43 protein-coding genes and 1 tRNA gene are annotated in these 43,570 nt (G+C 57.9%); 2 read left to right on the top strand and 42 right to left on the bottom strand.

Annotated elements, in window-relative coordinates:
* From flgK to LBR61_13560, 41 genes are all read right to left on the bottom strand, one after another.
* The coding region (gene flgK, locus LBR61_13760; protein ID MDR1733147.1) for a flagellar hook-associated protein FlgK at positions 1-1,196 on the bottom strand (1,196 nt) is incomplete at its 3' end.
* A gap of 95 nt (positions 1,197-1,291) precedes the next feature.
* The gene (locus LBR61_13755) at positions 1,292-1,744 is read right to left on the bottom strand and encodes a flagellar protein FlgN (protein MDR1733146.1); all 453 of its coding nucleotides are present in this window, start codon (positions 1,742-1,744) and stop codon (positions 1,292-1,294) included.
* A 6-nt stretch (positions 1,745-1,750) separates the two neighbouring features.
* Entirely contained in the window at positions 1,751-2,038 is a 288-nt protein-coding gene (locus LBR61_13750; GenBank protein ID MDR1733145.1) for a flagellar biosynthesis anti-sigma factor FlgM, read from the bottom strand.
* A gap of 100 nt (positions 2,039-2,138) precedes the next feature.
* Positions 2,139-2,807, bottom strand: a complete 669-nt coding sequence (locus LBR61_13745; protein MDR1733144.1) for a ComF family protein — start codon at positions 2,805-2,807, stop codon at positions 2,139-2,141.
* 216 nt (positions 2,808-3,023) lie between these two features.
* On the bottom strand, positions 3,024-4,916 hold the full coding sequence (locus LBR61_13740) for an SH3 domain-containing protein (protein ID MDR1733143.1): 1,893 nt from the start codon (positions 4,914-4,916) through the stop codon (positions 3,024-3,026).
* Positions 4,917-5,065: 149 nt separating this feature from the next.
* A complete protein-coding gene (locus LBR61_13735) occupies positions 5,066-6,034 on the bottom strand; it encodes a threonylcarbamoyl-AMP synthase (GenBank protein ID MDR1733142.1) in 969 nt (322 codons plus the stop codon).
* A gap of 43 nt (positions 6,035-6,077) precedes the next feature.
* Positions 6,078-7,277 (bottom strand): tRNA guanosine(34) transglycosylase Tgt, encoded by a 1,200-nt coding sequence (gene tgt, locus LBR61_13730; GenBank protein ID MDR1733141.1) that lies wholly within the window; start codon positions 7,275-7,277, stop codon positions 6,078-6,080.
* On the bottom strand, positions 7,270-8,058 hold the full coding sequence (locus LBR61_13725) for a TatD family hydrolase (protein ID MDR1733140.1): 789 nt from the start codon (positions 8,056-8,058) through the stop codon (positions 7,270-7,272). The genes tgt and LBR61_13725 overlap by 8 nt, the downstream gene beginning before the upstream one ends.
* Before the next feature lie 90 nt (positions 8,059-8,148).
* Positions 8,149-9,099 (bottom strand): riboflavin biosynthesis protein RibF, encoded by a 951-nt coding sequence (gene ribF / locus LBR61_13720; GenBank protein MDR1733139.1) that lies wholly within the window; start codon positions 9,097-9,099, stop codon positions 8,149-8,151.
* Positions 9,096-10,010: a tRNA pseudouridine(55) synthase TruB gene (gene truB / locus LBR61_13715; protein MDR1733138.1), complete on the bottom strand. Its 915-nt coding sequence runs from the start codon at positions 10,008-10,010 to the stop codon at positions 9,096-9,098. Before truB ends, ribF begins: the two co-directional genes overlap by 4 nt.
* A complete protein-coding gene (locus LBR61_13710) occupies positions 9,985-10,992 on the bottom strand; it encodes a bifunctional oligoribonuclease/PAP phosphatase NrnA (GenBank protein ID MDR1733137.1) in 1,008 nt (335 codons plus the stop codon). Before LBR61_13710 ends, truB begins: the two co-directional genes overlap by 26 nt.
* Positions 10,989-11,417, bottom strand: a complete 429-nt coding sequence (gene rbfA / locus LBR61_13705; protein ID MDR1733136.1) for a 30S ribosome-binding factor RbfA — start codon at positions 11,415-11,417, stop codon at positions 10,989-10,991. Before rbfA ends, LBR61_13710 begins: the two co-directional genes overlap by 4 nt.
* 139 nt (positions 11,418-11,556) lie before the next feature.
* Entirely contained in the window at positions 11,557-13,572 is a 2,016-nt protein-coding gene (gene infB, locus LBR61_13700) for a translation initiation factor IF-2 (protein ID MDR1733135.1), read from the bottom strand.
* Positions 13,550-14,176, bottom strand: a complete 627-nt coding sequence (locus LBR61_13695; GenBank protein ID MDR1733134.1) for a DUF448 domain-containing protein — start codon at positions 14,174-14,176, stop codon at positions 13,550-13,552. The genes infB and LBR61_13695 overlap by 23 nt, the downstream gene beginning before the upstream one ends.
* A 5-nt stretch (positions 14,177-14,181) precedes the next feature.
* Entirely contained in the window at positions 14,182-15,282 is a 1,101-nt protein-coding gene (gene nusA, locus LBR61_13690) for a transcription termination factor NusA (protein MDR1733133.1), read from the bottom strand.
* 13 nt (positions 15,283-15,295) lie between these two features.
* Positions 15,296-15,835: a ribosome maturation factor RimP gene (locus LBR61_13685; protein MDR1733132.1), complete on the bottom strand. Its 540-nt coding sequence runs from the start codon at positions 15,833-15,835 to the stop codon at positions 15,296-15,298.
* 268 nt (positions 15,836-16,103) lie between these two features.
* The gene (locus LBR61_13680) at positions 16,104-16,286 is read right to left on the bottom strand and encodes a hypothetical protein (GenBank protein ID MDR1733131.1); all 183 of its coding nucleotides are present in this window, start codon (positions 16,284-16,286) and stop codon (positions 16,104-16,106) included.
* 86 nt (positions 16,287-16,372) lie between these two features.
* Entirely contained in the window at positions 16,373-17,791 is a 1,419-nt protein-coding gene (gltX, locus tag LBR61_13675) for a glutamate--tRNA ligase (protein ID MDR1733130.1), read from the bottom strand.
* A complete protein-coding gene (gene ispF / locus LBR61_13670; protein MDR1733129.1) occupies positions 17,788-18,981 on the bottom strand; it encodes a 2-C-methyl-D-erythritol 2,4-cyclodiphosphate synthase in 1,194 nt (397 codons plus the stop codon). Before ispF ends, gltX begins: the two co-directional genes overlap by 4 nt.
* A gap of 15 nt (positions 18,982-18,996) precedes the next feature.
* Entirely contained in the window at positions 18,997-19,611 is a 615-nt protein-coding gene (gene recR / locus LBR61_13665) for a recombination mediator RecR (GenBank protein MDR1733128.1), read from the bottom strand.
* Complete coding sequence (locus LBR61_13660; protein ID MDR1733127.1) at positions 19,612-19,923, bottom strand: YbaB/EbfC family nucleoid-associated protein; 312 nt, start codon at positions 19,921-19,923, stop codon at positions 19,612-19,614.
* Between the two features lie 142 nt (positions 19,924-20,065).
* Entirely contained in the window at positions 20,066-20,689 is a 624-nt protein-coding gene (locus LBR61_13655; protein MDR1733126.1) for a V-type ATP synthase subunit D, read from the bottom strand.
* A gap of 6 nt (positions 20,690-20,695) precedes the next feature.
* Positions 20,696-22,105 carry a V-type ATP synthase subunit B gene (locus LBR61_13650; GenBank protein MDR1733125.1) on the bottom strand — a complete coding sequence of 470 codons (1,410 nt, stop codon included), beginning with the start codon at positions 22,103-22,105 and terminating at the stop codon, positions 20,696-20,698.
* Positions 22,106-22,115: 10 nt separating this feature from the next.
* Positions 22,116-23,972 (bottom strand): V-type ATP synthase subunit A, encoded by a 1,857-nt coding sequence (locus LBR61_13645; protein ID MDR1733124.1) that lies wholly within the window; start codon positions 23,970-23,972, stop codon positions 22,116-22,118.
* The gene (locus tag LBR61_13640; protein MDR1733123.1) at positions 23,973-24,245 is read right to left on the bottom strand and encodes a hypothetical protein; all 273 of its coding nucleotides are present in this window, start codon (positions 24,243-24,245) and stop codon (positions 23,973-23,975) included.
* On the bottom strand, positions 24,242-25,390 hold the full coding sequence (locus tag LBR61_13635; protein MDR1733122.1) for a V-type ATPase subunit: 1,149 nt from the start codon (positions 25,388-25,390) through the stop codon (positions 24,242-24,244). Before LBR61_13635 ends, LBR61_13640 begins: the two co-directional genes overlap by 4 nt.
* Positions 25,353-25,994: a hypothetical protein gene (locus LBR61_13630; protein ID MDR1733121.1), complete on the bottom strand. Its 642-nt coding sequence runs from the start codon at positions 25,992-25,994 to the stop codon at positions 25,353-25,355. The genes LBR61_13635 and LBR61_13630 overlap by 38 nt, the downstream gene beginning before the upstream one ends.
* Position 25,995: 1 nt before the next feature.
* Positions 25,996-26,217 (bottom strand): ATPase, encoded by a 222-nt coding sequence (locus LBR61_13625; protein ID MDR1733120.1) that lies wholly within the window; start codon positions 26,215-26,217, stop codon positions 25,996-25,998.
* Positions 26,217-28,112, bottom strand: coding sequence for a hypothetical protein (locus tag LBR61_13620; GenBank protein MDR1733119.1), 1,896 nt, complete (start codon positions 28,110-28,112; stop codon positions 26,217-26,219). The genes LBR61_13625 and LBR61_13620 overlap by 1 nt, the downstream gene beginning before the upstream one ends.
* 17 nt (positions 28,113-28,129) lie before the next feature.
* On the bottom strand, positions 28,130-28,507 hold the full coding sequence (locus LBR61_13615; GenBank protein ID MDR1733118.1) for a hypothetical protein: 378 nt from the start codon (positions 28,505-28,507) through the stop codon (positions 28,130-28,132).
* On the bottom strand, positions 28,497-28,964 hold the full coding sequence (locus LBR61_13610) for a CBS domain-containing protein (protein MDR1733117.1): 468 nt from the start codon (positions 28,962-28,964) through the stop codon (positions 28,497-28,499). The genes LBR61_13615 and LBR61_13610 overlap by 11 nt, the downstream gene beginning before the upstream one ends.
* A complete protein-coding gene (locus LBR61_13605) occupies positions 28,961-30,715 on the bottom strand; it encodes a WecB/TagA/CpsF family glycosyltransferase (GenBank protein MDR1733116.1) in 1,755 nt (584 codons plus the stop codon). The genes LBR61_13610 and LBR61_13605 overlap by 4 nt, the downstream gene beginning before the upstream one ends.
* A 64-nt stretch (positions 30,716-30,779) precedes the next feature.
* Positions 30,780-32,051, bottom strand: a complete 1,272-nt coding sequence (gene serS, locus LBR61_13600) for a serine--tRNA ligase (GenBank protein ID MDR1733115.1) — start codon at positions 32,049-32,051, stop codon at positions 30,780-30,782.
* Positions 32,044-32,547 carry a 6,7-dimethyl-8-ribityllumazine synthase gene (ribE, locus tag LBR61_13595; protein MDR1733114.1) on the bottom strand — a complete coding sequence of 168 codons (504 nt, stop codon included), beginning with the start codon at positions 32,545-32,547 and terminating at the stop codon, positions 32,044-32,046. The genes serS and ribE overlap by 8 nt, the downstream gene beginning before the upstream one ends.
* Positions 32,548-32,607: 60 nt before the next feature.
* Positions 32,608-33,900, bottom strand: coding sequence for a bifunctional 3,4-dihydroxy-2-butanone-4-phosphate synthase/GTP cyclohydrolase II (locus LBR61_13590; protein MDR1733113.1), 1,293 nt, complete (start codon positions 33,898-33,900; stop codon positions 32,608-32,610).
* On the bottom strand, positions 33,890-34,534 hold the full coding sequence (locus LBR61_13585) for a riboflavin synthase (protein ID MDR1733112.1): 645 nt from the start codon (positions 34,532-34,534) through the stop codon (positions 33,890-33,892). Before LBR61_13585 ends, LBR61_13590 begins: the two co-directional genes overlap by 11 nt.
* Positions 34,516-35,622, bottom strand: a complete 1,107-nt coding sequence (gene ribD / locus LBR61_13580; protein MDR1733111.1) for a bifunctional diaminohydroxyphosphoribosylaminopyrimidine deaminase/5-amino-6-(5-phosphoribosylamino)uracil reductase RibD — start codon at positions 35,620-35,622, stop codon at positions 34,516-34,518. Before ribD ends, LBR61_13585 begins: the two co-directional genes overlap by 19 nt.
* A gap of 64 nt (positions 35,623-35,686) precedes the next feature.
* On the bottom strand, positions 35,687-37,189 hold the full coding sequence (locus tag LBR61_13575; GenBank protein ID MDR1733110.1) for an excinuclease ABC subunit UvrC: 1,503 nt from the start codon (positions 37,187-37,189) through the stop codon (positions 35,687-35,689).
* A gap of 89 nt (positions 37,190-37,278) precedes the next feature.
* Positions 37,279-38,484, bottom strand: coding sequence for a beta-aspartyl-peptidase (iadA, locus tag LBR61_13570; protein MDR1733109.1), 1,206 nt, complete (start codon positions 38,482-38,484; stop codon positions 37,279-37,281).
* Positions 38,485-38,589: 105 nt separating this feature from the next.
* A complete protein-coding gene (locus LBR61_13565; GenBank protein MDR1733108.1) occupies positions 38,590-40,167 on the bottom strand; it encodes a DEAD/DEAH box helicase in 1,578 nt (525 codons plus the stop codon).
* 199 nt (positions 40,168-40,366) lie between these two features.
* Positions 40,367-41,164, bottom strand: coding sequence for a fumarylacetoacetate hydrolase family protein (locus LBR61_13560; protein MDR1733107.1), 798 nt, complete (start codon positions 41,162-41,164; stop codon positions 40,367-40,369).
* Between the two features lie 341 nt (positions 41,165-41,505).
* Between LBR61_13560 and LBR61_13555 the strand changes: the two genes are divergently transcribed.
* Positions 41,506-41,593: transfer RNA gene (locus tag LBR61_13555), tRNA-Ser, on the top strand.
* 340 nt (positions 41,594-41,933) lie between these two features.
* A complete protein-coding gene (locus LBR61_13550; GenBank protein ID MDR1733106.1) occupies positions 41,934-43,121 on the top strand; it encodes a tyrosine-type recombinase/integrase in 1,188 nt (395 codons plus the stop codon).
* 38 nt (positions 43,122-43,159) lie between these two features.
* On the opposite strand, the gene LBR61_13545 is transcribed toward LBR61_13550, so the two are convergent.
* Positions 43,160-43,570, bottom strand: a 411-nt coding sequence (locus LBR61_13545) for a hypothetical protein (protein ID MDR1733105.1), incomplete at its 5' end; no start/stop codon positions are given.

Here is a 43,570-nt window from a genome sequence, read left to right as displayed (position 1 = left end):
AGAACGAGCTCACCGCTTCCATTGTTGTCAATGGGAGAGCCCGTGTAAGTGCCCACCACCGTCCCGCCCGGTCCGGTTATCGTCGCCGTCACCGTCCAGTCGGTTCCGCTTCCCGTTACCGTAAAGGACGCCGTGTAGTCTCCCGATGTGATGTCAAAGTTATACGTGCCTGTATCTCCGGAGGGCGCGACGATCCCGTTCGCAAAAGTCTGCGAAGTCAATATGTTTTTAAGAGAACCGTTGGGGTTGAGGCATCGGGCGTCGCTTCCCCCCACGCTCCAGGTCCCGCCGTTGGAGATGCGGTCCACCACCAGCTGATGCACGCCTTCGGGTCCCGTGGCCAGAGCCAGAGCCACCCGGGGATCCTCCACGATGTCGAACTCGTTGTTCAGAACCTGCACGTCGTAATAGACTTTTCCGCCCCACTCGAAGGCATGGGCCACCAGCTCGCGGACCTTGTCGCCCTGCACGAGGGTACGACCGTTCAGCGTGACGAAAAACTCGCCCGTCAGGTCCCCGTTCTGGAAGGGCTCCTGAATGTCGATATCGATCATCTTCGACAGTTTGTCCAGCAGAAGATCGCGCTTGTCCAGCAAATCGTTGGGGTTCTGCTCGCTTGCCTGAACGAAGGCGATTTGTTTATTCAGAGACGCGATTTCGTACAATATGGTGTTCGCCTCGTCCACGGCGGAGCGAATCTCCTTATTGACGGAAGACGCGTAATTATCCATATTATTGATGAGATTATCCAGCATGTTCCCCAGGGTCTTCGCGTTCTGAACGACCGTCTCGCGTATCGCGATGCTTTCAGGGTTCACCTGAAGGTCGTTCAGCGACGACCAGAAAGAGTTGAGGGCGCTGCTCACTCCCTCTCCTCCCGGCTCCGCGAAGTAGACCTGAAGGGTGTTGTAAAACTCGTTGATCTTCTCCCAGTATCCCGCGGTCTGAGACTCAAGCCGGTATTGATAATCCAGAAACTCGTCCCGAATGCGAATGATGTCGGTGGCCTTTACGCCCGTCCCGACCTGACCGGCGGTAGGATAGTCGTAGGGAAACGTCGTCGCGAGGTTCACCCGCTGACGGGAATACCCCTCGGTGTTGACGTTGGATATGTTGTGCCCCGCCGTCTGTATCCCCAGCCTGAAGGCATTGAGGGCGCGCTGCCCCATTTCCAGCCCCGCAAAGGTGTTCAGCATGGACGCCCGCCCCTCTCTATCATCATCGGACGTCCCGCGGTGACGTGGTGGACGCCCGTTCCGTCTTTCGATTTTTTGTTCGTCATCACAGCCTGTTACCCCCTGAAATCCAGCCCTTCCGACTGCATAAAGCCGTCGCCGCTGAGACGGCGCCACTCCGAAAGCAGCAGAGCGCTGAATCGCTCATTATGTTCTATCAGTCCGCTCAGGATCGTCATTTCTGCCTTCAGGGCAAAAATGGAATGTCCAAAACGATCTCCGGCGCTCCGAAGCTCTGTTCCTTCCGCTTCAGGGAGCGCCTTCACCAGGTTCGCAAGCCGTCCCGGGCACCTGAGCTCTCCGGCCAGAGCCTGAACGAGGCGTTCCCGTCGCGCTTCCAGGGCCTGAACATCGAAAAAAATTTCCTGAACATATTTCATCTGATCCTGGAGCAGGGCATGGTCTTTTTCCCTGACGGTTTCTCTTTGTTCCACGATGGCGTCGACCAACTCGTCAATGACGTCGGCTTCGTCCAAAAGAACGTCCACAAGCGCCTTCGCGGACAACAAAAATCGTTACTTCCCTTCGTCCAGAATTCCGGCCAAAAAGAGATTGTGAGCGATTTTCTCCAGAGGCGGCTTATACTCGCCCGCTTCGATTTTCTGTTTCAGATCATCGACCAGATCCTGACGTACTTCGGGAATATTTTTCAGCTCTCCCGAGATACGCGCCAGTTCCACGGCAAACAGGCTGAAATCCGCCGCATCCGACCCGTTTTTGACCTCTCCCGCTCCGTATCCTTTTTTCGCTTTGGCCTGAGTCAAAGCGTCGATACTGTACTGGCCCGCAATTTTTTCTATCAAGGGTAACACTCTCCTTTTCTGTTCCTGCTGCGCGCTTTTGCTTCATTCCTGATATAGACTCAATACACCTCGTCCACACTCAATATCGGACGACTATTCGCTATTCTTTAGCCGTGGCGGTTTGAGCCGGAACAAACGCCCCCACCACCCTGGCCCCCTTCAGACGGCAGGCCTCCGCCATGCGGGCCAGGGTCGAGCCCGTGGTGCAGACGTCGTCCACCAGGGCCAGTCGAAGGCCTTTCACGCTCTCGTCGATCTCGAAGGCGTCGCTGGACAGAGCGCGTCTTGCGGCCGCTCCCTTGCTCTCCTGAGTTTTTGATCGACTTCTCCAGCGGGCCGCTCTCCACACGGGAACACCCCAGACGTCTCCCAGTCCCAGCGCGATTTCTTCCGTCTGGTTATAACGGCGGGGACTGTCCAGATGCAGAGGAACCGGAACGAGGGCATCCAGGCCGGGATTCTCGAAACACTCGCCCAGCCCTCTGCCCAGGAGGACGCCGCAGGCTTTGAGGCCCCCGTACTTGAGCCGAAGAATCACATCCCGCATGACGCCTTCATAAATGGCCCCCGCATAGACGGCCGCTCCCTCTCCGTGAACCCGACAGGGCATAGGACCTCCACAGTGAAGGCACCGGGGAATTTGTGGCTTTTCCAGCAGATATTCCAGACAGTCGGGACAGAGCAGACTGGCCGCCGCTCCGCAGACGGGGCAGGAAACCGGCCAAAGCATGTGAGAACACAGAGACAGAAATTTTGAAAGAAAACTCAAAGACAAACTCCTTTCAGGATTCAATAAAAAATCAGAGGTCAGGTATAGATCTTAATCAAAAGTCATAAATTTTTGAACGCTATTTTCAGTACGTGATCACGCATTTCACTATAAGGCGGAGACACAAAAAAAGAGGAGCCGAAGCTCCCCTCCAATCTTTAATCATCAACCTTCAACCTGCAATCCGCAAATCCGCCGGAACGGAAAATATGGGCTCTAAATATTGCCCACCGTGATACTTTGAACCCTGCCGCTTCTCATGCGAATCCCCACGCCCCGCCCTTCGCTTTCGAGATAACGGAGCTGTCCGCCCTTCCACTCCGACGGATAACCCATATTTTTGTAAAGGGCCTCGTCGGTGATGCCGATGGCCAGACCGTTCTGTAAAACGTGCTGGGCCGAGGTGACCTGCAGGCGGGCAATGTCGCTTTCTCCCCGGAAGTTCATGGTCAGCCCCGACCATGTGAAAGCCGAGGCGGTCTCCCGTGAGGGCCGGCCCAGATGCTTCACGGCGTCTTCTTTATTCGCTCCGAAGGTTTTGAGCAGCACGTCCGTATAACCTTCGGGCAGGGAAGCCGGTCGCGCGTCCAGGGGCTGGAAGTACTGTCCATAGATCCAGCCTTCTTTTCCTCCGGTTCGTACCTGATACCAGGGACCGGTCAGGGTGCCCGTGGTTCCCTCCCACCGGTTCAGAAGGTCGAGACGCACGTCCGCGCTCAGACGCGCCACCACCGATCCACCCGTGGAATGGTCCGCACGAACGTTGACGTTGCTCCCCGTGACCACGCCCCGGCTCGGAGCAAGAATCTGCAGCTCGGTCAGAGGATCTCGCTTCACGGGAACGATCGGCTCGTCGGGAACGGCCGGCTTCTGCTGATCCGCCGGGGTGGAAGGCGTCGGGGGAAGGGTGGGAGGCAGAGGGCTGGGACCCCTCTGAAAACCGCCCATCAGAAACCAGGCCGCTCCTCCCACGGCCAGCAGCAAAACCACAGGCCCCAGGATCCGGCGGAACAGAGAGCGGTTTTTGCGCTTACGCCGGCGGGTGTAGTGGGAAAACTCCTTATAAGAGTTGTCCGGCGCAATGTGCAGAGGACGCCTGGGAATGGCCCCCTCTTCTTTCGTCGGCTTTACGAAAACTCTGTGAGGCGAGGAAATTTCCGAGTCCTCCGTGAAAGGCGTCTCTAAATTCTCCGGGGTCGTCTCTCCTTCTCCATGAGATTCTTCCTCGCCGTATCTTTCCTCCGCTTCCCCGGGCTCGCTTTCCGCCCGCCAGGATTCGGCTTTCTGAGAGGAGGAAAACGAACGAATCGGAACTTCCCGGAAATTCGTCCCCTCATGCTCCTCGGAGGTCGGGCCATCCGTTTCTTCCGGGGAGAAATCCTCTCTTCGGGCCGTTTCGGCGTCGGCATCCTCCGCCCTGGTGTGCAGAGCCTTTCCGCACACGAAGCAGAATCGATGCCCCACTCCCACGCTGGCTCCACATGCCGGGCAGACCTTGGAGGCCCGTCTTCTCACCGGAATGGCGGTATAAATTTCATCTTCTTCGTCGATCATACGTTCCGTTTTATCTTCTTTGAACATTCTGGACGCGAAAACGCGTTCTCTCCTTCTCATTCCATTACTTCCCGGGGAAGAACTCCGCCCTCTTCCGGCGTTCCGCTCCAGGAAATCCTCATCGCCTTCGACGCCTCTGTCTTCGGGGTCCTCGTCTTCATAATCGTCGTCTCTGTCGTCGTCTTCACTCTCATCGTCCTCATAGTCTCTGTAGTTGTAAGAAGGGTTTTTCAGCAGAAAAGCGAGCAGTCCGGCCGCCAGGTAAAAAGCTCCGAATATCCGGGCTCCTCGGGCCAGAAAACACGCTCCCGCCGCGAGAATCAGGAAAAAACCTCCCGCGCGGCGTCTGTGAAAGCCCATGATCCCCCCGGGCAGAGACAGGACGACAGAAATGAACAGCACAATGGCCGTCAGCCACGAAAAATCATTGCCTGCAATTCCCGCCGCCTGAGACGCCGCATCGGGGGTATACAGCATCCACAGCACTCCGATTACCCCGATGATTATCGATACGATCGCCGTACCCAGTGATAACGCCAGCACTATCCAACGCATACGCATACCCCCATCACTGCAAGAAGAGTGAATCATCCAGAATTATATATTATTTAGAAACCCCTGGCTCCTAATCATCTTCCATCATAATACTCACAGATTCGACGTTTGGCAAACGCGGGATTTTTCCGCCGCTCTTTTCCGCTCCCTCAGGAGGCCGACGCGGCGCGGCGCAGGCGGTCCCTCAGAGCCAGACCGACGCCCCGGGCCTCCGGCCACTGGACGACGATGAGGGAAACTTTCTCCGCCTCCAGACGGCGGAAAGACGCGAAAACCCCCCGCGCGAAATTTTCCACGGAGTCGAAAACGATCACCTTCGCGAAAGGAAAATCCGGAACGTTCATCCCGATAAAACCCGCGGAGGAATGAAGTCCCTCCGGCAGTTCCCCTCCCTCCCAGATGCGCAGGGGGACGAAGGGCGCGTAATGTCTGTAACGCATTCCCGGCGATCGTCGGGCCGAATGGCTGTCCGCCCCTCCGGGTTTTTCTCCGAGAAAGTCCGCGATTTCCTCCAGGGACAGCCCGCCCGGCCGCAAAAGAACAGCCTTTTCTTCCGTCAGGTCCAAAACCGTGGACTCCACTCCCACATCCACGGCTCCCGCGTCCAGAACGAGATCCACGCATCCCGCGAGATCGGCCATCACCGCATCCGCGTCCGTGGGGCTGGGGCGCCCGCTTCGATTGGCGCTGGGAGCCGCCAGAGGAAACCCCGCCGCCTCAATGAGAGCCAGCGCCACCGGATGGTCGGGCATACGCAGCGCCACCGTGTCCAGGCCCGCCGTCACCTCCCGCGGAACCACCGGCAGCGAAGGAAGCACCAGAGTCAGAGGCCCCGGCCAGAAGGCCCGCATCATGGACCGGGCGCGGTCGTCCACCCGGGCCAGAGTCCGCGCCTCCTCCGGATCTCGCAGGTGAAGAATCAGAGGATTGTCCGAAGGGCGCCCCTTGGCGAGAAAAATTTTTTTCACCGCTTCGGGGTCCAAACCGTTCGCTCCCAGCCCGTAGACCGTTTCCGTGGGAAAGGCCACCAGACGCCCCTCCCGCAGCATACCGGCTCCCCGACGGATGACGGGCGCTTCGGGGTTCCAGCGGTTCACGGCAAGGCGTTCCGTTTTCATTTCCTTTTCATCCTTTTTTACTTGTATTTTTCATTTTTTACTTTCATTTTTCATTCTCGCGCTCATTGCCCTCACGCTCATTGCCATCTCTGAAGGTCTCCAGAAAACGCTCCCGAAAACGGGGGAATTCTCCCGCGAGAATCGCCTCCCGGGCCTTCCGGGCCAGGCGGATCGTGAAGCGCAGGTTATGCCAGGTGCAGAGCCGGGCGGAGAGAATTTCCCCGCAGCGGTGGAGATGCCGGAGATAGGCCCGGGTGAAATTGCGGCAGAGGTAGCAGTCGCACTCGGGGTCGAGAGGAGAAAAATCCCTCTCGTACTTCCGCGCCTTGATGTTGACCCGCCCGAAGGAGGTGAAGAGCGTTCCGTTCCGGCCGTTGCGGGTGGGCAAAACGCAGTCGAACATGTCGATTCCCCTGGCGATTCCCTCCACGATATTGGGAGGATACCCCACTCCCATCAGGTAACGGGGTTTCTGACGCGGCAGAACGGGGTTCAGGAGGTCCAAAATTCGATACATGTCTCCGTGGGGCTCTCCCACCGACAAGCCTCCGATGGCGTAACCGTCAAAGTCGAGCTCCATCAGTTCCCTCGCCGACCGGAGCCGCAGGTCATCGAAGGTCGAGCCCTGAACGACGCCGAAGAGGGCCTGAGAGGGTCTGTCATGGGCCTTCCGGCATCGCCCGGCCCACAGAGTGGTGCGCTCCAGTGCCTTCGCGGCCTCCTCCCGGCTGACGGGCCAGGCGGTGCACTGGTCGAAACACATGGCCACGTCGCTGCCCAGTTTTTGCTGAACCGACATCGCCCACTCCGGCGACATCCTGTGCAGAGAACCGTCCACATGGGAACGGCACTGGACTCCTTCATCGGTAATTTTGTTGAGCACCGCCAGAGAAAAAACCTGAAAACCGCCGCTGTCCGTCAGAATGGGACGATCCCAGCCCATAAAGCGATGCAGTCCCCCCGCCTCGGCGATCAGGTCCGCCCCGGGGCGCATGTGGAGGTGATAGGTGTTGCCCAGAAGGATGCGCGTTTCGATTTCCTCCAGCTCGCGAACCGTCATGGCCTTGACCGTGGCCTGAGTCCCCACCGGCATGAAAACCGGAGTCTCCACAATCCCGTGGGGCGTTATCAGCTCCCCCGCCCTGGCTCCCGTTTCCGGACAGGTCGCCAGAACCCGAAAGCCAAAGGCAGCGTCCTTCTCAGGCGGAAAGAGCCCCTCAGCCATAAAATAATCCTCAGGCATAAAGAGACCCCCAGCCAAAAAGGCGCTCCGCGTTGGCGTCCGTGATCCGGCACAGATCTTCCACGGAAATCCCCCGAACCTCCGCGACAGTTTCATAGACAAAGCGAACGAAAGCCGGCTCGTTGGTCTTCCCCCGGTAAGGTCTGGGCGTCAGCCACGGAGCGTCCGTCTCGCAGAGCAAACGATCCTCCGGCGCTTGAGCGGCGGTTTCCCGCAGGGCGTCATTTTTGGCCCAGGTCACGGGCCCCGCCAGAGAGATGTACGCGTCCAGCGCCTTCACCTCGTTCATATACTCCAGCCCTCCCGCGTAACAGTGGAAAAGCAGCCGCAGTTCCCGTGCGGCATCGAAGGGGAGCGATTTCAGCAGGGCCAGAGCGTCCTCCATGGCCTCTCTCACGTGAATGACGAGAGGTTTGTTCGTCCGCCGGGCCCATTCGGCATGCAGGCGAAACACCCTTCGCTGAACATCCCGGGGAGAATGGTCGTAGTGGTAATCCAGCCCCGTCTCGCCGATGGCCGCCACACGAGGGTCCTCCGCCAGTTTCAGCAGTTCCTCCGGAAGTTCGTCCTCCACCAGTTTCGAGTCGTGAGGATGAATGCCCACCGCGGCAAACACCCCTTCCGCGGCGTAAAGACGAGCCAGCCTCACCGCCTCGGCACTGTCCGAGGGCGTGCTCCCCACCACGAGAATGCGCTTCACGCCGGCCTCTCCGGCCCGCCGAAGAACCTCCGAAGCCTGGGAACAAAGAGGGTCGGTATTGATATGACAATGCGTATCCATAAAAAACAAAATGATGCCTCCACTATATAGCCCGGCAGGGAAAAATCAAAAAATAATCTAAAATTTAATAAAGGAAACGGGATCTCTGCTTTATTTATAGCCCAGTTTTTTCAGAATTTCGGTATAGCCCATCAAAAATCCTCCGTAACAGTCCGGTTTCGCCGCCAGGGACCTGTCGAAGATCGTCCGGCTGCGGTCCACGTCCGCCTGAATTTGCAGAGAAAGAGCGCCCGGATCGCTGAACCGCTCCTGTCTTCGAAGCCGTGAGAGAAAAAAAACGGGCAGACTCGCCTCGTAAAGGCTGCCCTCGTAGCTGAGGATGAAGACCTCCACCCGCACGTCGTCCAGGTCGTCGAAGGTCGGATTTTTGCCGATGGAGAGAGCTCCGGCCTTCCACTGTCCGCCCACCGGAACGGCCACGGCGTAAACTCCTTCCGCCGGCAGCAGTTTCGCACCGGGAACGTTCAGATTGGCCGTGGGGAAACCCAGTTCTCTCCCCCGCCCGAACCCGTGGACGACATCTCCCCAGAGAAACCAGGGATAGCCCAGATACCGCGCCGCCGACTCGCAGTCTCCGGCGTCGATCTGAGACCGGATCAGAGAGCTGGATATGCGAACGCCACGGGAAGTCAGGGCCGCCACGGGAAGAAAGGGAATCCCCTTTTCCCGGCAGTACTCCTCCAGCAGAGGAACGTCTCCGGTACGCCGGTAGCCGAAGCGGTAGTCCTCCCCAACCACGATGCCGTCCACCTCCACCACGTCATTCAGAAAATTCCAAAACTGTCGGGGGGAGAAATGCACCAGCTCATCGTCGAACTTCAGGTTGACGATATGAGGAACCCCCAAAAAGCGGCGAATCAGCTCCCGCTCCCTCAGGGTGAAAAGCGTCGCGGACAGTTCATGTCTGAAAAGCCCCGGATGGGGATCGAAGGTGATGACACCCCAATCCCTGTTTCGGGAAGACGCCAGTTCTCCGGCGTGTTTGAAAAGAAGCGCGTGTCCTCTGTGAAATCCGTCGAAGGATCCCAAAACGACAATCATCGAAGTTCCTCCGGACCGGCGATAATGTTGGTTTTCGGCCTCAGGCAGAGCTCGCCCTTCGCCCCCGTCTCGATGTCGGCAAACCCGATCATCCTCTTTCCCTCCACGTACACCCCTCCTGAAAGAGACACGGAACCGGGAACATAACGCCCCGCCTCTCCCAGAGGAACGCAGAGTCCGTCCATCAGCCTCCGTTCGGCGTCCGGCGAAAGGGAAACGCGGTGAAAATGAGCGCCCACCTCCGCGGGGGAGCGCAAGCGAAGTTCCATTTCCTCAGTCGCATCCGGCAGCAGGGCATCCCTCACATGAAAAGGTCCGGTGGAAAGCCGGCGCAGCTCCGTCACGCAGGCCCCGCACTGAAGGATCTCTCCGATGTCCCGAACGATGCTGCGGATGTAGGTTCCCTTTCCGCAGGTCACGGAAATCCGCACCCGACCCTCCCGAAGGGGTGAACACCGTTTCACGGAAGTCACGTAAACGGGCCGCGCCTTCGGCCGCTCCGCCCCTCCGGAACGGACGATGCGATGGGAGGGTTTTCCCCCCACCTTCAGAGCCGATATGCCGGGCGGAAGCTGCATGCGCTCTCCCCAAAAAGAACGAAGGACACTGTCAAAGGCCGCTTCATCCACCTTCGCCGCGTCCCCGCGAAACACCACCTGCCCCGAACTGTCGCAGGTATCCGTGGACACTCCGAGACAAACTTCGGCCTCGTAAACCTTGGAGAGCTTCATCACATAATCCGACAGACGCGTGGCCAGCCCCAGCAGGACGATGAGAAGGCCGGAAGCCGTGGAGTCCAGAGTTCCCGCGTGGCCCACCCGGGCGCCGGCAAAATGTTTTTTTACCCTCGCCACGCACTCCGCGCTGCGGAGCCCCACAGGTTTGTCAATCAGCAGCAAACCATTCGGCATAGGCATTCTCCACGGTGGTCCGAACGATTTGAATGGCGTCTTCCAAAGGAAGGGGCAGCGTGGTTCCCGCGGCTCTGGGGTGTCCTCCGCCCCCCAGGGAACGGGCGACAGAGGCGGCGGTAACCGCCCCGGCTCTGGAACGAAAACTGACCCGCGCATCCTTTTCGCCCTCGGTGACCATGGCGGCGAAACGAACGCCCTGGATCAGCAGCAGCTGATTGACGAGAGATTCCGTATCCGCCACTATGGCGCCCGTGGTTTCAAAATCTTTTCGGGACAGCCAGGTCATGGCGATCTGAGACTGGACCCCAAAGCGGCATATCCGGCTCAGGGCCAGCCCCCACAGGTGCATCCCCTCCAGAGATCGATTCTGGCGAAGGGCGGCGTCGATTTTCGCCGGATCCACCTCCCGGCACAGGAGGTCCGCCGCCACCCGATGGGTTTCGGGGGAGGTGTTGCTGTACATGAAACCCCCCGTGTCGCTGATGATACCCGTATAAAGGCCCTCGGCCACCCGGGGCGTGATGTTCCACCCTCCCGCCTGCATGATGTGCCACAGGAGCTCGGCCACAGAGGACACTCCCGGCTCCACGCAGTTCATCGTGCCGAAAAGGCTGTTGTCCTCGTGGTGATCGATATTCAGAATGAACGCGTGGGGAAGCCGGGCGTCCCGCAGTCCCTTTACGCCCCTGTCCTCGTCAGCCGAGTCCAAAAAGATGTGAAGGATCTCCCGACTGTCAAAGACGTAGCTTTCCTGAATACGGTAGTTCTCCACATTAGGAAGGTAGTCGTAGGAGGGAGGCACCGGGTCGGGCCCCGTCCAGCGGACGTTCTTCCCCTGCAGCAGCCCCGCCTCAAACAGCGCCGAGCCGGAGCCCAGAGCGTCTCCGTCCAGTTTCATATGGGAAAAAATGTACCATGAAGCGGCTTCGGAAAGCGTGCGGGCGACCTGCGAAAGGACTTCCGGATTCAGGGTTTTCATGATTGCCCCCCTTCCTCCGTTTCCTCGTCCCCGTCTTCATCTTCGTCCCCGGCGTCGTCGTCTCCTTCGGCCTCTTTTCCGTGAGAATCCAGCCCCAGCCGACGCAGAACATCATCAATATGCCGCCCGTATTCCTGAGACTGATCGACCAGGAACTCCAGGGCCGGCACATGCCGCAGTTTCAATCCGTGTCCCAGCATCGTACGCAGTGCGCCTTTCACGTTCTGCAGTTCAACCAGCACTTCCGGGCGAATCGCGGGGTCCAGCGTCGTAAAATACACCCGCGCGGTCTCCAGATCTCGAGCGCAGTCCACTCCTGTGATGATGGCGTTTTTCGCTCCGTCGTTCTTGATTCGCTGTTCCAGAAGCAGCGATATTTCCCGTTGAAGCTGCTTATTGATCCTCGCCATGCGAAACGTTGCCAAATCTGTTCACCTCCTGCCGAAAGTCCACGATTCCGAACCTCCGGCGTTCTTCCCTCGCGGCCATAACGGTATGCCCCATTCTCAGCCCTTAACTCTCATTTCTCGTTTCTTACAATTTCTTACGATTTCTTACAATCTTTTACAGCGTGCGTTTTTCCTCAACGACCTCGTAAGCCTCCAAAATATCGCCTTCTTCGAAGTCCTGGAATCCCGCCAGGGTGATGCCGCAGTCGAACCCCGCCTTGACCTCCCGCGCCTCGTCCTTAAAATGATGCAGCGTGGAAATATTGCCGTTCCAGAGAACGATGCCCGCCCTCACGACGCGCACTTTGGCGTTGCGGCGCACAAGACCCTCCGTCACATGACAGCCGGCGACCCTTCCCGCCTTCGGAATTTTGAAAATCGAGCGAATTTGCGCCTCACCCAGAATCTGCTCCCGGAGGCTGGGCTTCAGAAGCCCTTCCATAGCCGCCCGAACGTCGTCGATCACGTCGTAGATAATGTTGTAAATGCGAATTTCCACTCCGTCCGACTCCGCGATTTTTTTCGCGTTGGCGTCGGGGCGGACGTTGAAGCCCACAATGACCGCATTGGAGGCCGAGGCCAGCATGACGTCCGACTCCGCGATTCGTCCGACTCCGCGATGAACGATATTGACGCCCACCTCGCTGGTGGCCATTTTTTCCAGAGAAGCGCAAAGAGCCTCCACGGACCCCTGCACGTCGCACTTGATCAGCAGGTTCAACTGAGGAATCTGCCCTTCCTGCATCTGAGAGTAAAGGTCCTCCAGGGAAACCCGATGAACGGGCGCTCCCGAGGCGTCGCGCTGCAGAGAACGGCTTTCGGCCAGAGCCGAACGGGCTTCCCGCTCCGAGGACACCACCCTGAAAAACTCTCCCGGCTGAGGAACCTCGTCCAGTCCGAGAATCTCCACTGGGGTACTCAGTCCGGCGGAGTTCACATTTTTTCCGGTGGTGTCGATCAGCGCACGGATTTTGCCCCAGGCGGACCCGAACAGCACGATATCCCCGCGCTTCAAAGTTCCCTTTTGCACGATGACCGTGGCCACGGGCCCCTTGCCCTTGTCGAGCTGGGCCTCAATGACGACGCCCTCCGGAGAGGCGGCAGGGTCGCCTTTCAGCTCCTGCATCTCCGCCACAAGAAGGACCATTTCCAGCAATTGGGGAATACCGTCGCCTTCTTTGGCCGAAACGTCCACCATGATCACGTCGCCGCCCCACTCCTCGGGAACCAGCCCCGCGTCGGAAAGCTGCTGACGGACTCGGTCCGGTTTCGCCGTGGGCTTGTCCACTTTGTTCACCGCCACCACAATGGGCACTCCCGCCGCTTTGACGTGGTCGATGGCCTCCCTGGTCTGGGGCATCACCCCGTCGTCCGCCGCCACCACGAGAATAACGATGTCCGTCACGCTGGCCCCCCGGGCGCGCATGGCGGTAAAGGCCTCATGACCGGGCGTGTCCAGGAACACGATGGGCTTCTTTTCGTGCATGACGATGTAAGCGCCGATGTGCTGGGTGATGCCCCCCGCCTCTCTGGCCGTGACGTTGGTGTGACGGATGGTGTCCAGCAGCGTCGTCTTGCCGTGGTCCACATGTCCCATCACCGTAACGATGGGGGGGCGCGGAACCCGTTTACCGTCTTCTTCGCCGCTTTTCTGTTTCTGCCCGTGGGGGCCGGGCGTCGCTTCAGCCGGTTTCTTTTCGGGCTCTTTATCCCTTTTTTTCTTCGTTTCGACGGGCGTCGGCGCTTCCTCGAAAACAAAAGAAACGTCGAAGGCTTTTTCCAAAACTTTCGTTATTTTGTCGTCCACCGGACTGGTAGCGGGAACCATGATCCCCGCCGACATGAGCGCCTTTACCGCATCCGCGCTGGAAATTCCAATTTTTTCCGCCACTGACTTAATCGTACTCTTCTCTCCCCACTCTATTTTTTTCTTTTCCACCGGATTCGCATCCGACGTCTGCGTTTTCGGAACGCTCTCCGACAGCGCATCTTCAACCAGCTGGGCCACGTCGTTTTCAATGGAACTCATGTGCGTTTTGACTTCGATGCCCAGATCTTCCAGAATTTTCATTAAATCTTTGTTACTTTTACCCAAAATCTTGGCCAGTTCATACACTCTCATTTTGCTCAAGGGCGATTCCCCCTTCTCTAAGCAACATTTTTATCTTATCCGCCAGACCGTTGCGCTCCGGCAGAGCTATTGCCTGTACGTTCGACGCTCCCAGAGCCGCGGAAAGCTCCGCGCTGGAAAGAGGCATACGAAGATGAACGTGCCCGCCGCCTTCGATTCCCCCGACGATCGCCCCGACGGAATCGGAGGCGTCGGCGGCGGTCAGGATCAACAGGGGTTCCTTCTTACACTGCGATTTTACACTATCGGTTCCGATATATATCAAAGAGGCCCGGCGCGACAGCCCCAGAATGGAATGCAGTTCCTTCCGGATCTCCGCCCTGTCCCGACCGCCGCCGCCGGTTTCGATGTACTCCAGCAGTTTCTCGAAAATTTCGGGAGAGACCTCCGTTTTCAGCGCCCGGGACAGGGCTCCGGTTTTCCGCGCTTTCTCGACGCATTCCCTTCGCGCGCAGAGGTAGGCCCCCCGCCCCGGAAGTTTGCCCCGGGTATCCAGGGCGACGGTTCCCTCCGGCGAGCGGACGACTCGCACCAGCGCCCTCCGAAAGGATTCCTCTCTGCAGGCGACGCAGGTACGGGGCCGTTGTCTCGGGATGCCGGCCATAACCGTCACTCCGCTTTTTCCTCCACAAAATCGTGGAAGATATCCGACAGGGTGGGCATACGATCGACCTCAATGGCGCTGATGTCGATCTTCCAGCCGGTCAGCCGGGCGGAAAGACGCACGTTCTGCCCTGCCTTGCCGATGGCCAGAGAAAGCTGATCGGGATACACGTACACCTGCACGGATCGCTCCTGATCCAGCACTGGCTCCACCTTCGCCACCCTGGCGGGAGAAAGCGAGTTGCGGATGTAGACCAGAGGCTCGCTGCTCCAGATGACGATGTCCACCTTCTCTCCGGCAAGCTCCCGGCTCACCGCCTTGATCCGCGCCCCTCCGTTTCCCACGCAGGCCCCCACAGGGTCCACGTTGGCGTCCAGGGTCATCAGAGCCACCTTCGCCCGGGTGCCCCCCTCACGCACGATGTTCTTGATCTCAATTACGCCGTCCGCGATTTCGGGGACTTCCAGCTCCAGCAGTTTGCGCAAAAGCCCCGGATGAGTCCGGGAGACGACAATACGGGGTCCTCGCGTCGTCTGCCGCACATCCAGCACGAAGAACTTCATGCGATCGCCAGGATTGTACTTTTCTCCGGCGATCCGCTCTTCTCTGGGGAGAATGCCCTCTGTCCGCTCGTTCAGTCGGATGAGCACCTGATTGTTTTCGGATTTGAACACGACCCCCGTCATCATCTCGCCGACCTTGTCGGAAAACTCCTCGTAGATCACCTGCCGTTCGGCGTCCTTCAGGCGCTGAATGATCACCTGACGCGCCGTCTGCGCCGCGATTCTTCCAAAATCCTCCGGGTTCTTCTCGATGCGCAGGACATCTCCCGCCGCGACGTTTTTGTAGCCCAGCTTCTTCGCGTCGGCCAGCGTGATTTCCGTGTCCTCCGACTCCACGGTCTTCACGACTGTGCGCAGTTCGGAAACCGAGACGTTGCCGCTTTCGAAATCGACGTGAACCTCGACCTCCTGGTTGCCCCCCTGGTATTTTCTGTAAGCGGAAATAAGCGCAGCCTCAAGGCTGGAGGCAATCAATTCCACAGAAAGGCCACGTTCCTTCGTTATCTGATTCAATGCACGTAAAAAATCGCGCCCCAACTGCATTCAATGTTCCTCCTCATGTTCTGTTCGCCGGTATTGCTTCGTTTTTTCGTTTTTTGCCGCCCGGCTTCTTCTTTGGCTCCTGGGGTTCCAGTCCTCTGAAAACCAGCGTCGCCCGGGCCACAAGGCCGAAGGGGATCACCCTCTGCCCCTCCTCGGTGACCAGAGTGACCGACGCCTCGTCGGATTCTTTGATAATCCCCGTGTGAACCTTCCGACCATCAATCAGCTCCAGCGTTTTGATCCTCGCTTCCCTGCCGTTGAAACGCAGGTAATCGGCGGGGGTGAAAAGAGGTCTTTCCAAGCCGGGTGAACTGACCTCCAGGTAATATCTGCCAGTCAGCTCCGGAGAGTCGGCTTCGTCCAGATAACGATTCAGCGCTTTTGAAACCACCTCGCAGTCTCTGATGCCGATTCCCCCCAGAGAATCGATGAACACCCGCACCACCGGTCTTCCGGATTCCGTCGTCAGAGCGGCGTGTACACACTCGTAGCCCAGTTCTTCCACTGTTCTGCCAATTTCGCGGATCATTGCTTCCTTACTGCTGTCACTCAACAGCCAAACCTCCTCTCCCATCTCCGGTAACGGGCAGGAATTCGGGTATTCACTCGGATATTCTTCCAGATATTCATTCATTCCAGATATTCACCAGATATTCAAACAAAGAGAGTGGGCGAACACCCACTCTCCAAGTCAAAATCTACCGTGAATTGACCCTATTATACACTCACTTCTCCCAAAAAACAATCACCGCGGCAAAATATTTTTTGGGGACGCTCGGCCTTCGATTTGATTTGACTTCAAATCGGCGTCAAACCCGGCGTCAAACGTAAAAGTCCTTTATAAAGTCCGCCCAGCAATTTTCGATTGCCGCCTCGTAACGATCCTCCACGGACATTTCCAAAGCCCGATCCGCGCAAACTTCATCTTCCAGGACAGGCAGCTCCTCCTCGGCAAGCCCCTGAAAATCTCCACACAGTTCGTTACGAATGTAGACGCCGCTCATTGGACTTTCCTTCCTTCTTTTTATACAGCCTTTTATACAGCTTTCATACAGCTTTTATTCGGCAGATGTTCGCTTCAGTTTCACGCTCAGATTTTCTTTTCGTCGCCCAGTCGGGACAGGGTTTCCTCCCGTCCCATCACTCCCATCAGGAGCGGCAGGGGGGAACCGCTTTCCCGCCCGGTCAGGATCAGCCTCAAAGGGTGGAAAAAGGCCTTCCCCTTCAGCCCCTGTTCCTTCATATAACCCCTCAGCTTTCCGTTCAGCATCTCCTCATTCCATGGATCGGCTGAACGCAGCGTTTCCTTCAGTCCGGACAGCCAGGGCAGATCTTCGTTCCGCAGGGGCGGCCTCTCAAAGAGAACCTCCAGGGCCTTCCGCAGCAGAGGCAGCGTGGGATTTTCCCCAAGCAGGTCCTCAATCAGGAGCTTCATTTCCTTCGAATCGAACTTTTCAAACCGGGGATCCCGCTCTTTCAGTTTCTCCAGCAGAACTCCGCTTCCCAATCGCTCCACAGCCGCCTTCTGCCAGGCGAGCAAATGGGCCTCGTCATGGACAGGGGAGGAAACCGAAAGGCGATCGAGAGAAAAATCCGCCGCCATCCCCTTCAGAGAAAAAAGCGAAACGGACTCGGAAGGGGTCCAGCTCAGGGTGGCCAGACAGGCGCAGATCGCCTCGGGAAGAAATCCCCTTTCCCGATAAGCGCTTATGGGAGTGGAGCCCGTCCGCTTGCTGAGTTTTCGATGGTCCTCCGAGGAGAGAATCATCGGGACGTGGGCGCAGTCGGGGAAGGGCCAGCCCAACGCGTCGAAGATCGCCTTCTGACGCACCGTATTGGGAATGTGCTCGTCGCCCCGAATGATGTGGGTGATCTCCATCAGGCGATCGTCCACCGCGGAGGCGAAAAGATACGTGGCCTGTCCGTCGCTTCGGGTCACCACAAAATCCCCCATGTTGGGAGCAAAGGACAGCTCCCCCCTGGCCTGGTCGTGAAACGAGAGGGTTCTGTCGGGAAGGGCGAAACGCCAGCAGTACCGCTCTCCCTTCTCGATCCGGCGAAGGGCTTCCTCACGGGGAATGGCCCGACAGGCCCCATCGTAACGGGGCGGCAGGGCTTTCGCCATCTGTCGTTCCCGCAGATCTTCCAGCCGTTTCTCGCTGCAGAAACAGGGATAAACAGCGTCTTTTTCCCTCAGGGCGGAGAGAGCCTCTTCGTAAAAACGGGCACGCTCGCTTTGTCTCCAGGGGCCTTTCCCCGAAAAATCCGGACGTCCCGGCCCCTGGTCCCATTCCAGACCCAGCCAGCGCAGATCTTCCATTATTCGCGCCTCGTATTCGACGCTGGAGCGCTCTCGGTCCGTGTCGTCGATGCGCAGGATGAAGCAGCCCTTCTCTCCCGCGCCTCGGGCAAAAAGAAAATTGAAGAGGGCCGTTCTGGCTCCACCGATGTGGAGATCCCCCGTGGGCGACGGGGCAAAACGCGTGCGAATCGCTTTCGTCTCCGTCATTTCACCCGCGACCTCCGCAGGGTCGCCACAGCCCGGCAGACCATCGATCGTCCCAGCCCGGGGTCGCCGGTCTTCTCAGCGGATTTGGCCTTCAGGTTCACGCAGTTCTCCCCCTGGGGGTTCAAAAAGGCTGAAAGTTTTTCCCGCATAAGGGGCAGATGGGCGTTCAGGCGCGGAATCTGCGCTTCGATAACGGCGTCCACCCAGACGATGCTCCACCCCTCCCCCTTCACCTTCTCCACGACCTCCCCCAGCAGTTTCATGCTGTCCGCGCCTCTGTATTTTTCGTCGTCGGCGGGGAAAAGGTTTCCGATGTCGGGCAGTCCCGCCGCCCCCAAAATCGCGTCGGAGACCGTGTGAGCCAGCAGGTCCGCATCGGAATGCCCCAAAAGCCCCAGGGGCGACTCGATCCGCACGCCCCCCAGAATGAGGGGACGTTCGGGGGTCAGCCTATGAACGTCATATCCGATTCCCGTTCTTATTTCATTTGCAAATCCCGTCTCATTTTCCATCTCGCGCTCATTTCTCGCGTTCCGCACCATGTCCGCCGCCAAAAGAGACGCCAGGCGAAGATCCTCCGGCCAGGTCACCTTGAAGTTCAGCCGCTCTCCCTCGACGCACTGCAGCTCCAGCCCCGCCGCAAGCCAGGCCTCCGCCTCGTCCCGAACTCCGGCTCCGTGTTCCTCCAGAACCCGCTCAAGGGCGCTGCGAAAAAAGGACTGGGGGGTCTGCGTTCCATAAAGATTCTCTCGGGGGACAACGGTTATTTTACCGTTTTCGATGCGCTTGACCGCCTCGGTCAGGGGAAGTACGGGAACGGCCCCCGTGGTTTCGCCGGTACGCTCCATCAAATCCGCCAGGAGTCCCGGTGAGGCGAAAGGGCGCGCCGCGTCGTGGACCATGACGTAATCGCAGGAGCAGAGGGAGAGCCCGTTTCGCACGGACTCCGAACGGGTGGCCCCCCCGGAGGCCACGCGAAAGGGCAGGGAAAACGAGGGAAAATTCTCAATATGACGGCCTTCGGGCAGAACCAGGACGATCTCGCTCACGCCCTCATTCTTCAGGGATTCTGCCAGTCTGACGCTCCAAAGCCACAAAGGACCGTCCCCCAGAGAGCGAAACTGCTTTTCCAGCCCGCCGATGCGACTGCCGCTTCCCCCCGCAACCACAAGAAAAGAAAATTCCTTCATCAGTTTTCTCAAACCTCATTTCGCGTGAATCCGGGATTCGAGAGCGGTGTGGAGCGTCATACGGTCCGCGAATTCTATGGAGCCTCCCACGGGCAGCCCGAAAGCCAGCCGGGAAATTTTGAGGCCGCTTTCCGCCCTGTCCTTCAGAATTTCCAGAAGGGTAAAGTAGGTCAGATCTCCCTCCATCCGGGGATTGGTGGCGATGATGACCTCCGACGCCTGAAGGGCATCGATATGACCCAGAAGGAACGCGATGTTTCCGGAACTCAGCTCCTGATCCTCCAAAGGCGACACCCGGCCTCCCAGCACGTGATAGAGGCCGTTGTAAATCCCCGCCTGCTCGAAGGACACGAGATCATCGATACTTTCCACCACGCACAGCGTTTTCCGGTCTCTCAGCATGTCCCCGCAAATCGGACAGGGGTCGGAATCGGAAATGTTGCCGCACTCTCCGCAGGTGAAGAGCCCTTCCTTCAGTTCCGTTATGGCGCCCCCCATTTCGCGAAGAAAGGCTTCATCCTGCCGAAGCAGAAAGAACACCATTCTTCTGGCGCTTTTGCTGCCAACGCCGGGGAAATTTTTGAAGCAGTCGATCAGGCGTCCAATGGGATCGCGAGTCGATCGAGACACTTAAAACCCCAGCCCGAGGGACCCCAGCGCGCCGGTGAGAACACCCATTTTAGAGTTCGCGAGTTCTCTGCTTTTCTGGAGGCCGTCGTTGACCGCGACCATGATCAGATCTTCCAGCATCTCCACCTCTTCGGCTTTGATCACCTCGGGATCGAGATGCATTTCAACCAGGTCACCCTGCCCCGTAAACAGGGCGCGGACCATTCCGCCCCCCGCGTTGCCCTCGACCCGCTCTTCCGCCAGCTTCTCCTGAATCTGCATCATCTGAGCCTGCATTTTCTGGGCCTGTTTCATCATGTTATTGATTTTCATCGACAATGCCTCCGCAAAATATATTCTTTATAATTCTAATAATAATTTTAACTGTCGAAGTCCACGGCTCCCTTTCGTCAGGAGTTCGTCAGGAACAGGAAGCTCATCGCGAAACTCCTGTGATTGTATGACAGGAGTTTTTTTACGGCAAGGCATTTTTATTTTTTCCGCGGGTCAGTTTTTTCAGAGCGAATCGTTCCTGCCGCTCACGTTCCGAAAGCGTGTTGCGGATGCGGACCTCGTCCTCCCGAAACTCCGGCAGCAGTGTGTGCTCCAAAACGTTGATTCTCGCCAGCGTCCTCGAAAGCTCCCTTTCCAGCGCCTGAACTTTGGCCTTTGCGTTAAGGTAAGTCCACAGCAGGTCGTCGATTTGCCCCAGTTTTTCCACAAGGGCATCGGCATCCAGGGCGGTCAGGGCCGGATCGTAGGAAGGCGGGCCGAAGGGCGTTTCCGGATGGGGCGTAAAAACCGGAAAACGGCATCCCATCACCATCTCCAGTCGGGTCAGGACCCTCCGGGGAAGAACGGGGCGCAGCAGAGCGGAGACCGTCGCCCCCTCCAAGAGATACAGACGCCCGTAAATCTGCCACAGGGCCGCGATATGCTCCTTCAGAGCGGCTTCCCGTTCTCTGAAACACCGCCGCTCTTCCTCCAGCGCCCGCAGCAGACTGTCGCGTTTTTTTTCGAGCAGTCCTTTGCCGTAAAGAACGAGTTGCGTTTGACGCCGCACGTCCAGAAGCTGCTCGCGAGTCGCCGGCCGTGACATGCGCGCCTATCCCTTCAGTCTGCGTTCCAGCAGGGCGCGGGGCAGGCGATAAAGTTCCGAGGCGGGCAGCAGGCTCAGAACGTCCCAGGCCGCGTTTTCGGACTCCGCGAAGGTGCGTCTTCCTGAATTTCCCGTTTTTTCCCGGTCGCCTTTCTGCCCGAGAAAAACCTGCTCGAAACGCTCGCCGAAGCGCAAATATCGTTTTTCCACGTCGTTCAGGCCGTCGTCCCCCACAATGAGCCTCAGGCGATCCAGATCTCTGGCCTTCGCGTAAGCGGCGTAAAGCTGATCGGCCAGCGCCCGGTGGGACTCGAACGTCCGTCCCCGCCCGATGCCCTTATTCATCAGACGCGACAGGGAAGACAGCACGTCCACGGGAGGGAAAATCCCCATTTCATGCAGCCGGCGGTCCAGAACAACCTGCCCCTCCGTAATGTATCCGGACAGGTCCACAACCGGATGCGTCATGTCGTCGTCCGGCATCCCGATAACGGGAATCTGCGTCACGCTGCCCGGCCCTCCGGCGATGCAGCCGGCCCGCTCGTATATTTCGGCGAGGTCGGAGTACATGTAACCGGGATAGCCCCGCCGCCCTGGGACCTCCTCCCGGGCCGCCCCGATTTCTCGCAGGGCCTCGCAGTAATAGAGCATGTCCATCATGACCACCAGAACGTCATATCCTTTGACAAAGGCGAAATACTCGGCGATCGTCAGGGCGATGCGCGGCGTCAGCAGACGTTCCGCGGCGGAGTCTCCGGCGGTGTTCAGGAGGAAAATTCCATTCTCTTCGGCGTCCTCTCCATCCCGCAGGGCGCTCATGCAATAATCCGCCTCACGATTGGTAACGCCCATGGCCGCGAACACCAGAAGAAAGCGGGAGTCTTCCTCCTGGACGCTGAAAGCCCTCGTATCCCGGGCAATCCGAACGGCCACCTCGGCGGCGGGCAGCCCCGGCCCCGCAAAGACGGGCAGTTTCTGTCCGCGCACCAGGGTATTCATCAAATCCAGGGCGGAGATCCCCGTCTCCAGGGGGGCGCTGGGACTCCTGCGGCAGGCCGGGTTGATGGGCAGCCCGCTGACGGGAAGAAAGGCCTCGAAGTCGGACGGACGACCTCCCTCCAGAGGCTGGCCTCGTCCGTTCAGCACCTGGCCCCGCAGATGGTCCCCGATGCCGATTTTCATCACATCCCGTTCCAGCCAGACCAGGGTCCCCCCCGTCTCCAGTCCCATGGTCCCGTCAAAGACCTGGATGATGCAAAAATCCTCGCCGGCCTGTAAAATCTGCCCCATGCGGGTACCCGAACTCGTTTCCACGGACACCAGCTCGCCGTAGCCGGCTCCTTTCACGTTTTCCACAAAAAGGAGCGGCCCGGATATTCCTCTGATTCCACGCGTTCCCTCTCTGAAAAGATTCATCGGCATGACCTCATCGCTCCACAGGGCTCTCGTTTCTCGTCCCCATTTTTTCTTTTGCGGCCGAAAATTTCGTCTCCATGGCGGAAAGCCACTCTCCGGCCTTTTCGGACAGGGCGTTCTCCGGCAGAGCGCGGAGAGACATCAAATCCGAACGGATGGGAAAGGCGACGACCTCGTCGTAATACAGCCCGTCGGCAATGGCCTTTCTCGCCTTCTCGTCCAGGGTTCTCAGCAGGCTCAGCAGGGCGGCGGATCGCGTCAGAGAGAAACAGGCGTCCTCCGGGCTGTAAGCGTTCTGCTGCAAATAGAGAATTTTCAAATTTTCAGCGTGATAAAGAGCCCATTTATCTTCCTCCGACAGCCCGTCTCTGCCCAGAAGGCGCACCAAATCCGAAAGCTCTCTCTCATGAAGCAGAACGCCCTTCAGATACTCCCGGAGAGCCGTCCAGTTCTCCCCCGCCATTTCCTCCATTCCGTCGGAGAGGAGGTTTTCGTAGAGGGAATAGCTGACTCGCCAGTTGATGGCCGGAAAATGACGGGCCTGCGCCAGATTTTTGTCAAGTCCCCAAAAGGCTCCCGACAGTCTCAGGCTCGCCTGGGTCACCGGTTCGGAAAAATCGCCCCCCGCAGGAGAAACCGCGTTGATGGCCGTCACGGAACCCTGCCGCCTGGGCCGTCCCAAAACTTCCACGCGCCCCGTTCGTTCGTAATAGCGGGAAAGCCGCGACCCCAAATAGGCGGGGTAGCCCTCCTCTCCCGGCATTTCTTCGAGACGTCCTCCGATTTCCCTGAGAGCCTCCGCCCAGCGGGAAGTGGAGTCGGCCATGACGGCCACGTCGTACCCCATGTCGCGATAATATTCCGCCAGGGTCATTCCAAGGTATATGCTGGCCTCCCGCGCCGCCACAGGCATGTTCGAGGTGTTGGCGACGAGGACCATGCGCTCCATGAGGGGCGTACCGTATCGAGGGTCCGTCAGGGTCGGAAATTCCTCCAGAACCTCGGTCATTTCGTTGCCCCGTTCGCCGCAGCCGACGTAAACGATCACGTCGGCGTTACACCATCGAGCCAGAGACTGCTGCGTCACCGTCTTCCCCGTTCCGAAGCCGCCGGGAAGGACGGCGGTTCCTCCCAGAGCCAGAGGGAACAGCGTATCCAGCACCCTCTGCCCCGTGAGCAGGGGCCGGTCCGAGGGCAGACGGCTCCCCGCCGGCCGGGGAACACGAAGCTCCCATCGCTGACTGAGGGTGATTTCCGCGCCGTTATCGAGACGGCAGATGCACTCCCGAACCCTCCGGTCCCCTTCGGGAGCGATCCAGGACACCCGTCCTCCGGGGAGATTCGCCGGGAACAGCACCCGATGCAGAAATCGACTGCCCTCGACGACCGTTCCCAGAACGTCTCCCGGCCCCGCTTCCTCCCCCGTCTCCGTCGCGGGGGTAAAACGCCACAGTTTGTCGTCAGAAAGGGCGGAAGCCTGAGCGCCCCGCTCCAAATAAATTCCCTTTTCCCCCAGTTTGCGCAGGGGCCGGCCCGTTCCGTCCAAAACCGTGCCCAACAGCCCGGGGCCCAGTTCAATTCCGAGAAGTTCGCCGGTAAAGAGAATCTCCTCTCCCACTCGAAGCCCTGTGGTGTCTTCGCAGGTCTGGATGTCCGCCTCTCCGTCCCGAATCCGGATGACCTCCCCCAAAAGCCCCAAAACGCCCACCCGAACCACTTCGAACATGCGGACGGAAAAATCCGTTTTCGCGGTAACGACGGGGCCGGAGACGATTTTGACGGCACCTCTGTTTGGAGATTTTGAAATCGATTCTCCCCTCGGCTCTTTCATCGGGCTCCCCAGGAGCCGATAATTTTTTTCAGACATTTATTTTTCCTCTGTTTCGTCAGCCGCATCCGGCAGGGTCAGCCAAACCGGCGAACGGGAATCTTTCAGGCGACGCTTCAGAGAATCGTGCAGCCCGTCGAACCATCTTTTTTCCGCGACCACCAGCGCGGGATCCAGCGCCTCCAGTTTTCCCGAAACCGCGGGAAACTCCGCCGGAGTCTCGCAGACCAGCGATGCGAAACCCAAAAGAGACCAGAGATCGACAAAAATCTGTCGTCCCACCACAGCCGGGACCTGTCCTTCCTCAGTCATACGTCATTTCCTCTCCGCATTTTCCCCAGGGGAATGAGTCTGCAGTAAATCCGTTCCGGGAACATGGAAAAAGCCAGCCCCGAAGCCACCACGTTGAGGTTGTGCCATTCGATGAGCTCCATTCCCGTGTAACCCATCAGCGTCTCTATCCCCAGAGGATTCGTTCTGTAAAGACTCCGGAGCCACTCCAGCACTCCAAAACGCAGCCGGTAATGCCATTCTCCCCTTGAAGGAACGATTCCGTCCCTGGTCAAATCTCTTTTCAGATCGTTCCAGAGGGACAGAAAGGCTGCCGAGAAATTCAGCGCCTTCAGGCTCGTCCTTCCGGTCCTTCCAGGATCCGCCGGAGTTTCCGGCTCCGGCGCCGTCAGGGCCTCCACGTCCCTCAGGAGGTCACCATCTCCTCCGCCGCTGTGCCGAAACCACACCCCCATGTTCCAGACGTCCCGCCGCAAAAGCAGATACTGCCTCAGAGCTCTGCCGTTGCCTGAGGAAACGTCGCGAACCACGGCGCAGCCGTACTCCAGAAAAGAACACAGCAGCGCCCGCTCCATTTGCCGCACGTCGCCGCCGGTCATCTTTACGGCCTCCGCGGCCTCCGCGCCTTCGAGAAAACCCGCCAGAGTCGAGGCGATCATCCCTGCGACAGGGTGAGGATTCTCCTGACAGAGCTCGCAAACCTCCTGGAGCGAGGAACAGGATGACCAGAGGCGATCGTAGAACAGCGGGGACAAAATTCCATAACCCCGCCACAGAGGGGGATTTTCTCTGTCGGACCTCCGAAGCAGACCCCGCAGGATGAAACGCAGATTATCCAGATCGGCCCCGGAAAATAAAACCGTCAGCAGGTCCCGGGTCTCGCCTTCCGCCATGCGCAGCACGCTCCCCAGCCCACAGGAAAGGGCCGACATGAGGGCCGCCCGAACACGGCGAAGAAGGAGCGTCTCTCCGGAGATCATCTGAGCCCTGAAAAACTCCGAGGCCCGTCCCTGCAGCAAAAAACGCTCCATGTCGCCGAGAGAGCCCCGAACAAGGCGCAAATAGGCGTCGGCATCCAGAAAAGAGCGGGTTCTTGCCCTCACTCGGGCGTTGACGCAGTCGTAATTTTCACCTTTCGGCGAAAGACAGTTTTTCAGGCAACTCAAAGCACTCCCGGAACTCTTCAAGAAAGGCGGGATAAAGGCGTCTCCATCGCGTCCGAAAAGTGTTGTCGACAAGCCTGCTCTCTCCCTTCCCCGCCTCGACGAGAACAAGTCCTCCCCAGACGTCCTCCAGCTCCTCGCGAACTTCGCAAATATCGCAAATTTCCTTCCGCCCCTTCAAAAAACCGGCGTCTCCCTTTTCTACCAGCGCCACGAGAGGAGACTCAAGGCCTTCCGATGCCTCCTCCGCCAGAGCCCGCAGAACTTCTTCGTACTCCCGGGGCGAAGTCCGTCTGAAATCTCTCAGACCTTCGGAGATTCGAGCCTCCAGCCGCCCCATCAAATCGCTTCTCAGCCCGACCTCGCCGGCTTTTGCCCGTCGCTCTCCATAGCGCCGGTTGGCCCTCAGGCCGTCACTCAGCCGTTGAGCGGCGGCGCGGCGCAGGCGGTAGACGATACCCTCCACCTCCATGCGACGCGCCGTAATGATGTCCGCCATTTCCTCGTCCACAGCGCGCTTCAGGGTCTGGATGCGCTCCTCGAACTGAAAGGAAAGCGCCGACCTGAAGTCCGACAGGTCCTGTATTTGTTCCAAAGAATCCTGCAAGCTAAACGATCCTCATGATAATCATAATAGCGACGACAAAACCCAGGATCACCATCGTTTCCGGAATGGCCTCCAAAATGATGATCGTCCCCGACGTTTCCGGTTTTTCCGCAACGGTTCCGGCCCCGGCGCTTCCAATGCGCGCCTGAGCGTAAGCCGTGGCCAGAGCGGGCACGGCAACGGCCAAAGCCGCGGCCAGAGCCATAACAGCCTTCTCACCCATTATCCGACTCTCCTCCTTTTTGCGAACGGTTTATACGCAAGCGTGCCGTCCTCATAAAATTTCCCCATGAACTCCACGTAATGGAGCCGCGCCGCGTGCAAAGCGGATCCCCCAAGGGCCAGAACAAAATTCAGCAGGTGAATGGCAAACGCCATAAAAAGCCCTACGATGGGGATCTGAACGGTATCCACAAATTTACTCGCCACCATGGCCAAAATGGCCGACGAGAGACCGATGGCGGCGATACGCACGTAACTGACGATGTTCCCCACGGCCCCCAGAGATTCCACGATTCCTCCCACACCGCCGCCGCCCAGAAGAAAAATGAGGGAAAATACGAGCAGAACGACGGGGATCGAAAAAAACGAAGAAGGCAGCTGCATACGCAGTAGAACCAGAACAGCAATCAGTCCCACGATAAAAAGCAGCGTGCCCGCGCGCTCCATCCAGAGATGCCGATGCCGGTTCCGTATGCCCTGGATCATCCCGATCAAAAGCCCCAAAAGGACATGAACGCATCCCAGGGTAACCGTGAAGATCATGACGGGCAAAACGGCGTGGGCCCGGTCCACCCATATCCAGGACAGGCCCAGGAGGCGGTGCCCCACATCTCCAAAAAACTCCCCGAACAGGATTCCCCATACTCCGCTCCAGAAGGCGACGAAAATAAGGATAATCCCTATGTCGTGTGATATTTTCGACGACTTTTGCTTCAGATACCACCCCAGCCACAGAATGAGAACACCGTACCCCAGATCCCCAATCATGCAACCGGAAAAAAAAGGAAAAAATATTCCGATCAGAGGGGTGGGGTCGAAGGCATGATAGTCGGGGATACGCAGCAGCTTCAGAAAAAGCTCGAAGGGCTGAAAGATGGACCGGTTCCGCAAAGCCGTGGGAATCGTCCCGTCCAGATCGCCTCTCGCCTCTCTGGCGCGCATCAGAACGGCGTCGCCGAAATCCTCCTTCAGGACCGTGCGGGTTCTTTCCACGGCATTTTCGGGAATCCAGCCCTCCAGGGTGAAAAATTCCTCGTTATCCTCGGCGGAAACTTCCAGCAAAAACTGCTCCAGACGCTCGTCCAGCAAAACATAAACAGCGGCCAGATTCACTCCCCACTGGGAGGAAAGCACCCTCAGCTCCGTTTTATTCTGCCTCAGCCGAGCCGGCAAACCGCGCAAAAGCTGACGAATCTGCGCGACAACATCCGCCAGGGAAAGGCCTTCGAAGTGAGCCGGCAGATTCCACCGGATTCCCTGGACGTTGTGAACCGCCGCGGCCAGCCCGGGCTGAACCTCCGGAGAGGCGCTGGTAACCATGTAAGAGGACCCGTCCTTCAGATCGAAGGAATGGTAGCGAAACCAGGGTTTTTCGTGCCCGCTGGGCAAAAGGTCCAAATCCCCGTTAATCTTCGTGATGACGGCGTGCTGTCCCTGCCGGGAAAGCTTCCAGATCACCACCTCTCCCAAAGCGGACCGCTCCTGCTCCAGAAAGGCATTGGCGTGAGACAGAATGGAATTGATCCTGCGAAGTTCCACGAAATCCCTCTGGGCCTTTTCCCCGTCCTCCCGGATCCGGTTCAGGCGCAGCTGAATCCGGTCGAGGCTCCTGTCGATTTCGTCCATCATAAATTCCAGATCTCCGGAGAGATTGTAACGAACGTTTTCGATACAAACATCCGTGAGCTGCTTCCATCCATCCCAGGACAGGGCTTCGATCATGCCCAAAACCTGTCCTCTTTGCGTCCTGAGCCGTTCCAGCAGAGGATGCTTTTTTTCGCCGTCCTCTTCTTTTTCTTCGGCGGAAACGGAACGAAAGACGGGATGCAACACGCCAAGCTCGTAGAGCCGACCGACAATAACCGATTTTTTACTGCGTACCCCCCATATGGACACGCGGGCCATGCGTTCTATCAGAAGTCTCTACCTCCCCTGTCCGATATTTTTCCTGTTCCGGGCGGCATGAGACGGTGAAGGGCTTCTCCGGCAATGCGATCCAGGGCATCGCTTTCCTCCAGGGCCAGGGACGAACGCCGCAGCCATCCATCGATACGCGCGTCGATGGCTTTTCTGTCTTCGGCGATGCGGGACTCCACGCTCTGCTCCTCCAGCCGGGCGGCCTCAATCGTGCGGCCGCACATTTCGTCCACCCGACGCAGGGTCTCCCCTCTGAAACGCATGAAGGCCCTTTTCTTCTCCTCCGCGTCCTTCTCCAGTTCCGCGCGAAAAGCCTCCAGTTCCCTGCCCACCGCAAGCAGCGGGTCGGAAACATTCACAGGGTCACTTTTCATCGCGATAATATTCTTCCAGCATAAAATCCCACAGCGTCCGGCGGTCGATGATCCCCACCAAAACACCCTCCTCCGCCACGGGAAGGCGATGAAAATGCTTCCGTATCATCAGATCCGCGGCGGACACGAGGCTCACCCAGGGCTCCACGAAGGCCGGAGATTTCGTCATATAGTCCCGCACGGAAAGGTGTCCCAGGTTTTTGAGCTGACGAACGAACTCGTCCTCTTCTCCGCTCATGAAGGCGCTGTGAGTGAGCACCTCCAGATAGGAGGGCGTGGCGGCCTTCAGAATGTCCGTCTCCGAAAGATAGCCCACCAGCTTCCAGTCCGCGCTGACGACCGGCAGCCCCGAAACGTGATGGTGGTAAAAAATATCGATGGCCTCTCCAATGGTGCTGGATTCCATCACCATCGTCAAATCCCGGGCCATCAGGTCTCCCACTGTCGTGACCTTCATCTCTTTTCCCCCTTCCGCGTCGTCTGCTTCCAGGTGTAGAGCCCCAGTCGCGTCGCCAGGACGCGCAGAACGAAAACCGCCAGTCTCAGGTCTCTCCTCCAGCGGGAGGGTTCCTGGCAAAGTCGATAAAGCCATTCAAGCCCCATTTTCTGCATCGCTCGCGGAGCTCGCCTCAACTGTCCGGACAGAACGTCAAAAGCGCCGCCCACCCCCACCGCAAGCACGTCGCCCAAGGCGTTTCCGTGGCGGGAAAGCCATTTTTCCTGGCGGGGAATTCCCATGGCGGCAAAAAGAATTTTTGCTCCCGAACGGGCGATTTCAGAAGCCACCGAGGGATCGTCCATGCTGAAGTACCCGTTGCGGGCTCCGGCCACCACGAGACCGGGATAACGCTCCGCAAGAACGTCGGCGCAGCGTCGGGCCGTATTGCCCCGTGCCCCCAGAAAATACACCGGCCAGCCCTCCACTGAGGCCATCCGGCAGAGCTGCTCCGCGAAGTCGATTCCCGTGACGCGCTCCTGAATGGGCATTCCGAGAAAGCGCAGTCCCCACAGAAGGCCGACTCCATCCGACAAAACCAGAGCCGAGTATCTCAAAACGGCGTGATATTCCGGATCCTGAACCGCCATTTCCATCCCCAGGGCATTGACGGTGGACACGAGTTTCATTCCCTTCTGAGACAAAACCATCCCTCTGGCCCTGGAAAGGGCGTAATTCATCGATACGTTGTCGATATGGATACCCCAAAGACGCGGCTTCGTGTGGATCATGGGGGACGTGTTCCGGTACTTCAGAAACAGCGGAACCAGAACGACCAGAGAGACCATGACCATAATCCCCCCCCACACCAGCGTGGCGTAACCGGGAGAGGGATATTGCCACAGAGCGGACAGCACCCCCAGGAACGCGCACAGCCAGGAGATGAGCCGCACCACGTCGGGATGGTCCCATCCCCGCCGGATCAGCCCCCGGTAGATCCGCTCCGTGCCCGGCGAGTTTTCGGCCAGCACCAGGCTCGCCAGATGCAGGGAACACTCCACCATGGGAATGGCGAACAGCCCCAGCGAAAGATAAAACATGGAGCCGAAAACGATCCCCTTGCTCACGCCCAGAATCGCCGTTCCCGCCACCAGCGTCCCCCAAAAGGCCGACAGGGCCTTTCCCGCCTGACGATAGAGATTGCTGAAACGGCTCCAGAACGCGCCGAGAAGCAGCAGGCCGGAAAAGGACATGAAGAAGGCGTCCGGCATTTCCTGAGAGGTGAGGGCCACGGAGATCAGCATCAGGGAAAACGTCACCGCCAGAATATGCCCCGCCAGTCCCGGAATGGCGTCCAGCTGCCGGACGATGAGGGGAAAAATCGCAAACCACAGGGTAGTGACCACGACGGACACCAGAGGCGTCAGATAGATGTATTCTCCGTCGAGCAAAGTGATGAAACTGATCACAGGCCCCAGCGTCGCGCACAAAAAGCCGATCAGAACATATCCCCACCACCAGGAACGCTCAGGCCACAAATGCTCCGCCAGACCGAACACTCCCGCGAAGACGGACGCCCCCAGAACAAAGCGGGACATCGGCGACCCGAAACAAAGTGCCAGGTGCAGCCATGTTCCAACCAGAAGAAGATCGCGCAGATAAGCATACTGACGCTCTTCAAGAAATCTTTTCGTCAAAAACTGAACCCCGACGCAAAGGGCAGCCGCCCCGATGCACCCCCAGATTATTCCCGGACTGTAGGAAACGATCAACAGAAAGCGACACCTCCAAATTTAATCTGAATTTCTATCTAAAATTTTTTTCTAAAATTAATTTCTATCTGATTTCAGTAAGGCCGTTCATATAAGGAATCAGCGCGGAGGGAATTCCGATACTTCCGTCCTCCCGCTGATAGTTTTCCATGACAGCGATGAGCGTGCGGCCAATCGCGATCCCCGAACCGTTCAGCGTATGAACAAAACGGGGTTTTCCGCCGTCCGCGGGACGATAACGCGTGTTCATGCGCCGGGCCTGAAAATCCTCACAGTTACTGCAGGAACTGATCTCTCGATATTTTCCCTGAGAGGGCAGCCAAACCTCCAAATCGTAGGTCTTCGCGGACCCGAAGCCGATGTCCCCCGTACAGAGCGACACGACCCGATAGGGCAGCTCCAGAATCTGCAGAACCCGCTCGGCGTTGGCCGTCAGCTTTTCCAGCTCCTCGTAGCTCGTCTCCGGCGTACAAAGTTTCACCAGTTCCACCTTGTCAAACTGATGCTGACGCAGCATACCCCGCACATCGCGGCCGTAGGCTCCGGCCTCTCTGCGGAAACAGGGCGTGTAGGCCGTGTAGTACTTTGGAAGGGCCTTTTCCTCCAGGATTTCCCCGTGATGCATGTTGGTCAGGGGAACCTCCGCCGTTGGGATCAGCCACAGGTCCTCCCCTTCAATTTTATAAAGGTCCTCCGCGAACTTGGGAAGCTGTCCCGTGCCTCGCAAAATCTTCGATCCCACCATAAAGGGCGGCTCCATTTCCGTATACCCGTGCTGCGTCGTGTGCAGGTCCAGCATGAAGGAGATCAGCGCCCGTTCCATTCGCGAGCCCATACCCCTCAGCACGGTGAAACGGCTCTGGGCCAGCAGAGCTCCCTTTTCGAAGTCCATGATCCCCAGAGCTTCCCCCAGGTCCCAGTGGGCTTTGGGTTCGAAGGGAAATTTCCCCGGCTCTCCCCAGACGCGCACCGTGGGATTGGCGTTTTCATCCTCCCCCACGGGAACCGTCTCATGAACCCTGTTGGGCATCGTCAGAAGGATCTCCTCGATTTTGGTTTCCACATCGGAGAGCTTTCCGTCGATCTCCTTCGCCCGCTCACCGATGACTCGAATCTCCTCCATCAGAGCCTCCGCGTTGGCTCCCGTCCGTCGGGCCTCTCCCACTTTTTTGGAGCCTTCGTTGCGCCGGGCTTTCAGTTCCTCGGTTTCGACGATGAGCGCCCGGCGTTCTTCGTCCAGGGCGACCAGCGCCTGCAGATCGAAGTCATGTTTCCTGTTCGCGAGAAAAGTTTTTACTTCTTCCTGATTTGCCAGGACCCATTTGAGATCAAGCATCCCCGTTTTCCTTCTCCCTGTTTTTTTCTCCCAGTCGAATATTTTTCAAAAGGTTGGCCATTTCAATGGCGCCGGTGGCGCAGTCCGCGCCCTTGTTCCCCGCCTTGCTCCCCGCCCGAAGCAAAGCCTGTTCCAGAGTGTCGCAGGTCAGCACGCCAAAAAGAACGGGAACCCGCTGTTCCAGGCCCGTCTGAGCCAATCCCTTGGACATCTCCCCGGCCACCATGTCAAAATGGGGCGTATCTCCCCGAATAACCGCTCCAAGGGCGATAATCGCGTCGTATTTCCCGGAAAGGGCGACTTCCTTGGACGCCAGCGGCAGTTCCCAGGCCCCCGGAACCCAGTATATATCAATATCTCTGTGAGAAACGTCGTGACGTATGAGAACGTCCTTCGCCCCCTCCAGCAGTTTATTGGAGATCAGCTCATTGAACCGCGACACCACAATCGCCACGGAGAGCCCTGTTCCTATCAGTTTGCCCTCGATCACCCGCATTCAGGTCCTCCTCCTCATTTTTACCTTCACCCTGCTCTTCTTAAAGAGAACGCCAGAGACTTACAGAGAATGCAACAAATGTCCCATCCGGCTTTCCTTGGCGTCCATGTAACCTTTGTTGAACTCGTTCGGCGGAATGACGAGGGGAACCCGATCGACGATCTGGAGCCCGTAGCCCTCAAGTCCGACGATCTTTTGGGGGTTGTTCGTCAGAAGCCGAATCTTTCGAAGCCCCAAATCCATCAGAATCTGCGCTCCAATTCCGTAATCCCGCAGGTCCGGAGCGTACCCCAGAGCGAGGTTGGCATCCACGGTGTCCAGTCCCTCCTCCTGCAGTTTATATGCTTTCAGTTTATTGAGAATTCCTATGCCTCGTCCCTCCTGGCGCATGTACAAAAGAACCCCCGCACCCTCCCTTTCTATCATGGAAAGAGCCGCGTGAAGCTGGGGGCCGCAGTCACAGCGCAGAGAGCCGAACACGTCCCCCGTCAGGCATTCGCTGTGCACACGGACCAAAACTTCATCCGATGCCGCGATACTCCCCTTCACCAGGGCGATGTGGGTGTGAGAATCGTCGTTTTCGAGAGTGCTGCGATAGGCATGGGCTCTGAAGCTGCCGAACTCCGTCGGCAGACTGACCTCCACCACCTTTTCGATCAGCCTTTCCCTGGCGCTGCGCCAGGCGATGAGGGACTGAACCGAAATCAGCCTCAGTCCGTACTGTTTCGCGAAAGAGGCCAGGTCCGGCAGACGGGCCATGGCGCCGTCGTCCTTCATCACCTCACAGATCACCCCCGCCGGGGGCAGCCCCGCCAGGCGCGCCAGATCCACGGCCGCCTCGGTATGCCCGGCACGCTTCAGGACGCCGCCTCTTCTCGCGGCCAGAGGAAACAGATGCCCCGGCCTGTAAAAATCGTCCGGTCGCGCGGCGTCAGAGGCCAAAAGCCGCGCCGTGAGCGCTCGTTCTTCCGCAGAAATTCCCGTCGTCGTCCCCTCTCTGGCGTCCACCGTCATCAGAAAGGCCGTTCCATGCCTGTCGTTTCCCGTTCGCGTGAGAGGGTCCAGACGCAGCCTTTCGGCGATTTCAGGGGATACGGGAGCGCAGATGAGCCCCCGGGCGTAACGGGCCATGAAATTGATCCGTTCCTTCGTCGCGTGAACGGCGGCTATAACGACGTCACCCTCGTTTTCGCGGTTTTCATCATCGACCACCAGCACCATGCGCCCCTGACGAATATCCTCTATCGCATCCTCAATGAGGTCAAATTTAATGTCTCCGGACTCCGGGAAGTCGTCCGGGCTGCACTGATTTCCGGTAATAAGCGCAGTCGTCTCCGTTTTTTCAGTATCCAAGATTGCCCAGCTCCTCCAAAGTCAGGCCGCCGCTTCCTTTCAAAGGTCGAAGCGCCAGCAGCTTCTCTACATACTTGCCAATTATATCTGTTTCCACGTTCACTGTTTCTCCCGCTTCAAGCTGTCCCAGCGTGCAGTTCTTCAGAGTGGTCGGGATCAGTCCCACGGAAAAACCTCCGGACTCCGCGTCAATGACCGTCAGGCTGACTCCATCCACCGCCACGGACCCCTTCGCCACAATTGTACGCATGACGTCCTCCGACGTCCGAAACCAGGCTTTTTTTGTCTCTCGCGATCCGGTGATGTCCCGCACCGTCGCCGTTCCGTCCACATGACCCAGAACCAGATGACCGTCCAGTCGGTCTCCCAGGCGCAGGGCCCGTTCCAGGTTGACCCGGCTTCCTCTGGCAAGGGTGGAAAAACGAGTTCGATCGGCCGTTTCGGGCATCATCTCCACCTCGAAGACATTGCCCTGGAGGGCCACCACGGACAGGCAGGCGCCGCTGACCGCCACGGACTGACCAAAAAACAGCTCCGGAGCCAGTCGGGGACACTCCAGAGAAAGACGAAAAACGCTTCCCGTCCTTCGAAGATCCCGCACCGTCCCCACCGCCTCTACAAGTCCGGTGAACATCGAAAAACTCCCTCCACAAGCATATCGCCGTCCACCCGACGCACCCGCAGATTTTTCAGGCGCGCCGCGTCCTTCATGGACTCGAAGCTCAGCCCGTCGGCCGGGCCGGGGCCGGAACCCATCAGGACCCCCGAGACGAAAAAGGCCGCGGCGTCGCACAGTTCCTCGCGCATAAAAGACGACAGAACCGTCGGGCCGCCCTCCACCATCAGCATCTGTACGTCCCGGGAAGCAATCTCCCTCAGGGCGGCTTTCAGATCAACACGCCCGTCCTTTCGCGGAACGAGGCAAACCTCTGCCCCCGCAGCCTCCAGGCGATGTTTTCTTTCCGCGTTTTCGCTGCAGGTCAGAACGAGGCACCCTCCCCGCAGGGCCTTCGCTTCCGGAGACGTCGAAAGATCAGTATCCAATATTATGCGTAAAGGCGATTTCCCGCAAGTGTGGCGCACCGTCAGTTCAGGATCGTCCCGCAGGATCGTTCCCGCGCCGACCAGAAGCCCCTGATGCCCGGAGCGCAGAAGATGAGCCCACACTCGCGCCGTCGTCCCCGTAATCCAGTTGCTTTCCCCGCTCTTGACCGCCATTCTTCCATCCAGCCCCAAAGCGGCCTTCAGGGTGATCCACGGACGCGAGAGGGTTTTGCTTCGAATGAACCCGCGGTTCAGCCACCGGCATTCCTCCTCCAGACAGGGAACGGAAACTTCCACTCCGGCATTTTTCAGTATTTCTATACCGGCGCCGTTCACCTTCGGGTTGGGGTCGGTCGTTCCGACGACCACACGGGCAATGCCTTCTTCCACCAGCCGGGGCGCGCAGGGAGGAGTTTTTCCAAAGTGAGAACAGGGTTCCAGCGTGACGAAGGCCGTAGCTCCGCGGACTGTTTCTCCCCTGGCCGCCGCGTTTTTCAGAGCGGCGATTTCCGCGTGGTCGCCGCCGCAGCGGGCATGCCACCCCTCGCCCACGACGCGCCCGTCCTTCATGAGAACGCAGCCCACCATGGGATTGGGGCAGGCTCCGTCCATCCCCCGTCGGGCCAGAGACAGCGCGCGGCTCATTCCATATTCATCCAGTCCGCGTTTTGACACCATCGCATTACACAGCTCCATTTCGCTTCGGTCCGACCGAGCAAAACATTTTATGTCACAGAGAATATTATACTTCGTGACGCGTGTTTTCCTCCGGATTTTCTTCGCCTTTTCGTTCCCCTCTGAGATGGTCGACGATTTTTTGCGCGAGGGCCTTTCCCAGTCCGGGGACCGCGCCGAGTTCTTCGGGAGTGAGCCGGGCGATGCGCTGAACGCTTCCAAATTTTACGATGAGCTGAGCCGCCCGGTTTTTGCCGATTCCGGGAATTTCCTCCAGGGCGGATCGGCGAAGACGACCGGCTCTCGCGTTGCGGTGGGTGGTGATGGCGTAGCGGTGAACTTCATCCCTCAGACGCTGAAGCAATTTCAGAACGGGGTCGTCGAAGGACAGCCGCAGAGGTTCGGGACGGCCGGGGAGAAAAACCAGCTCTTCCTGTTTGGCCAGGGAAACGACGGGAATGTCCAGCTTCAGCTCCTCGAAGGACTTCATCGCGAATTCAAGCTGTACCGGCCCTCCGTCGATGACGGTGAACTGCGGCAGGGGCTCGGCGTGGTCCAGCAGATGACGGTAGCGACGCAGAACCGTTTCCTGAATCGACCGAAAGTCATCGATCTCGTTTTCCGCCAGAGAACGTATTTTAAAGCGGCGATAGAGCGAGGGGTTGGGCTTCCCCTGCTCGAATACGATGCAGCAGCCGTAGGTCTCATGTCCCGACATGTGGGAGATGTCGAAAGCGTCGATCCTCCAGGGAAGCGTTTTCAAACCGAACGTCTCCTGCAGGTGAACCAGAACCTGCCAGGTTTCCGAATCCAGATCCTCCTGTAAAGTCGCAGAAACGCGCTGCCGGGAAACTTTCCACACCGCCCGGATGGTATCGCGGTAACGGGCTGCCTCCTCGAAGGCCATGACTTTCGCCGCCGCGTCCATTCGCCGTCTCATGCGCTCCACCAGTTCGGCGGTATGCCCCTGCAGCAGCAGGATAACGTCGTTTACCCGTTCCCGGTACTCTCCCTCGGTGCAAAGATCCGCGCAGGGCCCCATGCAGCGTCCGAGAGCGTGCTCGATACAGGGACGCCGGTCGGGTTTCCCCTTCAGAATTTCCATCCGGCAGGACCTCAGGGGAAAGTAGCGCTCGACCAGGCGCAGGAGGGTGCGAATGTTGCCCGCGCTCACGTAAGGGCCGAAATACGCCGAGCCGTCCTCCTCTTTTTTGCGGGTCACCGCCAGGCGGGGGAAGGGTTCGTTCGTGATGCGAATCCAGGGGTAGCGATCGGACATTTTGAGGTCCACGTTGAAAAACGGGGAATAGCGCCGGATAAGTCTGCTCTCCACGATCAGGGCTTCAGCCTCGCTGTCGGTTCTGAGAATGGAAATGTCCTCCACAAGTTCCACCAGCTTCCGCAGACGCGGCGAGGCGAAATTCGAGTGGCGGAAATAGGAGGAAACTCTGCGTTTCAGGCGTTTGGCTTTACCGACATAAAGGACTTCTCCTTCGGCGTTCCGCATGATATACACGCCGGGCCGGTCGGGAAGGTTTTTCAAAATGGCCGCTATATTGGGCTTGGTCATGTCTTCGGCTCAGTCATATTTTCAGTTCAGTCCTGTTTTCTTTCAGCGGGGACCTCAGAAGACTTCGGGCCTGAGAGGCGCCCAAAAAATCATTCCGCGGAATCCCGCTCGTCGTTCAGGTCCTCGAAAGTTCCCTTCACCACGGGGAGTCCCCCCTCCACCATCATCCGGCCTCTGGCGATAACGGCGTTTACCTGCATGTCGCCGTCGAGAACCGTGATGTCAGCGTCACAGCCCACGGCGATGCGGCCTTTTTCGGGAAGCCCCAGAGCCCTCGCCACGTTGGAGGTGATGGGGCGAAGAGCCGCGGAGAGGTCCAGTCCGCTGACGACCAGCGCCTTCAGCTCGTTGTACAGGCCGTTCAGCTTCGTGACGATGAGGCGCTTCACCTGTCCCTCCCGGTCGAAAACGGCCATACTGCCGTTGCCGTCGGAGCTGATGGTGATATTTTCGATGGGGATACCGTTTTCGAGACAGGAGTTCACGGCGTCGCTGATTCCAATGGCTCCGGCAAATCCGTGGGCTTCGTCCATTTCGGCGGTCATATCGATGGTGCCGCCCAGGGTCGCGAAAATTTTCGCCTGTTCAAAAAGATCCCGGCTGCGCGTGATGTGGGTCGGCAAAAAATGTCGAATGGAAATTTCCGTGTCCTTCAGCACTCTGAAAATATTGCTGAATCCCTCCCTGCCTCCGCCCATATGCAGGTTCAGCACTCCCGTCCGGCCGCAGAGCATGCCGCCCACCCGGGTATCCGAGGCGATACGGGTCAGCTCTTCGACGGTGGGAACAGAGGAGCGATGATCGGAAATCGCTATTTCTCCCGTGCCGATCACCTCGTCGATAAGGACGATGTCGCGCCGCGTGGACCCCGTCAGGGTGATCAGGGGCAGTTCGTAGGATCCGGTGTAGATGTAGGCCGTTATGCCCTCCTGGGTCAGCGCCCTCGCCTTCGCCAGAAGCGTTTCCAGGTGGCGGGTGGTCCCGTCGGTGCCGATTACGCCCACCACGGTCGTTATGCCGCTCTGCGTTATGGAGGACAGCATCACCTCCGGGGTTCGACTGTGGAACCCGGCTTCGCCGCCGCCGCCAATGATATGAACGTGATTGTCAATGAACCCCGGGACCAGATGCATTCCCCGCAGGTTCAGAACCTTCACGTCGAGACCGGTACAGTTGAAATCGAGCCCTCTCCCGATCATGGCGATCTTTCCGTTCAGGACAAGAACGTCCACGACCCCCACATAGTCGGGAGAATACAGATCTCCGTTTTTCAAAAGCAGGACCACAGGTTCCATGAATTCTCCTCCAAAACGTTCAGGACTCGGGGAATTTTCCCGTCCCGAAAGAAATCGCTCAGGCTCAGGGGCGCCAAATCAGGCGATCTTCCCGCCAAACTGGCATCATCTGCTCGTCTCGATCTCGCCCAGTTTTTCCTCGAAACCATAAATCGTCGGATCGATTTCGTCCACCGTGTCGTTCAGTTCGTCCATCGCCCGGAAGCGATACCCCTTCGGCAGATGATTGGAAAAACGCTTCACCTTCAGAAGCGCCTGCAGATAGTTGCGTTCATAGGGCAGAATCATCTGAGCCGCCAGCAGCGCGCTGGGCGTCGCTTCCTCGAAAAAGAGCATCGCCATTTCCAGGTTTTCATCGATTTCCATTTCATCGTACCATATCGCGGCGAGTATCGAGCGATAACGATTGCGGTCGCTGCCGTGCATCAGTTTGCGCACGACCCGGTCGATCTTTTTCAGCCCCGCGTGCAAAAAGTTGGTCACGAGAGCGATGTTCGCCCGAGGCAGGGAGTACTCGGCAATATATTCGGCCTCCACCTCGAACAGAACCTGTTTTCGCAGCAGCCGACCATAAGAGGGGCGCAGAGTTACGGCAGCCGGCTCCGGAGAACCGTCCGCCAGCATTTTAAAGACCTCTCCCGTATTGAAGCCCCGGCGCTCGAAGGGAGAATCCGCCAGCCAGGTGACGAATCCGGGGTCGAAAAGCCCCTTCCGCCCGGCCCGCCCGGCCATCTGCAAAAACTCGTTCCTCGTGATGGGTTCGTCGTGATGGTATTGGACCAGCTGGGCGAATACGACGGACTGAGCGGGAAGGTTCACCCCCAGGGCCAGAGCGTTCGTTCCACAGACCACGTCCAGAATGCGTTCCCGAAAGGCGGACTCCACCAGCAGTTTTTCCTTGGGGAACATTCCTCCGTGATAAATCCCCACTCCATTCAAAAGAGGCGGCGCTATCTTTGTCACTTCCAAAATTTCGGCCAGTTCGTTCAGCCGATCCAACTGTCTCCGCTCCAGCCGACGGCGGGTTCTCGCGACACTGAAAGCCAAATCGGAAGCACCCTTCTGCGAAAATAAAAAAAGCAGCGCATCGTGCACTCCGCGAAGCTCCGCCGGTTTATCCGGCGTGAAAATCAGACGGGTCATCCGCTCCCGGCTTTCGTAGATCACAAAGTGACGGGAACAGCTTTCCGAGAGATAACGCCCAACGGCTTTCACTCCACCGAGAGTCGCGGACATCACAAGAATCGACGTATCCTTATGGGTGCCTCTTATTCCGTCGATGTAGGTCCGGGCCCGATCCGAATCGTTGAAGATGTAATGAAATTCGTCCACAATCAGCATTTGTCCCGGCTGTCCCGTGTACTTCATCGTGTAAATTTCCTGAGTGCAGCAGATAATCCGGGCGCCTTCGTTGCGCTTGAAATCGCCGGTCTCGATGCCCACGTCGAAACCCATCCGCCTCAGATCCATGTACCGTTCGTTGCTCAGAGCCTTGATGGGAGCCGTAAAAATCACTCGTCCCGCTGTGGGCTGCGTAACATTGCCCTCTTCATCCAGCAGCCCCGCCCAGAGATAGGCCACCAGGGTTTTTCCCGCGCCGGTGGGGGCGGACAACACCGCGCTTTCCTCCTTTATGCGGGAGTAAGCCTCCAGCTGCCACCCGTAAAATTCAATCTTTTCCAAATTCGGAACTCCCTCAGGCCTGAAACCACACTCTTTCCGAAACTTTCATCCGCCGGAATTCCGTCGATTTTTGGCCTCCAAGTTTACGTAACAATTTTTACACAGCAATTTCCATATTTCATTTCCTGATTTCATTTTTCGACTTCATTTTCCGCCACCGGACCGTGACGCTATAAGATTATCATATTTTATTCAGGGGTCACTCCCCCGCAACGGGATTTTTGAGGATGCCAACGCCCTCTGTTTCGATTTCGACCGTGTCTCCCGGGCTGAGCGGCCCCACACCGCTGGGCGTGCCGGTGGCGATGACGTCTCCCGGTTCCAGAGTGGCAAAACGACTGAGACAGGCGACAATGGCGGAAACGGAAAAAATCATGTCTCCAAAATGTCCCTGCTGTACGACTTTGCCGTTCAGGCGCGTCGTCAGCTTCGCGCTGTCCGGCATCTTTTTCGTCACCAGAAGAGCCGGGCCGAAGGGGCCGAAGGTGTCGAAACCCTTGGATCGGATCCACTGCCCGTCTTTGTGCTGCAGGACTCTCGCGGATACGTCGTTGAAACAGGAATAGCCCAGGACGTACTCCGTCGCGTTTTCCTCGCTTACGTTCCGACAGTTTTTTCCGATGACGACGGCAAGCTCTCCCTCGTAATCCACCCTTCCCGTCCAGGAAGGAAGACGGATGGCCTTCTCCGGAGCGATCAGACAGGTTCGGGGTTTCATAAAAATGCAGGGCTCTTCGGGTATCTTCATATTCGCTTCTTTCGCATGTTCGCGATAGTTCAGGCCGATACACCAGATTTTGACGGGATCCAGCGGCGTCATGAGCGTCAGATCTTTCAGGTCATATTTTTTCCCCGTCGGAGAGTTTCCCCCCAGCTCCTCCACCACGCCGTCCGCGAGCCGCCCGCAGCGGATCTCCCCGTCCTTCTCGAAGCGGACAAACAGCGTCCCCTCCTTCAACCCTGACATATCGACGCCGTTCACGTTCATTCCTTTCATAGCTTCCGGTTCCTCCCACGATTTGACGATTATATGCGTCAGCCTCTCCGCGTCACGCATCACGGGAGGGCATTCAACGTCCATCCGTACAGGCGCCGACCCAATCTCATCGCTGCGATTTCCTCAAAACAGACAGAAAAAGAAAACAGAAAGAGACCGAGTCCGGAACAAATATCAGCAGTTTATGCCAGAGGCAGGGAGATTGCAAGTCTCTTCTATAATCAGTGCCCTCTGACATCCTGCAGTCAAAAAACTCCTGACAGAGCAAAACTTTTTTTGAAATAAAAAATACCCGCTTCCCTAATTGGGATGCCTCGTGTATAATTGCTTCTGTTTTTTGCGGAGACGTGGCCGAGTGGTCGAAGGCGGGCGCTTGGAGAGCGTCTGAGCAGCAATGCTCCTAGAGTTCGAATCTCTACGTCTCCGCCAGTTTTTGACCAAAGAGAGTTTGAACAAGTCCAAGGAAGTCGAAAAACCTCGCTGAAAAGCGGGGTTTTTGCTTTTCATGTGTCTGTGATTTTCTGACCAAATATACCCTTTTCAAGACTGCAACCGTACATTGAACCGTACATTACTTTATGAAGGGACTTCCAACTCTTTTTGTTGTACGGTAAAATGATTTTAGGCGGTGGCTGCAAAGCCCTGCGAGGCAAACTCGCTGTACGGTAGCGGGGCTTTCGCTGTACGGTGAAAACGAATGATGTACGGTTGAGAATGTCCTGATGTACGGTGTACGAAAAAAACGATGTACGGTTGGGAGGGATTGAAAATGACCCTGACGGAAACAGCCATCAGAAGCGCGAAGGCTCGTGAAAAAGATTATTCTCTTTCCGACGGCGACGGGCTTCTTCTTTTAATCAAAAGCACCGGCGCGAAAAGTTGGATTCTCAGGTACTGGACAGGCGGAAAGGAAAAGCGCGCCGGACTGGGGAAGTATCCTGTGATCGGATTGGCCGACGCGAGGGATTTGAAGAACGCTTTCAAGCGCGAACTTGCCCTGGGCGGTAATCCGCAGGAAAGGAAACGAGCCGAGAAAGAGGCCGCGGCCAGAGCGGAAGTGATCAAATCCACGACCTTCGCCAAAGTCGCGGAAGAGTGGTATGCCCAACAGAAAGGAAGCTGGTCCGCTTCCCACTGTACGGACGTGAGCCATAAACTGAGGGCCTATCTCCTCCCAAAACTTGGAGATCGTCCTCTCAGGGAAATAACGACGCAGGAAGTTTTGAACCTGCTTTTGAACATAGAATTGCGGACGCCCGAAACCGCGTATAAATCAAAGATCATCATCGGACAGGTTTTTCAGTTCGCCATAGCGCGGGGCGACGCCGATCTCGACATCACACAGAACCTCAAGCGAGCGTTGAAGCCAAGGCAAAAGCGTCATTTCGCGGCTCTGACCGCGCCAAAAGACATAGCGGACCTGATGACGCGCATTGAGGCTTACAACGGAAGCATTGTCGTTCGGCTTGCTTTGTGGTTTTCACTTTACACTTTCCAACGTCCGGGAGAAATACGAGGCGCGGCATGGGAAGAGATGGATTTTGACGCAAAACTCTGGCGTATTCCCGATGAACGCATGAAGAACGGACTGCCCCACGTCGTCCCCTTGTCCCGTCAGGTTTTGGAACTGCTGCAGCGCCTCTCTCCCCTGACGGGCGATTCGTCTTTCGTTTTTCCGACGATCCGCTCAAAAAAGATTCCCATGTCCGAGAACACAATCCTCGTGGCGCTCCGGTCGATGGGATACACGAGGGAGCAGATGACCGCTCACGGCTTCCGCGCCCTCGCTTCCACCAACCTGAACGAACAGGGATGGAATCGCGATGTGGTGGAGTTGTCCCTCTCGCATGTGGAAAGCAACGCGGTTCGTGCCGCCTACAATCACGCGGAGAGGCTGCCCGAACGTCGGGAGATGATGCAGGCGTGGGCTGACTGGCTGGATGGGCTTCGTCAGTAATTGATGAGATTGATTGGGCAGGTCGAGAAAAAGGGCTATTAATCCTCCAATGATCTCTTGCGTAACTTTTTCTTGAGCCGGGCGAGTTTCACTCTGCCGTAGTTCGCGCAGTTCGCGTGTTTCTTCCAGGTTTCTCTGTGTCCTTCCATGTTTTCCCATCTCCCGCATATAGAGCAGCGGCGCAGACGGATTTCCCCGGTCAATGCCAGGTAAAACTGATACCACATGGCGGAAAGCAGGCTGGTCGGTTCTATAATTTTTCGGAACTTTCCGTCGTCATCCATCCTGAAAACGAACCGCAGCGGAAAAACGGCCAGCTTTTTACTGATGGTTTCCTGTATATACCGTAATGCGGCTTCTTTCATATCGAGTTTTTCCGGCAAATAACCAAACAGTTTATAAGGCGGCCTCACGAAATCCGGCCCGTAGGTTGGGTCCTTGCCAAGTCT

Source organism: Synergistaceae bacterium (assembly GCA_031272035.1).
In the GTDB taxonomy this organism is placed as follows: Bacteria; Synergistota; Synergistia; order Synergistales; family Aminobacteriaceae; genus JAISSA01.
The sequence above is the reverse complement of the archived record's forward strand: the minus strand, read 5'-3'. Positions and strand labels throughout refer to the sequence as shown.

Coding starts and splice junctions, on each gene's coding strand:
- LBR61_13550 (MDR1733106.1), top strand. CDS start 41,934: ATGACCCTGACGGAAACAGCCATCAGAAGCGCGAAGGCTCGTGAAAAA.
- tgt (MDR1733141.1), bottom strand. CDS start 7,277: ATGCCTGAGGATTATTTTATGGCTGAGGGGCTCTTTCCGCCTGAGAAG.
- LBR61_13615 (MDR1733118.1), bottom strand. CDS start 28,507: ATGAAAAGTGACCCTGTGAATGTTTCCGACCCGCTGCTTGCGGTGGGC.
- iadA (MDR1733109.1), bottom strand. CDS start 38,484: ATGGAACCTGTGGTCCTGCTTTTGAAAAACGGAGATCTGTATTCTCCC.
- ispF (MDR1733129.1), bottom strand. CDS start 18,981: ATGAAGGAATTTTCTTTTCTTGTGGTTGCGGGGGGAAGCGGCAGTCGC.
- LBR61_13660 (MDR1733127.1), bottom strand. CDS start 19,923: ATGAAAATCAATAACATGATGAAACAGGCCCAGAAAATGCAGGCTCAG.
- LBR61_13680 (MDR1733131.1), bottom strand. CDS start 16,286: ATGAGCGGCGTCTACATTCGTAACGAACTGTGTGGAGATTTTCAGGGG.
- serS (MDR1733115.1), bottom strand. CDS start 32,051: ATGCTTGATCTCAAATGGGTCCTGGCAAATCAGGAAGAAGTAAAAACT.
- ribE (MDR1733114.1), bottom strand. CDS start 32,547: ATGCGGGTGATCGAGGGCAAACTGATAGGAACAGGGCTCTCCGTGGCG.
- gltX (MDR1733130.1), bottom strand. CDS start 17,791: ATGACGGAGACGAAAGCGATTCGCACGCGTTTTGCCCCGTCGCCCACG.
- LBR61_13640 (MDR1733123.1), bottom strand. CDS start 24,245: ATGACTGAGGAAGGACAGGTCCCGGCTGTGGTGGGACGACAGATTTTT.
- LBR61_13735 (MDR1733142.1), bottom strand. CDS start 6,034: ATGAAAACGGAACGCCTTGCCGTGAACCGCTGGAACCCCGAAGCGCCC.
- nusA (MDR1733133.1), bottom strand. CDS start 15,282: ATGCAGTTGGGGCGCGATTTTTTACGTGCATTGAATCAGATAACGAAG.
- ribD (MDR1733111.1), bottom strand. CDS start 35,622: ATGGTGTCAAAACGCGGACTGGATGAATATGGAATGAGCCGCGCGCTG.
- LBR61_13585 (MDR1733112.1), bottom strand. CDS start 34,534: ATGTTCACCGGACTTGTAGAGGCGGTGGGGACGGTGCGGGATCTTCGA.
- LBR61_13710 (MDR1733137.1), bottom strand. CDS start 10,992: ATGAAAACCCTGAATCCGGAAGTCCTTTCGCAGGTCGCCCGCACGCTT.
- LBR61_13625 (MDR1733120.1), bottom strand. CDS start 26,217: ATGGGTGAGAAGGCTGTTATGGCTCTGGCCGCGGCTTTGGCCGTTGCC.
- LBR61_13560 (MDR1733107.1), bottom strand. CDS start 41,164: ATGAAAGGAATGAACGTGAACGGCGTCGATATGTCAGGGTTGAAGGAG.
- LBR61_13575 (MDR1733110.1), bottom strand. CDS start 37,189: ATGACCAAGCCCAATATAGCGGCCATTTTGAAAAACCTTCCCGACCGG.
- LBR61_13725 (MDR1733140.1), bottom strand. CDS start 8,058: ATGGATACGCATTGTCATATCAATACCGACCCTCTTTGTTCCCAGGCT.
- LBR61_13610 (MDR1733117.1), bottom strand. CDS start 28,964: ATGAAGGTCACGACAGTGGGAGACCTGATGGCCCGGGATTTGACGATG.
- LBR61_13695 (MDR1733134.1), bottom strand. CDS start 14,176: ATGGCCGGCATCCCGAGACAACGGCCCCGTACCTGCGTCGCCTGCAGA.
- LBR61_13740 (MDR1733143.1), bottom strand. CDS start 4,916: ATGCGTTGGATAGTGCTGGCGTTATCACTGGGTACGGCGATCGTATCG.
- truB (MDR1733138.1), bottom strand. CDS start 10,010: ATGCCGAATGGTTTGCTGCTGATTGACAAACCTGTGGGGCTCCGCAGC.
- LBR61_13655 (MDR1733126.1), bottom strand. CDS start 20,689: ATGTCACGGCCGGCGACTCGCGAGCAGCTTCTGGACGTGCGGCGTCAA.
- ribF (MDR1733139.1), bottom strand. CDS start 9,099: ATGATTGTCGTTTTGGGATCCTTCGACGGATTTCACAGAGGACACGCG.
- LBR61_13650 (MDR1733125.1), bottom strand. CDS start 22,105: ATGAATCTTTTCAGAGAGGGAACGCGTGGAATCAGAGGAATATCCGGG.
- LBR61_13645 (MDR1733124.1), bottom strand. CDS start 23,972: ATGTCTGAAAAAAATTATCGGCTCCTGGGGAGCCCGATGAAAGAGCCG.